52 protein-coding genes, 2 tRNA genes, 1 other RNA gene and 1 pseudogene are annotated in these 46,649 nt (G+C 53.5%); 7 read left to right on the forward strand and 49 right to left on the reverse strand.

All coding sequences use genetic code 11. The annotated features are described in order from the left end of the window. Window positions 1–100 precede the first annotated feature (100 nt). Both H7F08_RS07550 and H7F08_RS15890 read left to right on the forward strand, forming a co-directional pair. Window positions 101–379, forward strand: coding sequence for an Hsp20/alpha crystallin family protein (locus H7F08_RS07550; protein ID WP_319803967.1), 279 nt, complete (start codon window positions 101–103; stop codon window positions 377–379). Between the two features lie 268 nt (window positions 380–647). Further along, a complete protein-coding gene (locus H7F08_RS15890) occupies window positions 648–740 on the forward strand; it encodes a hypothetical protein (RefSeq protein WP_405055097.1) in 93 nt (30 codons plus the stop codon). Window positions 741–964: 224 nt separating this feature from the next. On the opposite strand, the gene cls is transcribed toward H7F08_RS15890, so the two are convergent. Then, complete coding sequence (gene cls / locus H7F08_RS07555) at window positions 965–2,395, reverse strand: cardiolipin synthase (RefSeq protein ID WP_142088503.1); 1,431 nt, start codon at window positions 2,393–2,395, stop codon at window positions 965–967. An 844-nt stretch (window positions 2,396–3,239) separates the two neighbouring features. Between cls and H7F08_RS07560 the strand changes: the two are divergent. After that, window positions 3,240–3,479 (forward strand): annotated as a pseudogene (locus tag H7F08_RS07560) (transposase); the annotation flags it as partial. Between the two features lie 382 nt (window positions 3,480–3,861). On the opposite strand, the gene H7F08_RS07565 reads toward H7F08_RS07560, so the two are convergent. The 35 genes from H7F08_RS07565 to rpoE form a co-directional block, all read right to left on the reverse strand. Beyond that, a tRNA-Ser gene (locus tag H7F08_RS07565) sits at window positions 3,862–3,952 on the reverse strand. A gap of 104 nt (window positions 3,953–4,056) precedes the next feature. Then, complete coding sequence (locus H7F08_RS07570) at window positions 4,057–4,419, reverse strand: PilZ domain-containing protein (protein WP_010640182.1); 363 nt, start codon at window positions 4,417–4,419, stop codon at window positions 4,057–4,059. Next, entirely contained in the window at window positions 4,403–5,404 is a 1,002-nt protein-coding gene (locus tag H7F08_RS07575; protein WP_142088501.1) for a DNA polymerase III subunit delta', read from the reverse strand. Before H7F08_RS07575 ends, H7F08_RS07570 begins: the two co-directional genes overlap by 17 nt. Next, complete coding sequence (gene tmk, locus H7F08_RS07580) at window positions 5,401–6,066, reverse strand: dTMP kinase (protein WP_210434796.1); 666 nt, start codon at window positions 6,064–6,066, stop codon at window positions 5,401–5,403. The genes H7F08_RS07575 and tmk overlap by 4 nt, the downstream gene beginning before the upstream one ends. Further along, entirely contained in the window at window positions 6,063–7,070 is a 1,008-nt protein-coding gene (mltG, locus tag H7F08_RS07585) for an endolytic transglycosylase MltG (protein WP_142088499.1), read from the reverse strand. Before mltG ends, tmk begins: the two co-directional genes overlap by 4 nt. Further along, entirely contained in the window at window positions 7,070–7,903 is an 834-nt protein-coding gene (gene pabC / locus H7F08_RS07590; RefSeq protein WP_226842661.1) for an aminodeoxychorismate lyase, read from the reverse strand. Before pabC ends, mltG begins: the two co-directional genes overlap by 1 nt. A 26-nt stretch (window positions 7,904–7,929) precedes the next feature. After that, entirely contained in the window at window positions 7,930–9,171 is a 1,242-nt protein-coding gene (gene fabF, locus H7F08_RS07595; RefSeq protein ID WP_142088497.1) for a beta-ketoacyl-ACP synthase II, read from the reverse strand. A gap of 38 nt (window positions 9,172–9,209) precedes the next feature. Beyond that, the gene (gene acpP / locus H7F08_RS07600; protein ID WP_010639790.1) at window positions 9,210–9,458 is read right to left on the reverse strand and encodes an acyl carrier protein; all 249 of its coding nucleotides are present in this window, start codon (window positions 9,456–9,458) and stop codon (window positions 9,210–9,212) included. Window positions 9,459–9,542: 84 nt separating this feature from the next. After that, window positions 9,543–10,292 carry a 3-oxoacyl-ACP reductase FabG gene (gene fabG / locus H7F08_RS07605; RefSeq protein WP_142088495.1) on the reverse strand — a complete coding sequence of 250 codons (750 nt, stop codon included), beginning with the start codon at window positions 10,290–10,292 and terminating at the stop codon, window positions 9,543–9,545. Then, window positions 10,292–11,227, reverse strand: coding sequence for an ACP S-malonyltransferase (gene fabD / locus H7F08_RS07610; RefSeq protein ID WP_142088493.1), 936 nt, complete (start codon window positions 11,225–11,227; stop codon window positions 10,292–10,294). Before fabD ends, fabG begins: the two co-directional genes overlap by 1 nt. Before the next feature lie 54 nt (window positions 11,228–11,281). Further along, on the reverse strand, window positions 11,282–12,226 hold the full coding sequence (locus H7F08_RS07615; protein ID WP_142088492.1) for a beta-ketoacyl-ACP synthase III: 945 nt from the start codon (window positions 12,224–12,226) through the stop codon (window positions 11,282–11,284). Continuing rightward, the gene (gene plsX / locus H7F08_RS07620) at window positions 12,223–13,248 is read right to left on the reverse strand and encodes a phosphate acyltransferase PlsX (RefSeq protein ID WP_010639782.1); all 1,026 of its coding nucleotides are present in this window, start codon (window positions 13,246–13,248) and stop codon (window positions 12,223–12,225) included. The genes H7F08_RS07615 and plsX overlap by 4 nt, the downstream gene beginning before the upstream one ends. 37 nt (window positions 13,249–13,285) lie before the next feature. Next, complete coding sequence (rpmF, locus tag H7F08_RS07625; RefSeq protein WP_010639780.1) at window positions 13,286–13,471, reverse strand: 50S ribosomal protein L32; 186 nt, start codon at window positions 13,469–13,471, stop codon at window positions 13,286–13,288. 14 nt (window positions 13,472–13,485) lie between these two features. Further along, window positions 13,486–13,947, reverse strand: a complete 462-nt coding sequence (locus H7F08_RS07630; protein WP_031572318.1) for a YceD family protein — start codon at window positions 13,945–13,947, stop codon at window positions 13,486–13,488. A gap of 84 nt (window positions 13,948–14,031) precedes the next feature. Then, window positions 14,032–14,268: a hypothetical protein gene (locus H7F08_RS15470; protein WP_202806226.1), complete on the reverse strand. Its 237-nt coding sequence runs from the start codon at window positions 14,266–14,268 to the stop codon at window positions 14,032–14,034. Between the two features lie 23 nt (window positions 14,269–14,291). Beyond that, on the reverse strand, window positions 14,292–14,591 hold the full coding sequence (locus tag H7F08_RS15475; protein WP_207650557.1) for a HipA N-terminal domain-containing protein: 300 nt from the start codon (window positions 14,589–14,591) through the stop codon (window positions 14,292–14,294). Then, window positions 14,581–14,841 carry a helix-turn-helix transcriptional regulator gene (locus H7F08_RS07640; protein WP_031572319.1) on the reverse strand — a complete coding sequence of 87 codons (261 nt, stop codon included), beginning with the start codon at window positions 14,839–14,841 and terminating at the stop codon, window positions 14,581–14,583. Before H7F08_RS07640 ends, H7F08_RS15475 begins: the two co-directional genes overlap by 11 nt. 88 nt (window positions 14,842–14,929) lie before the next feature. Beyond that, complete coding sequence (locus tag H7F08_RS07645) at window positions 14,930–15,292, reverse strand: hypothetical protein (protein ID WP_142088490.1); 363 nt, start codon at window positions 15,290–15,292, stop codon at window positions 14,930–14,932. A gap of 183 nt (window positions 15,293–15,475) precedes the next feature. Next, a complete protein-coding gene (locus H7F08_RS07650; RefSeq protein ID WP_031572321.1) occupies window positions 15,476–16,624 on the reverse strand; it encodes a Fic family protein in 1,149 nt (382 codons plus the stop codon). A gap of 148 nt (window positions 16,625–16,772) precedes the next feature. Then, window positions 16,773–17,136: a transfer-messenger RNA gene (ssrA, locus tag H7F08_RS07655) on the reverse strand. A gap of 128 nt (window positions 17,137–17,264) precedes the next feature. Continuing rightward, complete coding sequence (locus tag H7F08_RS07660) at window positions 17,265–18,107, reverse strand: Hsp33 family molecular chaperone HslO (protein WP_142088488.1); 843 nt, start codon at window positions 18,105–18,107, stop codon at window positions 17,265–17,267. Further along, a complete protein-coding gene (locus H7F08_RS07665) occupies window positions 18,100–18,885 on the reverse strand; it encodes a tRNA 2-thiocytidine(32) synthetase TtcA (RefSeq protein WP_010640242.1) in 786 nt (261 codons plus the stop codon). Before H7F08_RS07665 ends, H7F08_RS07660 begins: the two co-directional genes overlap by 8 nt. Then, complete coding sequence (rfaE1, locus tag H7F08_RS07670; protein ID WP_142088486.1) at window positions 18,882–19,823, reverse strand: D-glycero-beta-D-manno-heptose-7-phosphate kinase; 942 nt, start codon at window positions 19,821–19,823, stop codon at window positions 18,882–18,884. The genes H7F08_RS07665 and rfaE1 overlap by 4 nt, the downstream gene beginning before the upstream one ends. A gap of 1 nt (window position 19,824) precedes the next feature. Next, window positions 19,825–21,147 (reverse strand): UDP-glucose dehydrogenase family protein, encoded by a 1,323-nt coding sequence (locus H7F08_RS07675; protein WP_142088483.1) that lies wholly within the window; start codon window positions 21,145–21,147, stop codon window positions 19,825–19,827. 3 nt (window positions 21,148–21,150) lie between these two features. Next, a complete protein-coding gene (gene acpS / locus H7F08_RS07680; protein WP_142088480.1) occupies window positions 21,151–21,540 on the reverse strand; it encodes a holo-ACP synthase in 390 nt (129 codons plus the stop codon). After that, window positions 21,537–22,262: a pyridoxine 5'-phosphate synthase gene (pdxJ, locus tag H7F08_RS07685; protein ID WP_075322526.1), complete on the reverse strand. Its 726-nt coding sequence runs from the start codon at window positions 22,260–22,262 to the stop codon at window positions 21,537–21,539. The genes acpS and pdxJ overlap by 4 nt, the downstream gene beginning before the upstream one ends. Window positions 22,263–22,281: 19 nt before the next feature. Continuing rightward, entirely contained in the window at window positions 22,282–23,022 is a 741-nt protein-coding gene (gene recO / locus H7F08_RS07690) for a DNA repair protein RecO (RefSeq protein ID WP_010640233.1), read from the reverse strand. Next, entirely contained in the window at window positions 23,012–23,926 is a 915-nt protein-coding gene (gene era, locus H7F08_RS07695; RefSeq protein WP_024893895.1) for a GTPase Era, read from the reverse strand. Before era ends, recO begins: the two co-directional genes overlap by 11 nt. Beyond that, complete coding sequence (gene rnc / locus H7F08_RS07700) at window positions 23,919–24,599, reverse strand: ribonuclease III (protein WP_010640229.1); 681 nt, start codon at window positions 24,597–24,599, stop codon at window positions 23,919–23,921. The genes era and rnc overlap by 8 nt, the downstream gene beginning before the upstream one ends. Window positions 24,600–24,926: 327 nt before the next feature. Beyond that, complete coding sequence (locus H7F08_RS07705) at window positions 24,927–25,343, reverse strand: DUF4845 domain-containing protein (protein ID WP_031572325.1); 417 nt, start codon at window positions 25,341–25,343, stop codon at window positions 24,927–24,929. 85 nt (window positions 25,344–25,428) lie between these two features. Further along, entirely contained in the window at window positions 25,429–26,220 is a 792-nt protein-coding gene (gene lepB / locus H7F08_RS07710) for a signal peptidase I (RefSeq protein WP_024893897.1), read from the reverse strand. A gap of 19 nt (window positions 26,221–26,239) precedes the next feature. After that, the gene (gene lepA, locus H7F08_RS07715) at window positions 26,240–28,042 is read right to left on the reverse strand and encodes a translation elongation factor 4 (RefSeq protein WP_031572326.1); all 1,803 of its coding nucleotides are present in this window, start codon (window positions 28,040–28,042) and stop codon (window positions 26,240–26,242) included. A gap of 103 nt (window positions 28,043–28,145) precedes the next feature. Then, the gene (locus H7F08_RS07720) at window positions 28,146–29,600 is read right to left on the reverse strand and encodes a DegQ family serine endoprotease (protein ID WP_142089064.1); all 1,455 of its coding nucleotides are present in this window, start codon (window positions 29,598–29,600) and stop codon (window positions 28,146–28,148) included. Window positions 29,601–29,730: 130 nt separating this feature from the next. After that, window positions 29,731–30,393, reverse strand: a complete 663-nt coding sequence (locus H7F08_RS07725; protein ID WP_031572328.1) for a sigma-E factor negative regulatory protein — start codon at window positions 30,391–30,393, stop codon at window positions 29,731–29,733. Then, complete coding sequence (gene rpoE / locus H7F08_RS07730) at window positions 30,390–31,016, reverse strand: RNA polymerase sigma factor RpoE (RefSeq protein ID WP_010636733.1); 627 nt, start codon at window positions 31,014–31,016, stop codon at window positions 30,390–30,392. Before rpoE ends, H7F08_RS07725 begins: the two co-directional genes overlap by 4 nt. A 112-nt stretch (window positions 31,017–31,128) precedes the next feature. On the opposite strand from rpoE, the gene nadB reads away from it, so the two are divergent. Beyond that, complete coding sequence (gene nadB, locus H7F08_RS07735; protein WP_031572329.1) at window positions 31,129–32,754, forward strand: L-aspartate oxidase; 1,626 nt, start codon at window positions 31,129–31,131, stop codon at window positions 32,752–32,754. On the opposite strand, the gene H7F08_RS07740 is transcribed toward nadB, so the two are convergent. Further along, window positions 32,669–33,199: a hypothetical protein gene (locus H7F08_RS07740; RefSeq protein WP_153940475.1), complete on the reverse strand. Its 531-nt coding sequence runs from the start codon at window positions 33,197–33,199 to the stop codon at window positions 32,669–32,671. The genes nadB and H7F08_RS07740 overlap by 86 nt on opposite strands. On the opposite strand from H7F08_RS07740, the gene H7F08_RS07745 reads away from it, so the two are divergent. Continuing rightward, the gene (locus H7F08_RS07745) at window positions 33,183–34,151 is read left to right on the forward strand and encodes a YgfZ/GcvT domain-containing protein (protein ID WP_193640251.1); all 969 of its coding nucleotides are present in this window, start codon (window positions 33,183–33,185) and stop codon (window positions 34,149–34,151) included. The two genes, H7F08_RS07740 and H7F08_RS07745, sit on opposite strands and share 17 nt — an antisense overlap. 2 nt (window positions 34,152–34,153) lie before the next feature. Next, complete coding sequence (locus H7F08_RS07750; protein ID WP_010636741.1) at window positions 34,154–34,501, forward strand: hypothetical protein; 348 nt, start codon at window positions 34,154–34,156, stop codon at window positions 34,499–34,501. Between the two features lie 21 nt (window positions 34,502–34,522). Here H7F08_RS07750 and cydC read toward each other — a convergent pair whose 3' ends face one another. From cydC to H7F08_RS07805, 11 genes are all read right to left on the reverse strand, one after another. Further along, entirely contained in the window at window positions 34,523–36,274 is a 1,752-nt protein-coding gene (gene cydC, locus H7F08_RS07755) for a thiol reductant ABC exporter subunit CydC (protein ID WP_193640252.1), read from the reverse strand. Next, window positions 36,267–37,988 carry a thiol reductant ABC exporter subunit CydD gene (gene cydD, locus H7F08_RS07760; protein WP_227487835.1) on the reverse strand — a complete coding sequence of 574 codons (1,722 nt, stop codon included), beginning with the start codon at window positions 37,986–37,988 and terminating at the stop codon, window positions 36,267–36,269. Before cydD ends, cydC begins: the two co-directional genes overlap by 8 nt. A 109-nt stretch (window positions 37,989–38,097) precedes the next feature. Then, window positions 38,098–39,225, reverse strand: coding sequence for an FIST C-terminal domain-containing protein (locus H7F08_RS07765; protein WP_024893906.1), 1,128 nt, complete (start codon window positions 39,223–39,225; stop codon window positions 38,098–38,100). Between the two features lie 74 nt (window positions 39,226–39,299). After that, window positions 39,300–39,375 (reverse strand) — tRNA-Ala (locus tag H7F08_RS07770). Window positions 39,376–39,421: 46 nt separating this feature from the next. Beyond that, window positions 39,422–40,192: an MBL fold metallo-hydrolase gene (locus H7F08_RS07775; protein ID WP_024893907.1), complete on the reverse strand. Its 771-nt coding sequence runs from the start codon at window positions 40,190–40,192 to the stop codon at window positions 39,422–39,424. Next, window positions 40,189–40,962 carry a TatD family hydrolase gene (locus H7F08_RS07780; RefSeq protein ID WP_010640198.1) on the reverse strand — a complete coding sequence of 258 codons (774 nt, stop codon included), beginning with the start codon at window positions 40,960–40,962 and terminating at the stop codon, window positions 40,189–40,191. Before H7F08_RS07780 ends, H7F08_RS07775 begins: the two co-directional genes overlap by 4 nt. Window positions 40,963–41,102: 140 nt before the next feature. Beyond that, the gene (rlmB, locus tag H7F08_RS07785; RefSeq protein WP_193640253.1) at window positions 41,103–41,852 is read right to left on the reverse strand and encodes a 23S rRNA (guanosine(2251)-2'-O)-methyltransferase RlmB; all 750 of its coding nucleotides are present in this window, start codon (window positions 41,850–41,852) and stop codon (window positions 41,103–41,105) included. 3 nt (window positions 41,853–41,855) lie between these two features. Continuing rightward, entirely contained in the window at window positions 41,856–42,317 is a 462-nt protein-coding gene (locus H7F08_RS07790) for a hypothetical protein (protein ID WP_237747449.1), read from the reverse strand. 7 nt (window positions 42,318–42,324) lie between these two features. Next, entirely contained in the window at window positions 42,325–42,744 is a 420-nt protein-coding gene (locus tag H7F08_RS07795) for a hypothetical protein (RefSeq protein ID WP_031572335.1), read from the reverse strand. A gap of 92 nt (window positions 42,745–42,836) precedes the next feature. Then, the gene (locus H7F08_RS07800; RefSeq protein WP_010640204.1) at window positions 42,837–43,874 is read right to left on the reverse strand and encodes an AI-2E family transporter; all 1,038 of its coding nucleotides are present in this window, start codon (window positions 43,872–43,874) and stop codon (window positions 42,837–42,839) included. A 34-nt stretch (window positions 43,875–43,908) separates the two neighbouring features. Then, window positions 43,909–44,769, reverse strand: a complete 861-nt coding sequence (locus tag H7F08_RS07805) for a PHP domain-containing protein (protein ID WP_226842576.1) — start codon at window positions 44,767–44,769, stop codon at window positions 43,909–43,911. Between the two features lie 103 nt (window positions 44,770–44,872). On the opposite strand from H7F08_RS07805, the gene H7F08_RS07810 reads away from it, so the two are divergent. Beyond that, window positions 44,873–45,598, forward strand: a complete 726-nt coding sequence (locus H7F08_RS07810; protein ID WP_024893912.1) for a hypothetical protein — start codon at window positions 44,873–44,875, stop codon at window positions 45,596–45,598. A 262-nt stretch (window positions 45,599–45,860) separates the two neighbouring features. Here H7F08_RS07810 and H7F08_RS07815 read toward each other — a convergent pair whose 3' ends face one another. Continuing rightward, a complete protein-coding gene (locus H7F08_RS07815) occupies window positions 45,861–46,463 on the reverse strand; it encodes a peroxiredoxin (protein ID WP_010639765.1) in 603 nt (200 codons plus the stop codon). Window positions 46,464–46,649: the final 186 nt, after the last annotated feature.

Consider the following 46,649-nt stretch of genomic DNA (forward strand, 5'->3'; position numbering starts at 1 on the left):
GGTAAACAGCTTGTCTTCGTCCATCATTAACCTTCCCTAGATCAGCAATGCCCTAAGACTACCGTACCCTCGTATCCACTCCAAGTAGCGAGGAGCCTTTATTCTCAAAGCTGAAATACCCGGTGTTGAAAAGAACGATCTGGATATCCAGGTGCATGGTAACCAAGTTTATCTTGGTGGTGTGAAACAAGAGGAGAAAACGGAAAAAGACGCGAACTATGTATATCGTGAACGGCATTACGGCGAGTTTTCCCGGACGATTCAACTTCCGGTGGATATCAATAGTGATCAGGTAAAGGCGACCTTTAAAGATGGTGTACTTGAATTGGTACTGCCAAAAACGGAATCCGCCAAGCGGAAGAGGATCACCATTTCCTGAGCGATCTGGAATGGCTTCTGGTTTACCGGAAGCCATTCCGACTTGTTTGTCTGCTGAGAAAGGAGATTCACATGGCTATACCAATGAGAGTATTCAGTACCGGAATTGATTCTGATGACTGGATCCCTCGCCGGTTTACGCAACAGCAACCCCGCCTATTTTCTGGCAACACGCGCCAGAAGGAACCAAAAGTCTGATAGGGATCGGACCCATTCGCCGGGAACAGATGGTTACCACCTGGGCAGACCAGAAAGTAATCAGGGAGATCATGCTGTTCCTGCATACCCATGGTGTTGGGACCGCCCGCGCTGTGCGGATTTTTAAAACTTATGGCATTGCTGCTGTTCGGATAATGTCATAAGAACCCTAAAGGCTGGCTCGGGACATACACGAAAGAGGCTTCAAAACGGCCGATACCATCGCCATCAAACGGGTATCGCACAAAATGCACCCATACGGATATGGGCAGGTATTTCCTATGCACTGATGATAGAAGCCGGGGTTGCTACCTGATATTCGGCCTGTGATGCATGGCGATAAGCTTAATAGTGGAAGGAGATGTTCATCTCATTGTAATAAACTGCATCATAAAAATGGGGAAAATATGCGTGTGCAACCATCAAATAGCCGATGGTGAAATGGCCGTTTCAAGTATTCGGCATAAGTAAACTGTGTTGCGGAATTTTGATGCGTGCGGAATAACGTATTTATTTTATTGACGAGCAGCGCATTATAGCATTCAACATTGAATTCAAAATTAAGCCGAAGACTGCGTTCATCCCAGTTACCAGAACCCATTAATAACCATTGATCATCCACTATCATCAGCTTAGAATGGTTAAAAGGTGGAGGACATAACCATAGGCGTGCGCCATGCCCAAGGATCTCGTTGATGGTTCCCATAGTGGCTGCTAGTAATATTTTACTGTTGTTTCTGGGGATAAAAATGTCCACTTCAACCTGACGATTAATAGCATCACCAATCGCTGCAATCAACACCTCATCAGGGATGAAATACGGTGACATGATTTTGACCGATTTTTGTGCCACGTTCAGCGCGGTGAGATAGGAACCTCGCAAGCGTTCCTGCTGTTCATTCGGTCCAGCAGCAATGCCACGCGCCAGCACTCTACCTTCATGCGGGATTTCATCTTCCTCTAAAAACCATGGTTCGCCACGCAAAGTCTCCCCGGAGCTGTAAAGCCACTCATTCACAAACACCGTTGACAGTTGCGCCACTATTGGTCCAGTAACCCGAAAATGCGTGTCCTGGTGCACCGCTTCATCCGGGTTGGACGACCAATAATCGCGATGTATATTGAATCCTCCAGTAAATCCGATGCGACCATCTACAACACAGATCTTCCTGTGACTCCGTAAATTTAGGAAAATAAACTGGCGAGCCAACAATGGTGAGTTGAATAACGCAAAAGGAATGCCTGCATTACGGAGTGCATGAACTACAGATGGACGTGTAAGATGTGCCATCACTCCATCCAGTAGCACGCGAATTACAACGCCACGAGCGTGAGCTTGACGCAATTCAGAAATAAATTTCACTCCAATGCCATCAGCATGAAAAATATATGTCATTAGCACGATAGATTTTTTTGAATTAGCAATAGCTTCTAACATGGCATTATAGGCCGTATTACCAGTAAATAATGGCTCAATATCGTTTCCATCAATCAGGCTTTGTTCTGCAAGCCTATGAATGGATTTTGCTAGAGGAATGTAATACGAAGAGATTTCATGAACATCTAGTTTGCCTTCGGTTACAATGAACTTTTCCAAAGTAGGATGGTTGTACCGGTGCAATCCCTTCCGCATTCCAACCGCTTTGCGTTTGACGCGATTGATCCCTAACATAAAATAAAAGAAAACCCCTAAATAGGGAGCCAGCCATATAATGACCAACCATAATGCAGCGGCCAATGGGTTACGCTTGTTCAGAACAACTTTTATTGAAGTAATTATGGAAAGCACAACATAAGTTAGCCATAGAAATATAAGCATATAAATATTTTCCTAACCATGGTTTCATTGGAGAAAGCTCCACCAGCAGACAATACCAGAAATATGTTTCTATAAATTTAAAATATTTCTCCTTATGCTCATTTGTAAACATTGAACATATTTTATAGTGGTTTTAGGTGGCGGTTCATCAGAGCGCAGTTACTCTCGGAAGGACGGCGGAATTTCGCTCAGAAAAAGAATGAACTAATACAGGCAACAGATCAACCATTACCTACTTAAAGTTTCCATATCGGATCAGTTTGAGCGAAAGATGTCGGCCCCGTCAACCCAAATTGGGTGCCCACCTCCGCTGAACTGACATTATTCATTCGATAGAATTTGGTTTTCTTCGCTGATGGAGGTTTACTCTACGGTTGAAACACAAAAATACCAGTAATATTCCTCTCGGAGACGCTAAAGACCATGATCGACATAAATGAGCGACTACGCCACTGAATATCGATGCACGAAGATTAAGCGACGCGGCAGGTAATTGCGGCTCCGCCTAACCACAACCACTTTTCAGTTTTACATTAATCTAGAAAAAGCAGTTACGGCCCGCCAAGGGCTGGAAAGGCCCCCCGGTGGGGTCCATAGTTTTTGGGTAATTTGCGCGGTAATGTAGCTGACGAGAAGCGTCCAATGTGAGCGCCCAATGTACTGTTCCGCAGTCTGCCGAACCATCCGTAACCTTCTGCGAATATTCTCGATTCCGCGTTCTACCTTTTTGTGTGCGGCATGCATGGGCGTCAGGTAAATCTGAGTCTGACCTGCATGTTTCGTGCTCCGGTATATGGCGGACAACAGCAACGGGGGCTGGTGATGGCTTCTTTGCGGATACCCGGGAAGCCGTAACCATCCTCTCTCTGAATGCCAGCAGCGGCGAAACCACAACATCGCCAAAGTACGGGCGCGGGTAGAACACGTCTTTGCAGACATGGAGCAAATGGGTGGCAAGCGTATTCGGGCCATCGGCCAGGTACGTGCAAGCCTCGCCGCGATGGCCATGATGGTCGTGAACTACAACATCAAACACCTAGCCTTTCTCGAAAAGGGGCCAATCAGGGCAGCAGTATGCCTGTAATTCAGAAAATCATGGAAATATGGCCATGAAAAATACCGCTTACTACAAAATCCGTAGGAAAATGTCCTGAATCCTGATTCTTGAAGCTAATATCCGTCAGGAAAGCAAGTTTTTCGAACCTCCCAATGGAGTCAACGGCAATTCCCCTCAGGAATACCGGGATGAGTTGCCTATCGCTTCAACCGATGCTTCTGAGAGTCTGAGTTGCCATTGCGCCCGCTCAATGCCTGTATGGACCACACGCATGTCCGGCTGAAAGCTGAAGCTGAAAAGGTTAATAGGAATGTACAAAGAAGAATTTTCACCGAGTAAGATCAGAGGCAAGATCAACTAACTTTGAAAAAATTATTTTTGATATAAATCAGATTCTTATATTATTTTTTGGCGGAGAGGGTGGGATTCGAACCCACGGTACCCTTTTGGAGTACACAGCATTTCCAGTGCTGCACCTTCGGCCGCTCGGTCACCTCTCCTGAGGCTGCGAAGTGTAACCCAGACCTTGCTCAAAGAGCAATGACCGGAAATCTTGGTACCCGCAACTGCAAATCCTGACACTGAAAAGCTGAAGAAAACCCCGTCAAAAACTCAGCACCGCATCACCATGGGTGGGCAATCCAGACAGGGCATTCTGAATGCGCGTGAGCACCCCTGAGCGATCATTCTGAAACTGGACGCCAATAGCAGGTGGCCGACCATCGCGGTTTTCCACGGGGGTGACCCAGATAACCTTACCCATCACCGGGGCACGGGGTTGGCTGTCTGGCAGGGTAATCATCAGCAGGACTTCGGTCCCCATGGGGAGAAGATTAGGCGTTTCAACCAGTAATCCGCCACCCTTGATAGCAGACATAAAGCAACGCTGTACGGCCTGGGGATCACGCAACACTACGGACAACGCAGTAGCTGCACCTCCCGGTTTGGGCTCAGTTTTGAATTCCATGGGTTTTCCTCCTTGGCCACAATTTCAGCCAGTCCAAAAGCAACTTTTCCATGACCATCATCCCGTTACTGTTTTGGGACAGGGTCAATGGCAGTTGCAACCAGCCATCCAGGTTGGACTGCAGCGCTTCCGCCGAAATATCCGGAGCTTTCAGTCGCAACTCTTCTAAATAGTCCAGGTCAGCGATTCTGTCCAGCAGCCCCTGTCGCAAACGCATAAAATCGGCGAGGACATTCAGTACCATCTCCCGGATCAGAAATAGATCCGAACTTTTGCTCCATTGCTCCGCAAGTTTCAGGGTCGCCACAACCCCCTGCCCTGACAAATCCAGCAAACTGCGCATCCATTGCTGGCGCTGCTCCAGCCAACCGGCCTCCCAAAGCTCCAGGGCGCGCAAGGGCCGATTGCCTAATTGACGGAGCAAAGTGCCGCTATTTTCTGCATCCACTCCCTGCTGTTGCAGCCAGTGTATGGACTGCACCATCTGCATTTCCGGCAGGGGAATGCGCTGCAGGCGGGAGCGAATGGTAGGCAATAGACGGGAAGCCTGTTCACTATGCAAAACAACGTGCGCACGGGTGGGGGGTTCTTCCAGGGTCTTTAGAATGGCGTTGGCGGCTGCCACCGTCATGGCTTCGGCATTATCTATGCGCAACCAGCGCGAGTTGCTGACCTGCGGCGTGTACTGAATCCATTCCATGGCCTGACGCAAGGTATCAATGGCTATCTGCTTACCCGGCTCAGGGGCGGCTACCCATAAATCCGGATGGGAGCCTTCCGCCAGCAGTTTGCACGAACGGCATTGTTCACAGGCAAACCCTTCGTCAGTCGGCTTGAAACACAACGTGGCGGCCTGCAGCGCATCGAGATGCAGACGCAGCAGAGAACCGGATTCACCGACTGCCAGCATGGCCTGCGGTAATCCGGAGGCCAATAAGGCCTGGATGGGTTGCCAGGATTGGGGATCTGGCTGAAAAGTTTTCATGAAAAATGCTTACGCAAACGGGGAGCCAGGGCCTGCTCCAGCGCGGCATGCACCTGATCCATGGGGGCTGAGGCATCAATGCGGATGATCCGCTGGGGTTCGGCCGCCCGACGTTGGGCAAACACGGCCCGCGCTTTGGTAAAAAATGGGGTCTGTTCCTGTTCCAGACGATCTGGCCGCCGGGCACGAATACGGGCGGCGCCGAGTTCCGGGCTAACATCAAACCAGAAAGTCAAATCCGGTGCCCGGGTAATGCCAGCCCAGCGCGCCAGTTCGGCAATACGCTCTTGAGGAAATCCCCTGCCCCCACTTTGATAAGCATAGGTGGAATCTTCATAACGGTCGCAAAGGACGATCTTACCGTCCGTCAGCGCCGGCTGAATCCGGTTCAACCAATGGTCGCGTCGCCCTGCATAAAGCAGAAGTAACTCCGCTTCCACATCCAGGGCCAATTCCGGATTCAAAAATATGCTGCGCAAGGCTTCACCCAAATGACCACCACCCGGCTCGCGCGTACGCTCCACGCTCAATCCCTGAGCTTCACAAAAAGCCGCCAGTACTGGTATGGCAGAGCTTTTGCCAGCGCCCTCAATGCCTTCCAGAGTGATGAACATTCCCGGCGTGATCGTGGATTTCTGAATAGTGGATGCCTGAGCTGTCATGAAAGCGTCCTCGCAGTAGGTTGCAGATAGCGTTTTATCTGCTCGATATGTTGCTTGTAGCTGGTCGAATAATGGTAGGCATTCCCCTGAGCAATAAAATACAGGTCGTGGCTGTCACTCGGATGCAATACTGCCTGTAAACTACTTAAGCCGGGCATGGCTATAGGCGTTGGCGGGAGTCCTACATGCAGATAAGTATTATACGCACTGGGCACGTGCATTTCCTGCGGCGTCAAATGCCCCTGATAGTGCTTGCCCAGCGCATAAATCACCGTCGGATCTGACTGCAGTGGCATTCCCTGGCGTAATCGATTCAAAAACACGGCTGCTATATGCGCCTGTTGTGCGGGAGGCGCTCCTTCCTTTTGCACCACAGAGGCCAGAATGAGCGCCTGATAGGGGTTTTTTAAAGGTAATCCGGGGGCACGTTGTGACCATAAATGCTGTAAATTGTCATTCATTCGATGATAGGCGCGCTTCAGGATACTCAGCGCTGAAGTCCCGGGAACATAGCGATAACTGTCGGGGAAAAGCCAACCTTCGGCACTGTCCTGGGCGCCGATTCCTGCGGCAGCCAGTTGTTGCGCGGCCTGATCGCCCGTCGGAAGTCCATGCAGGTTCACATAGGGAGACTTTAAACGCAACTCCTGAAGAATCAGCGACAAATTCCAACCGGGGATAATGACCACATTGAGTGGCCGGGATTGCCCATGTATCAGACGTTGCAGAATATTCTCCTGCGAAACATGACCCTGAAAATCATATAGACCCGCCTGCAGCACTGGACGACCGGCCAATATCCAGGCCATACGAAACATCTGCGGATAAGGCAGAACACCCGCCTTGTGCAAAATCTGAATACTTTCCAATGTGCCACTACCGAGCCGGATAGGGACCTGCTTTCCCGGCTTGGGAAAAGATTGCGGCAAGTACATGGTCACACCGTAATAGCCCAGCGGAGCGAGAATAATAACCAGCAGCAAAGTCAGGATTATGCGCCGCATCAGGTTGGACCCAGCCCGAGTGTTGCCTGCCATTGCAGTATTTTGGCACTGATTTTACCCTGGCTACCCTCCAGGTTACGATCCTGAAAACGCCTGACCGGCCAGATACCAATCAGACTGTTACTGAAAAAAATTTCCTCGGCCTCGATCAGGCTTTCTGCCCGATAATCCCCGATTTGGCAGGGAATGCCCGATGTCTGCAGCCAATTCAAAATCGCCTGACGCTGGATTCCGGCAATACCACCCTCCTCCAGTGAGGGTGTATGGACCACGCCCGCAGCAACCCAGAATAAATTGGACATAATCCCTTCGCGCAAAAAGCCCTGCTGATCGAGGACAATGCCCTCGGCGTATTCATGCGGCAAGGCATTACGGGCCATGACCTGATTCAGACGATTCAGGGTTTTCGCTGTCAGATAAGGGGCTCCGGTCAGCAGGGGAACCGGGCAAATATCTGCGAGAATCCCCGGATGCCAACAGGCTGCGCTGCGCTCTGGCCAGTCCGAAGCAAACACATAACGGGCGACGGAGCCATTGCAGGGAATAGCATAACCCCCTCCCGGACCACGACTTAAAATCAATTTGAGAACGTAGCGATCGGGTAAAGAAACATGCTCTTGCAGTTGCTGAAAATCTTCAAGCCACGGCAATCGTCCGGGTAGATTCATCTGCAATAATTGCGCGCCCGCCTGAAGGCGCTGGAGATGCTCATCCCAGAACAGGGGTTTACCCTGAATGATGGCGACAGTCTCAAACAGACCATCACCATAATGAAAAGCGCGGTCAAGAGCAGCCGGACAGGCTCCCGATTGTTGCGGGACCCCATCCATCATCACGGCCTGCACGCGCACTGAACGGATTAGTCGCTATGGCGGCGAAATACGAGGGTGCTGTTGGTACCACCAAAACCGAAAGAATTGCTCAAAGCGACATCTACGCTTTGCTGGCGGGCTTGCAAGGGGACATAGTCCAGATCGCAGCCTTCATCCGCTGTATCCAGATTGATGGTCGGCGGCAATATGCCATGATGCAGGGCAAGCGTGGTAAATACGGCCTCCACCCCCCCCGCTGCACCCAGCAAATGGCCAGTCATGGATTTGGTGGAACTCATGGCTAAAGACCGCGCATGCTCTCCAAATACGGCATGCACAGCTTCCGTCTCGGCACGATCGCCCAAAGGGGTGGAAGTGCCGTGGGCATTGATATAACCCACCTGTTCCGGCTGGAAACCGGCATTATGCAGTGCGACACGCATACACCGGGCTGCCCCCTCCCCGCCAGCTGCGGGCTGGGTCATGTGATAGGCGTCGGAACTCATACCATAGCCAGCCAGCTCCCCATAAATACGGGCACCACGCCGCATGGCAAACTCATATTCTTCAAGGACCAAGATACCGGCACCTTCACCTAAGATAAAACCATCACGATCCTTATCCCAGGGCCGACTCGCCTTTTCGGGCTCATCATTGCGGGTCGAAAGAGCGCGAGATGCTGAAAAACCACCCAAGCCCAGTGGGCTGATGGCGGCTTCGGCACCGCCGGCGATCATGACGTCCGCGTCCCCATATTCGATGAGCCGAGCGGCATCACCGATGGAATGGGTACCCGTGGAGCAGGCCGTAGCCATGGCAATATTCGGGCCTTTGGCACCATACATAATGGAAATATGTCCCGCGACCATGTTCACAATACAACGCGGGATGAAAAACGGTGAAATACGTCTGGGGCCGCTATCCGTAACAATTTGGTGTTCGGACTCAATACCAGGCAAGCCACCAATGCCGCTGCCAATCGAAACACCTACCCGTTCAGCAATATCCGGACTGATTTTTAGGCCGGAATCTGCAATGGCTTCCATCGCTGCCACAATGCCATAATGAATGAACAAATCCATTTTTTTGGCATCTTTGCTGGGAATGTATTGGGTGACATCAAAACCGCGCACTTCTCCGGCGATTTGCGAACTATAAGGGGCAGGATCAAAACGTGTGACGCGACCAATACCACTACGTCCCCGCACAATGGCATCCCAAGCCGCAGATATACCTATCCCCACAGGGGAAACTATACCCAGCCCTGTAATGACAACGCGTCTTTTCAACGGTCGGTTCTCCTCATGTTCCTGAAATAGACTATGTCTCAGGCATCCTTGGCGGGCATGTGAGAGGATACATAATCAATAGCCTGCTGCACGGTAGCAATTTTTTCAGCTTCTTCATCAGGAATTTCACAGTCGAATTCTTCTTCGAGGGCCATGACCAGTTCCACGGTGTCCAAAGAATCGGCGCCCAGGTCATCCACAAAGGAAGCCTCATTGGTCACTTCATCTTCATTGACACCCAACTGCTCGACTACTACTTTCTTTACTCGTTCTGCCACATTTTCCATTTGGGAGAAACTCCTTTGCTGGTTAAAAATTATTGTCGGCGAGATTGGACCACAGGGGTGCAGTCCTGTAAAGCCAACGTTACCTTATCCCATCCACATGCCACCATTGACATGAAGAATTTGTCCGGTGATATAACCGGCTTGCGGGCTGGACAGATAAGCCACAGCCCCCGCCACATCGTCGACACTACCCAGGCGACCTGCTGGAATTTGCTGTAAAAGCGCTTCCTTATGGGCCTCACTTAAACCTTCGGTCATATCGGTACTGATAAAACCGGGAGCCACACAATTGACTGTCACCTGACGGCCAGCCACTTCTCTGGCCAGGGCGCGGGTAAAACCCGCTACACCCGCCTTGGCCGCCGCGTAATTACTTTGTCCGGCATTACCCATGCTGCCAACCACCGAAGTTATGTTGATTATACGGCCAAAACGCGCCTTTAGCATATCGCGCAAACAAATTTTGCTGAGGCGATAAACGGCGCGCAAATTGGTTGCCATCACCGCATCCCAGTCTTCATCTTTCATGCGCAACAGTAACTGGTCCCGAGTGATTCCTGCATTGTTAATCAGAATGCTGGGCGCGGCATGCTCACTTTGAATTTTTTTCAGGCAGGCATCCATCGCCACATCATCCGTGACATCCAGAACAACCCCGTGTCCTTGGATGCCGCTGGCCTGAAAATTTGCAGAAATGGCCTCAGCCCCCTTGCTGGTGGTTGCTGTAGCAATGACCAGGGCGCCTTCATTGCCGAGCACCCGGGCTACTTCCTGACCAATACCGCGACGGCCTCCGGTAACCAGCGCGACCTGATTTTCCAGTGTGCTTCCCATCAAACCAGCTCCAGAGCAGCCTTGAGGCTTTTACCATCTTCTACATGCAGCATGGTCAAAGAAGGTTCAATCCGCTTGCCAAGACCGGATAAAACCCGTCCTGGTCCCATTTCCACAAAGGTCAGGGCACCCTGGCGCGCCAGATAACGAATGGTCTCGGTCCAGCGTACCGGACTGTATAATTGCTTGGCCAGAACGGCACGAATACTATCGGGCGTGGTATGACTCAGCACGTCAGCATTGTGGATCAGCATGGCCTTCGGGGCGCGGAAAGTGACCGACTCCAGCACTGTGGCAAATTGTTGAGCCGCTTCAGTCATCAAACTGCAGTGACTGGGGACACTGACCGGCAACAGAACGACCCGTTTGGCACCGGCAGATCGGGCCGCTTCAACCAGTCTTTCCACTGCGGCGGTTTCGCCAGCCACCACGACCTGTCCGGGCGCGTTAAAGTTCGCGGCAGAGAGGACATTATCCTGAGATTCCTGGGCACAGAGCCGCTTGAGATCATCATCCGCCAGACCAATGACCGCAGCCATTGCACCGGCCCCCTCCGGTACCGCTTCCTGCATCAAACGACCACGTTCGGCCACCAGGCGAACCGCATCGGCATAATCCAGCGCGTCGGCGACTACCAGCGCCGTATATTCACCCAGGGAATGCCCGGCGACAAAATCAGGATAAGCACCGCCCTCTTCCTCCCACACCCGGTACACCGCATATCCGGCAGCCAGCATCAGGGGCTGCGTCCAGCGGGTCTGGTTGAGTTTTTCAACAGGACCATTCTGACTGAGAGCCCAGAGATCTTCTCCCAATACGGCAGAAGCTTCTGCAAAAACCTCCTGGACCAGAGGATGGGTAGAAGCCAGATCGGCAAGCATTTGAACAGACTGGGAACCCTGACCGGGAAACACAAAGGCGATAGAGCCGTGCAATCGAAACTCCTCCTAAAGCAAACTGTCAGTTGATGCCCGTGGGCAACATAAACTTCAAGCCCAACGCAACAACGCCGAACCCCAGGTAAAACCACCGCCGAAGGCTTCCAGCAGAAGATTTTGCCCGGCCTTGAAGCATCCCCGCCTGGCTGCATCATCCAGTGCCAAAGGCACCGATGCTGCAGAAGTATTACCATGATGTTCCACCGTCGTCACTACCCGATCCATGGGCATATTCAATTTATCGGCCGTAGCCTGGATGATGCGGATGTTGGCCTGATGGGGTACCAACCAGTCAATATCCTCTGCACCCATTTGGTTTTCTGCCAGAGTTTCCTGAACAATATCCCCCAGCGTGCGCACGGCCATACGGAAAACAGCATTACCCTGCATGGTCAATTGATCGCGGCCTTCCGGAACCTGCAGTAATTCGGCATAGGCTCCATCGGCATGAATATGCGTAGAAATGATACCGGGTGTCGAATCTGCACGTAAGACCACCGCGCCCGCTCCGTCTCCAAACAAAATGCAGGTCGAACGATCGGTCCAGTCGACAATGCGGGACATGCTTTCCACCCCGACTACCAGGGCCGTTCTTACCGTACCACTGCGAATAAACTGATCAGCCGTAGCCAGAGCATAAATGAAACCGGTACATACTGCCTGCACGTCAAAGGCCGGCGCGCCACGATTACCCAGTCGGGCTTGCAACAGACAGGCCGTACTGGGAAAAATCTGATCGGGCGTGGTAGTCGCGACCAGTATGAGATCCAGGTCTTCTGCCTGAATATCCGCATCCCGTAAGGCTTGCCGGGCGGCGTGCTCGGCCATGTCAACGGTTTTTTCGTTTTCTGCAGCGATATGCCGCGAACGAATACCGGTACGCTCAAAAATCCAGGCATCACTGGTGTCTACCATCTGTTCGAGATCGGCATTATGCATGACGCGCTCGGGCAGATATCCGCCAGTAGCGGCAATACGACTATAAATGGGATTCACGCGCTGTTTCGCACCACAGGGTTGAGGTTTTCCTGAATGACTTCAGCAATATGCAGGGTCAGCCGGTGCTTGGCCTCGGCAATGCCGACTTCCACCGCCCGCGCAAAGGCGTAGCGATCGGCATTACCATGACTTTTAATGACAATCCCATTCAGGCCCAGCAAGGTCGCCCCGTTATACTGCCGGGAATCCAGACGCTTTCTGAGTCGCTGCAAGATGGGCCGATTGACCAGATAAGCCAGTTTTCCATAAATCCCTTGCGTATAGCTGGCGCGCAACTCGTGACTGATCATGCTGGCCAGTCCTTCTGAAGTTTTCAGCGCGACATTCCCCACAAAACCATCACAAACGACCACATCTGCAACGCCGCGATAAATGTCCGAACCTTCGACATTACCAATGAAGTTGAGTCGTGCCGCACGCAGCAGCAAAGAAGCTTCCTTGACCTGCTCATTACCCTTGATTTCTTCGGACCCGATATTGAGCAGGCCGACACGTGGTTTGGCCACACCCATCACCCGTTCGGCGAGAATCGAGCCCATGACCGCGAACTGAAGCAGATGTTCAGGGTGACAATCCACATTGGCACCTAAATCCAGGGCCAAAAACCGTCCTGTGGTAGTAGGCAGGAAGGCGGCAATCGCCGGACGATCAATACCCGGAATAGTCCGCAAAAATACTTTACCCATAGCCATCAAGGCACCAGTGTTACCCGCACTGACCACTGCATCGGCATGTCCGTCGCGAACCAGGGCAATGGCTATGTGCATGGATGAATCGCGTTTACCCCGCAATGCCTGGGAAGGTGCCTCATCCATACCTATCACCTGACTGGCATGGTGGATTTTCACCTGCTCCGAATCCTGAAGGTGCATGCGTTGCAATTCACTTTTCAGGATATGACTGTCCCCGACCAGATGAAAAGTGACATCGGGATAATTTTGCAGCAGATCCTTGATGGCAGGGATTACCGTCGAGGGGCCACTGTCTCCGCTCATGGCGTCCACCGCTATATGCGGCATGAGAACAAGCTCACGTTGTGCCGGTTCAGCAAGTCACTCAGGCTTCCACAGACTTCTTGACCATTTCACGGCCCTTGTAGAATCCGCACTCGGGGCAAACGTGATGAGGTAATTTGGCAGCGCCACAATTCGCACAGACCGAGCGGTTGACGGTTACCAGAAAATCATGGGCACGACGCATATTACGACGTGAATGGGAAGTTTTACTTTGTGGTACGGCCATGTCTCAAATCTCCATTAATCAACAATAATAAATGCTTCCAGTCCGGATACCGGACAAGTGCCGGATTGCCACTCCGCACAACGCGGAATCATGGGCAAAGCCAGCAGAACCTCGTCTTCCAACCACACCTGCAGTGCCACAACCCCCCTATCGGCCAACACGATGTCCAGATCCGGATCCAACGTGCTGACCATCTCTTCGGTTTCAGCCAGACCGCTATGCACGGGCACCTTTAAAGATAAAGGCATGTTTCCCAGGCAACGCTCACAGCGAATTTGTCCAGAAACCTCTATAAATCCGTCTGCCAATACGACTGAACCATTTCGCTGCAAATCCAGATCTGCCTGCACCGATTTCACTTCTGCCATCGCCGCCGCCAGACGACTCCAAGCAGCAAGATCAACCGGACCTTCCAGGCGATCACCAGGGCCGGTCACTTTGGTAAGATGCAGACTGTTGGTTTTAGCGGAAAACATAAGCGCGGCATGTTAGCGATGACTGCGGATTAAGTAAAGTATTTCATGAGATGAAGGTCAACTACCCTGTCTTGAATCTGCGTATCATTCAACACGAATTGATGACGATTTCAGGATGTGGGAACTAGGCGTGCCATTGAGGGGCAGCCCGATGCACGCACCACCAAACACCACCGGAAGTTTGTCTTGAGCACCAGCCAAAGAAAGCCGCAAGCCATCTTTTCCTGCCAACATGGGGTGACGCGGTAATTCATCCAGGATGACCACGACTTCCGCGTCGCTCAGCCATTGAACGTCATCGCCGCCTGTCGAAACAGGCATAGTCTGCCCCGGCTCAAGGAAGGTCACAGCCCCGGCACATTCGCCACCGATGTGGTCCAGCAGCGCAAAGTCGTTCTGGTCAGACACCTGAACTGCTGCGCAATCAAGCGGCGCATTTGCCCTTCGGGTAGAAGACCCGCAAAAAAGGGGCGCGTTTTGCGGTCGTCTAACGGCTCCGTTTGCAGGGGCAGCGAGGCGGACAAGGCAATGGCGTCTTTGTGAGTCAGCCAACTGGGAGCGTAGCAAAAGCTTAGCCGCCCATCGACCAGCGCCAACGTGCCGACACGATCGGCGAAAAGCCAGACTTCCAGTTCATGCGCCATGGCCGTCATCCTCTCGTTGAGCGTCGGAAGCAGCGGATGGCAATCCACTCAACTGAAGCTCACCACCCAGAGCATCAATGACCCTCAGCACATTTTCCAGCCGCAAGGTGGGCTTGCCTGCTTCAAGGTCGACAATGAAGCGCACGCCCACCCCAGCTGCCAGCGCCAACTGGGGCTGGGTCAGCCCGAGTTGTTTGCGAGCTCCACGCAGTGCATCGCCGAGTTGTTGAGGTGATCGAATGAATGGCATGGCTGACTCAGTTTCCTGTTCGGGAAATTGTCAGTCAAAACCGGACTAAGTGCAAGCGATATTTCCCGATCGGGAATGTTTAGTGCGGTTAGGGCATGATTCGGTCTGCTATTTCCTGATCGGGAAATTTGGAAGGAGACCAAAATGGAAGTCGTTCACCGCAATCAGAAACAACTGGCCGCGCGTGAGTACGGTCAGGGATATTGATGGTTTTAGAGGCGCTGATGGTCACGTAGCGTGAGGGGCTGGGGGGGGGTAAACCCCATACCGGGAGCATCCAGGCTGGACCGCCCAATTGCACTACTACAACCTGCAGGCCGCCCTGCGGGGGCAGGTTGTGACGCTGCCGTCCTACCCGACAATCCGCCGCTATTTTCAGGGGCAGGGCCTGTTCCAGCCAATGTGGAAGTCCGCCCCAGCGAATTTGTAGAGTTAGTGAAGCTGCTGACACCGCTACGCGGTTAGTGGCAGTGGACTCCTCAAACGAGGGGTATATGGCTGAGCCTCATAAACGCAAGTGGCACCTGGAGTAGCCGCACACCCGTTAAAATTGACTTGGCTTGCAGTGGACAGCGCCAGCGTCAACCGAAAACCAAAGGTAGGACGCGGCCAGCTGCGGGCCTGCGGGTGTTTCTCACCGAGAGAGCAGTTCAACGTAGGCCTGGTAGCTGTAACTCCGGTTCTTTTTCTGCCCGGTCATCTCCGTCACGACGCCCAGATCTTCCAGAAGTTTTACGGCCGCCGTTGCTGTGGGAAAGCTGGTGTCCAGCTGCTTTCTGACGCGTTCAATGGTGAAGCGCGGCATCATCGGCAACATCTCGAACAGCCGGTAGCTGGCCGGGCCTGCCTTGGCGGATTGCAGCAAGCGCCTGCGATCTGTAGCCACCAGACTGGCGACCTCGATGATGTTTTTTTCCGCATCGCCAGCGGCTGTAGCGACACCTTCCAGAAAGAAGATCACCCAAGACTCCCAATCCCCATCTGTGCGGATAGCCGATAGGCGACGGTAATACTCCGTCTGGTGTTGCTTTAGGTAGCCGCTGAGGTACATCAAAGGCTCGGACAGCAACCCCCAGTGTTCAAACAGCGCCGCGATCAGGAGGCGGCCAATGCGCCCGTTGCCGTCAAGAAACGGATGGATGGTTTCAAACTGCGCGTGGATGAGCGCCACCTTGACCATCGGTGGCAGGTCCTTCGCTTCGTCATGGATGAAGCGCTCCATGTCGGCCAGCAGGGTTGATATGTGCTCCGGCGGCGGCGGTACGAAAACCGCATTGCCGGGCCGTGTTCCACCAATCCAGTTTTGCGACCGACGCAACTCCCCGGGTTGTTTACCTGCGCCGCGCGCTCCATCCAGCAGGCGTCGATGCACCTCGCACAACAGCCGTACACTGATGGGCAGCCCTTTCGGATCGCGCAGTTGCTCCTGTGTCCAGCGGAATGCACGCAGGTAGTTGGTCACTTCTTCCACGTCGTCGGTGTTGCTGACTTTGAAGCCTGCTTCTTCATCGAACAAGTCGGTCAGCGTGGCCTGCGTGCCCTCGATCTGTGACGTAAGCAGGGCTTCTTTGCGGATGGCGCTGTACAGCAACCAATCTGCCGACGGCACCAACCCTGACACACCCGCTAAACGCGCAAGCGCCAGTTCTGCCTGCCGATTGAGGTCAGTGAACACCTCGGGCGACAGGGCTGGCTCAGCTGGCGGCAAGGCGTGGGGCACGAAGGCGCGCACCGACTCGCCCAGTGTCGTGGAAATTGAGTAGGTCCCAGTGATGCGTGTCATTGAAAGCTGTCTTTAGTTGAATGCGATCAAATTAAAGCATACCTTAGTGTGAATGGCAACGATTAAAGACCGCTTTCATATTGTGAAAGAAATGCGGCCAAGATAAAAAAATAAAGCCCCATAATATCAGGGGCTTACTTAACTTCATTGGTGGAGGCGGCGGGAATTGAACCCGCGTCCGCAGTACCTAGACCACCGGATCTACATGCGTAGTTTGTCTATTGGCTTTAACCGCGCCACCCTCCGACAAACAGGATGATGCTACGGCGATTCTGCTTTAGTTTAGGATCGGTTCCACAGACTAGAACAAACCCGATTCCGTGTTTTATGACCCTCCGCGCGTCTTTCGACTCCGGATCCACGAACAAATCCGGGCAGAGGGCTCACTGCTTAAGCAGCGAGGGCGTAATTGCTGTCGTTGGCAATTATGAATCTGCGACCAGTTTTAAGAGCAAACCGCAGCTCTGCATGCACCGAAGGCTTCGCGACCTGCGTCGAAGCCGGTCGCCCCCTATACCCTCTATTAGACTGGAGATGACAGACAAAGTTTCTGTCAGTCAGTCGTCACTGAGGATTGGTAATCATAACGTAGAAGCAGCCAGAGCACCAATCAGGAAATTCTCCTCAGGGGACACAAAAATCAGTGCAGAGGGTGTTCCGGCGCAAACATCAAGGCCACTTCCTCTTCACCAAAGCGGTACACTTCCTGACAATATTCGCAGGTCACCACTATCTCTCCCTCACTTTGAAGAGTCTCTTCCGCTTCTGTTTGCCCCAACGAAATCAGCATGCGTTCCACTTTTTCGGGGGAACAGGAACAGGAGAAAAACAGGGCTTGTGGCGTATGCAGTCGTACCGCCGAATCGGGGAAGATTTCCGGCAGGAATTGTTCCGGTTTTGCCTGTAGCAGTGACTGATCTGAGCCAATGGCTATGAATTGGGTCGCCAGTTCCCAGTCTTCCGCAGCCAGCACGCCAGGCAGGCGTTGCAGAAAATAGCCGCCCGCCTGCTGCCGTTGGGGATCAGCGACCAGGCGAAAATACGCGGGGGACTGCACTGATTCAGCAAAATAGGCATTCAGGGAAAGGGTGAGACTTTCGCGCAGCTCAACCAGTCCCTGATAACGCTCCCGATCCATGCCCATATCCACGGTAATAGCCAGCAGGGCATCAGGCAAATGTGACAAGTCCACCGAGACGCCCTCCTCCCAATTACCATAGGCACGCATACCTCCGGCAGCCGTCATCTCCGCGACCAGAAGTTTGAGCGGACCTTTGCTTTGCGCCTGAATAATCAGACGTTCATAATTTTTCTGGGTGGTAGCCAATAAGGCCAGACCTACCAGCGCTTCGCCCAATAATTGGGCCATGTCGTCCTGTCCCTTGAAGCCCCGTAACACCCGGGCATAAATCTCGTCAAGGCGGCAGCGCGCGCCGCGTAATGGTAGGGTTTCCCAGTAAAAGACTTGTGAAAAATCAGTCATGCTCATCCTCAAAATGCAAATCTTCCAGACCCGTTCCCATCAGCGGCTGCAAGGCGCGCTGAAGCTGCTTGAACAAGCGCGGATCATGGGCTTCCTGTTGCGCCAGCAGTTCTTTCATGTGTTGGCGTTCTGTGGGTTTGCCAAAACAGGCCGGACAGTTCTCATAAATGACGGGTAATTTTTGTTCTTCAGCATGCTGGCGCATCTGTCGTTCGCGACAATACACCAGCGGACGAATGACCCGTAAATCCCCTTCCCTGACGCGATAATGGGCTTTCATGGTCCGCATTTCGCCATTATAAAACATGGACATGAAAAAGCTTTCGGCAAAATCATCGAGATGCTGCCCCAAAGCGAGAACATTGTAACCTTCGCGGCGGGCGCAGCGATAAAGGACTCCCCGGCGCATGCGCGCACAAAAGCTGCAGTAAGAGGGACGCAACAGATGCTTTTTGGCCCGCTCGTAAATATCCTGTCGCTCCAGAAAATAAGGAATACCCAAGGATTCAATGTAAGGCAGCAGCACTTGCGGATCATAGTCGGGGCTCATAGGGTCAACGGTCGCCACCCCCAGCTCAAAGGGTACCGAAAATTGCCGCTGCATGGCACGGAGCATATGCAGCAACGTGAGCGAATCCTTACCCCCAGAAAGCGCCAACAGTATGCGGTCACCGGGCTGGATCATGCGAAAATCAGCCACCGCACGGCCAATGCGCCGCTGCAGCAACTTGGGTACAGGCAGACGTGGCACGACAGAAGAATCGGGGTCTTGCTTCATTCGTCGCCCTGGGCAGCCAGTTCTTCGCAACTGACGACGGCCGCACCCAATTTGCCGACCACAATGCCTGCCGCCCGATTAGCCAGCTCTACCGACTGATCCATGGGCCATCCGGCGGCCAGGGCCGTCGCCAGGGTGGCAATGACCGTATCCCCGGCACCGGTCACATCAAATACTTCACGCGCCCGGGCGGGATGATGATGAATGGCATTTTCGGTGAACAGGGTCATCCCCTCCTCGCCGCGTGTGACCAGGAGCGCTTCCAGCTGCAATTTCTGGCGCCATTCCCGGCCAAGCGCCAGAAATTGTTCTTCACTGGTCCAGGTCCCTGCCACCGCCTGAAATTCATTCAGGTTGGGCGTAATAATGGTTGCTCCGGCATAGGGACGATAATCCCGTCCTTTGGGATCAATCAGCACCGGCAGGCCTGCCGCCCGCCCGGACGCAATCAGGGATTCGACCGCCTGCAAGGCTCCTTTTCCATAATCGGAAAGCAGCAAGGCACCCGCACCCGTCAATATTTCATGGGCCGTGGCGCGGATATTTTCCCCATGCTCGGGGCTGGGTTGTGATTCAAAATCCATGCGCAGCAACTGCTGTTGATGGCCAATAACCCGTAATTTCACCGTGGTCGGGTAACTGGCATCAGCGATGAGCCGGGTTTTGACACCAGCCTGCTCAAGAAGGCGGGTCAGCTGAGCCCCCGCAGCATCCTGGCCGACTGGCGCCAGCAAATGCGCCTCGGCCCCCAGGGAAAGCACGTTCAGCGCCACGTTGGCGGCACCTCCCGGTCGCTCTTCTTCACGACGAACCTGTACTACGGGCACCGGCGCTTCCGGCGAAATACGATCGACCTTGCCAAACCAGTAACGATCCAGCATCACGTCGCCAATGATGGCGACCCGGGCCTGAGCGAGATTATCCAGTGCATTCAACATATCAAGGCCGTCCAATGGCAGAATAGACAAAGCCCTCTGCCCGCAGCACCGTCGGTTCATAAATATTGCGGCCGTCGACAATGACCGCCTGACGGAGAAGCCGACGCATTTCAGCAAAATCCGGACTGCGAAACTCCTGCCATTCCGTACAGATAACCAGGGCATCCGCGCACTCGCAGGCCGCATAAGGATCGACGCAAAGGGTCAGCGCTGACTCCCCGGCGTATACCCGCCGAACCTCATCCATTGCTACAGGATCATAGGCCTGCACCGTGCCGCCTCTTTTCAGGATACCCGCAATTAGTGCCCGGCTGGGGGCCTCGCGCAAATCATCCGTATTGGGTTTGAAGGCCAGGCCCCATATGGCAATTTTTTTTCCTTTCAGGTCTTCGCCGAGGACGGCTACCAGTTTTTTTTCCAGAATCTGTTTCTGGCGATTATTGACGGCTTCTACTGCCGTAAGCAGCGGGGCGTCAAAATCATGTTGCCTGGCGCTGTACTCCAGGGCGCGTACATCCTTGGGAAAACAGGACCCCCCATAACCACAGCCTGGATAAATAAACGAATAACCAATGCGGGGGTCCGCACCAATGCCCCGACGTACCTGCTCAATATCCGCACCTACACATTCGGCCAGTCCTGCCAGTTCGTTCATCAACGAAATTTTGGTGGCCAACATGACATTGGCAGCATATTTGGTCAGTTCGGCGGAAGGTGGGTCCATGATAATGAGACGGTCATGATTACGATTAAAGGGTGCATAAAGAGCGCGCATTTTTTCGGCAGCAACGGGGTCATCGGTACCCACCACAATCCGGTCTGGTTTCATGAAATCCCCTACCGCCGCACCTTCTTTCAAAAACTCTGGGTTGGAGACCACCACGAAGGGGATATCCACCCCGCGCTTTGTCAGGGCGGCCGCAATATGATCCTGTACTTTGCGCGCTGTTCCCACCGGGACCGTGGATTTGTTGATGACAATCACCGGATTCTGAAGATGCTGACCAATTTCACCCGCGACAGCCAGAACATGACGCAGGTCCGCAGAGCCGTCTTCTTCGGGTGGAGTGCCTACCGCAATGAATACAAAATCGCCATGCGCAACACCTGCAGCAATATCCGTTGTGAACTGCAGTCTTCCACTTTTGACCCCATCCTGCACAATGCCCGGCAAGTCGGGTTCGTATATGGGGACTTCAGCCTGACGCAAACGCGCTACCTTATCCGCATCAATATCCACGCAAAGTACCTGATTACCGACCTGGGCAAGGCAGGCTCCAGTTACCAGACCCACATATCCGGTTCCAACAACCGTTACTTTCATGCGTTAAGCTCCTAATTCCAGAATGACCACCGCAGTGGCATAACGCCGTTCATCACTGATGGAAAGCCAGGTACGCACCTCCCTTCCCCATTGCGCCAGCAATTCTCCGGATTTCCCCTGCATCAGCAATTGCGGGCGGCCGGCAGCGTCGTGGGTGACCTGGACGTCCGACCAGCGCATACCTTCACCCAGACCGCTTCCCAGCGCCTTATAGGCCGCTTCCTTCGCGGCAAAACGACGTGCCAGAAAAGCCGCCGCAGCGGCCGCTTCACAAGGCAGATCAGTACGCTCCAGAGGGCCCAGAATGCGTTCATTCAGACGCAGACCATAGCGGGCGTGCAGACGGGCCATACGCTCCACAGCCACAATATCGGTGCCCATTCCGACAATCATCCACGGGCCTCAAGCATCAATCGCTTCATTTCCGTAACAGCAGCCCCAAGACCGCTAAATACTGCATGGGAAACAATGGCATGACCAATATTCAACTCACGAATACCCGGAATGGCAGCAATCGCCTGGACATTATGGTAATCCAGCCCATGCCCGGCATTCACCTGCAGCCCCAGGCTTTCTGCAAAATTGACCGCACTGCCAATCAAACCCAGTTCTTCAAGACGTTTTGCCGTATCGGTCGCATTGGCATAGCGACCAGTGTGCAATTCCACCACCGGGGCACCCGTTTCCGCCGCTGCTTCCAGCTGGAAAGGGTCCGGATCAACAAACAAAGACACTCTCACCCCGGCCTGGGCCAGACGCTGGCAGGCTTCCTTGATGCGTGGCATTTGTCCGGCAACATCCAGTCCGCCTTCGGTCGTCAGTTCGGCGCGCCGTTCCGGCACCAGACAGCAATCACTGGGAGACAGTCGCTCGGCAATGCGCAGTACCCCTTCTTCCACGGCCATTTCCAGATTGAGGCGGGTCTGCAGGATCTGGCTGAGAATCTCGATGTCCCGATCCTGAATATGGCGACGATCTTCGCGTAGGTGCGCAGTAATGGCATCGGCTCCGGCGCGTTCAGCGACAAAAGCCGCTTCGATTGGGTCGGGATATCGGGTACCCCGCGCCTGGCGCAGGGTGGCCACATGATCAATATTAACACCCAAGGCAATCATGGATGATGCTCCTCATGGTTCAGGTTGATGCGCTACGCTTATGGCGTTGCAAGTATGCCGCAAGGAGGCGTCGACTCTCCAGTGCCTTGCTGCCGAGATGGACCTGCAGTTCACGTTCCAGGTAATTTCTCAAGTGCGCATTATAGCCTGAAGCCGGCGCGCTGTTCATCGGGCCAGCAAGCCATTGCAAGGCTTCTGCAGGAATGGTTACAGACCCTTGTTCTGGTACATGGCGAGGACAGAATACCCCTGCTTGAGTCAGGTAAGACCATTTGCTGTCGGGTGTCAGGGTGATACCACATTGTCCACAATGGTTCAGATCTGCCGCCCAGCCCAAGGCTTCGAGCAGATGCCGTTCGTAGCGTCGCAGATTCCAGGCGATTGCTGCGACATCTTTCAAGCCCTTGATAGTGGTTTCGTACTGGTCAAAAAACTCGGGAAATGGATCAGCACGCTGGGTGAGGCGCAACAGTAACTCGTTCATATAAAACAAGCTCAGGTTTTGCAAAGTATTCAGGGGATGTACGGCAGCCAGTTCTTCGGCCTGGATCAATAAGGGGAGATCCCCTTTCCCTTGCCAGCGTATCCACAGCGGTCGCCCCGCTTCAATTCTGGCAAGTGGCGAGCGGGGACGTCGTGCGCCCTTGGCCAGCAGCCCCAGACGTCCTTGTTTTCGGCTGAAAAACTCTACCACCAGGCTCGAGTCCCCATAAGCATAGCGGTGCAATACCCAGGCCCGATCACCGGACTCAGTCGTCATACCCCAGCTCACGCAAAATATGGGGATCGTCCGTCCATTGCTCTTTTTGTTTGACCCAAAGGCCCAGCCAGACACGTTCTTCGGTCAACTGCTGCAATGCTTCCCGGGCACGACTACCAATAACCCGCAAGCGACTGCCACCCTCACCAAGAATGATGGCTTTTTGACCTGAGCGCCGACAGTAAATGGTCGCCTCAATACGCTGTTGTCCGTTTTCAACCTGATAACTATCAATGGCAACAGCCGTGTCGTAAGGTAATTCTGCGCCTAACTGCCGGAAAATCTGTTCACGAATAATTTCCGCTGCCATGAAACGCATATTCCGATCCGTGACCTGATCTTCAGGAAACACCGCTTCCGAAAGGGGTAATAACGGAATCAGTACATCAGCCAATCGTTCCACATCCCCGGTTTTACGCGCTGACAGAGGAATGACTGCGGCGAAATCAGCGCGTTCGGACAAACTCTGCAAGTAAGGAAACAGACGCTCTTTGGTCTTGATTTTGTCTATTTTATTGACCACAGCCAGTATCGGAATGCCACTACGCTGCAACCAGCGCAGGGCTTCTCCATCATCAGCTGTCCAGGCTAGGGCCTCCACCACCAATACACCCAGATCTGCCGACTCCAGGGCGCCTCGCGTTGCTCTGAGCAGGTGCCTGTTCAGGCTACGGTAACCACTATGAACACCCGGGGTATCCAAAAACAGGGCCTGACCATCAGATCGGGTTAAAATGCCCAGAATCTGATCACGGGTAGTTTGTGGACGGGGGGCCGTAATACTGATTTTTTGCCCCACCAGATGATTGAGCAGGGTAGATTTCCCCACATTGGGGCGGCCCAGCAGGGCTACATAACCACTCCGGTAGGTTTCGACGCGGTCCTGATCAGTATTTTCAGCCACGCGGCGTGTTCTGCAGTTGCGTAAGCATCAATGTAGCCGCCTGCTGCTCGGCTTTGCGCCGACTGCCATCTTCTGCTTCCGTCGGCTCAATCCCGGGAACGCTACAGCGCGCCACAAACCGCCTTTCGTGGGCCTGCCCTTTTTCTTCAATGAGCGTATAAATCGGCAGGGGTCGCCCTCGACCCTGCAAAAACTCCTGCAAACGGGTTTTGGGGTCGCGTAATTCAGCATCACCCAACTGATCGGTAATACGCGGTTCCAACAACTTGAGGACAATGCCTTCAGCAGCACTGAAGCCTCCATCCAGAAAGGCCGCACCGATGACGGCCTCCAGGGCGTCGGCGCGAATGGAATCGCGCCGCGCGCCACCACTGCGCACTTCGCCCGGACCCAAAATCAGATAATCCGCCAGGGCAATTTCACCGGCAATTTCCGCCAGAGTTTCTTCGCGCACCAGCCGTGCGCGCATACGGGACAAATCCCCTTCGCTCACCTTGGGGAAACGACCAAACAATCGGGCCGCCACCACAAAATTAAGGGCAGCATCACCCAGAAATTCCAGTCGTTCATTATGTGCAGATCCAGCACTACGATGCGTCAATGCCTGGGTGAGCAAACCCATTTCGGCAAAGCGGTATCCCAGCCTTTTTTGCAGTATATCCAGCGAACCCATAACCCCATTCTCAGTTATTTTGAAACAAAAAAAGCGCTATCATACACGGAAAGAACAGGTCGCGAATACTCCAAAAGAAACTACAGAGGCTGGTGATGCGCTGAGCTGATCTTGAATATTCCTGAAAGCGGTCTTGGTCCTGGAGGCTTTGCAGCGACTTTTGTTCTGAGCCGTTGTTGTTCTTGGCGAAATCCAGCGCCCGTCAGGAGAGCTGTTTGAGCCCGTAGGGCGAGTTCTCTCCTGACAGCAGGATGAGCCTTAGAACAACAGGCAAGGAACAATGGAGCAAAAAGCTTCCCGGACCACGACTGCTTTCAGACAAAGGCTTCAGTGACCGCCCTTTGCCTGGAAATGCAGAAGCAGGCTCATATTTCCTGCCAAAGGCACTATTTTGTCATAGGTAACAGTAATCAAAACCGGTCCAGAGCCCGCTTTTTCAATAACAATGTCTTTTTGTGGAATATGGATCATGGCGACACCCAGTCTTCCGTTCAGATTGTAGAGTATTTGTCCGGCGGATTCTTCGGGTCCGGCCTCTTGCGCCTGTTGCTTGACGATGTTTTGTAAGGACCAGTAATCATAGTAGCTGGGCATCACTTTCACGACAAAAGCAATGGCCAGTACCAGCATCAAAATCCAGAAAATCACCCCGATAAGACCGATGCCAGCCTCCGGTGATAGTCGCTCAGCAGTGTTTTGGGGCAGACTGCCGAACTTGCGGACGAATGGATTATAAACTTGCATTGAAGGAATCTCCCGAAATTCTGGATGGACTTATGCCCGCTAGTTAGACGCCAACGATGCTTTATGCAAGTGTATTCAACAAGAATTAATGCTGTCCATCCAGCGAACGGCCAATTTGCTTCCAACGAATAGACCAGTCTTCTGCATCCCAGGAAAACCAGACGAACATGGCTTTACCGACAATATTGCGCTCTGGCACTACACCCCAGAAACGACTGTCATTACTGTTGTCACGGTCATCTCCCATCATGAAATAGGAATGGGGGGGGACTTTATAGGGTCCAAAATCCATCTGGGCTTCCGGCGTATCAAACTCGATAATGTGAAAATGGTGGCCACCCAATTCCTGGGCATATTCCTTGGTGGGAATGACCATGCCCTCGGCACCCTGTCCTTCTGGACGGTAATTAAAATTCCCGATAAATTTTTGCGGAACCAGTTTGCCGTTGATGTAGAGGTCATTACCCTTCACTTCGATTGTATCGCCAGGAAGACCAATCACCCGTTTGATATAATCAATACGGGGATTTTTGGGATAACGAAACACCATGATATCTCCGGCTTCTACCGGGCTGCCCCGGGTTAAGGGGGTATGAATCAGGGGTAGTCGCAAACCCCACTGAAATTTGTTGACCAGAACAAAGTCACCGACCCGAAGGGTTGGAATCATCGAGCCCGATGGGATCTGGAACGGTTCAAACAGAAAGGAACGAATTAAAAAGACAACGAGAAGCACCGGAAAAAAACTGCGCGCATATTCTACAATGAGAGACTCACGGGTTTCCTTGTCGCGCCTGCGCCGCAGAAAAACAATATCTACCAGCCAGATCAGACCAGATAACAGCACCGCCAGAAACAAACCCAAAGTAAAATCCATTGACGTTTTTCCTTCCTTTTTAGCGTTTATCGCTCTTGAGTACCGCCAGAAAAGCTTCTTGCGGAATTTCCACGTGTCCAACCTGTTTCATACGCTTTTTGCCCTCTTTCTGCTTCTCCAGCAATTTTCGTTTACGGGAAATATCTCCACCATAGCATTTGGCAAGGACGTTTTTACGCATTGCCTTGACGGATTCACGGGCAATAATTCGGGCACCGATCGCCGCTTGTATGGCCACTTCGAACATTTGTCGGGGAATAAGTTCACGTAAACGGGTAACCAGCTCACGCCCGCGACGCTCGGAAACATCGCGATGGACAATCCAGGACAGGGCGTCCAGCTTTTCGCCATTAATCAAAATATCCATTTTAACCAGTGGGCCGCTTTCAAAACGGGCAAACTCGTAATCCATGGAGGCGTAACCGCGACTAACCGATTTCAAACGATCAAAAAAGTCCAGGACCACCTCATTATGGGGCAAGTCATAGCGCAACATCACCTGCCCACCGGTAAATTGCATGTTTTTCTGCTGGCCACGCCGTTCTTCGCACAAGGCAATCACCGGCCCCAGATAGGTTTCCGGTACCAGAATATTGGCGCTGATTACCGGCTCCTGAAAATCGGCGATTTTCTGAACAGGGGGTAATTCTGCGGGATTGGAGATTTTCAGAGTCTGCCCATCGGTGGTAATCACCTGATAAACCACGGTGGGTGCGGTGCTGATGAGTTCGAGCTGATATTCCCGTTCCAGGCGTTCCTGAACAATTTCCATATGGAGTAAGCCGAGAAACCCACAACGGAAGCCAAAGCCCAAAGCCTGCGAAGTTTCGGGTTCAAATTGCAGGGCCGCATCATTCAGACGCAATTTCTGCAAAGCTTCACGAAAATCCTCATAATCGGATGAATCAACTGGATACAAGCCGGTAAACACTTGCGGTTGCACCTCGCGAAATCCCGGCAAGGCCTGAGACGCTGGCCGATCCTGTTCAGTCAGGGTATCGCCTACCCGCGCGCCTTCAATACTTTTGACGCCGGCGATAACAAACCCCACGGCCCCTGTTTCCAGTGCCGGCACGATGAGCGACTTTGGAGTAAAAACCCCTACCTTTTCAACCACATAATTTTTCTGGCCAACCATGGTCACAATCCGCTGACCGGGCCGGATGGATCCGTTCATGACCCGCACCAGCACCACGGTACCCAGATAATTGTCAAACCAGGAGTCGATGATGAGCGCCTGCAAAGGGGCGTTGGCATCGCCTTGAGGAGCCGGAATCCGTTCAACCACTTTTTCGAGGATCTCGCGAATACCGATGCCTTCCTTGGCGCTGGCCTCAATGGCGTCATCAGCGGGGAGTCCGACAATTTCCTCAATTTCCGTACGCACCCGGGCCGGATCTGCCGCTGGAAGATCAATTTTATTGAGCACCGGAACAATTTCGAGATCATGCTCCAAAGCCGTGTAGCAATTAGCCACACTTTGGGCTTCCACCCCCTGGGAGGCATCTACCACCAACAAAGCCCCTTCACAGGCTGCCAGGGAACGGCTCACTTCATAGGAAAAATCCACATGACCTGGCGTATCAATCAAATTGAACTGATATTCCTGTCCATCTTTGGCCTTGAATTGCAGACGCACACTTTGCGCCTTGATAGTAATGCCCCGTTCTTTTTCAATATCCATGGTATCCAGTACCTGACTGGACATTTCCCGCTCGGTCAGGGCACCGCACAAGCGGATAAACTGATCAGCAAGCGTGGATTTACCGTGGTCCACATGGGCAATGATGGAAAAGTTACGAATATGTTGCTGCTCAGTCATATACCCTTAAATCCCTGACAACCTGACAGGTCTCACTGTCTTGATCGACACCATAACAAAAAGGGCTGGTACATACACCAGCCCCGGACGATTTCTCTATGCTTCAGTGCGGAAGTGAAAGCACTATATAGAAGCTACCGTCACCACGACGCACCAGTACGGGAACTGGCTGCCCGGCAGGCAGAGAAGCTACCAGCTTTTGCAATGTACTGACGTTATTGACGGGCTGTTGCGCCACCTGAAGAATGACGTCTCCCGGGCGAATGCCTGCTTCCGCCGCAACCCCCGGTGCGACGCCCAAAACCAGCACGCCAGTATTGACGTTCAGTTGCTTGCGGGCTTCTGCCGTCAACGGGCCCACTTCAATATGCAGCCGCTTGATTTCACCTTTCTGGGTTTGGGCATCAGGAGCAGCTGTCTTGTCCGCCGCTTTGTCCATATCCCCGGGCAAACTTTCAACGACAATATTCAGGGTCATGGGCTTACCATCCCGAATAATTCCCAGTTTTGCCTTGAACCCGGCAGGCAGCGCTCCAACCATGGGCGGCAACTGGCCCGAGTTGTAGATGGCATGCCCGTCAAAGGAAACAATCACGTCCCCGGGACGCAAACCCGCCTTGGCGGCCGGGCCATCGGGCACCACCTGGGATACCAGGGCCCCTATCGGTTCTTTCATGTGAAAGGATTTGGCGAGATCCATGCTGACATCCTGAATCATTACGCCCAGCCAGCCGAAATGTACCTTCTGATGCAGCTTGAGTTGTTTGACCGCATCCATGGCTACATTGATGGGGATCGAAAAAGATAAACCCATGTAACCGCCACTGTTGGTATAAATCTGGTCATTAATCCCAATGACCTGACCGCGCATGTTAAACAACGGACCACCGGAATTACCCGGATTGATGGGTACATCGGTCTGGATGAAGGGAATATAGGGGTCATCCGGCAATGGCCGGGCAGTAGCACTGACGACTCCCTGAGTCACGCTGTTCTCAAAACCAAAAGGAGAACCTACTGCCAGTACCCACTGCCCTACTTCGAGCTTGCCGGAATCACCAATCTGAACCGTCGGCAGATTATTGGCATCAATTTTAAGCAGCGCCACATCCATACGGGTAGACAAGCCCACCAGATGCGCCTTGTACTGGTGATGATTGGTGAGGCTGACGATGATTTTCTGGGCACCCTTGACCACGTGCGCAGCAGTGACAATGTAACCGTCCGGGCTGACAATAAAGCCGGAACCCAGCGATTGGACCTGATACTTATGACCGGGAGCCGCACCTTCTCCCTGATCACTACCCGGTTGTCCCGGCGCACCGAAAAAAGGGGCAAAAAACTGGTTGAGCGGTGAATTGGGCGGAAATGGCGAACCAGCACTGCGGGCCACCTTGGTTTCCGTGGTACTGATGTTCACAACCGCAGGACCATATTGCTTCACAATAGGCGTAAAGTCAGGAAGCGCAACCATTGACGCCTGCGTTGGGGCCGCAACAGCCGCAACCGGAAGCATTCCACCCACACCCAAAGCCAATCCCACACATAGCGCCACCATTGGGCGCTGTCTAAGCAGCACACGATTATTCAAAGTACACTCCCTCCCAACCACGATTTATCACTTATTCGGATACCCTGCTTATCATCTCGGTATCCGGGCATGTTGGCAACAATTTGACGTCGATATTTTAGGGATAGCCGCCAGCAGGATTATAATTGGAAAAATTGCTGATGCCCGTTGCCGGGCTATACACCGTATTTTGCAGCCCTGCAGCGTTTGGATAATAAACTGATTCTGAAGCCGGCAGATAGTTACTGTGTCCTGGAATCCAGAGCCGCTTGATATCGCGTTGAATCACCAGATCCGGACCCGACGCCTGAACATTGAAATCGGCAACGGGGCGGAGATGAAACACCTCAGGACTACTCTGTGTGCCGCTTAACAATGCCGTTCGCTGATAATGCGCGAGATTTGCATGATCACCTTGACCTTCAGTCAACGTATTGCGTGGTAACAAGCCCACCAAGGTAACCGACACTACCAGCACGGCTGCTACTGAACCGGCTTTCATCCAGAAAGGACTGATGGGACTCCGTGACACTGTGGCACGAGGAGCCAGGATACTGGGCTCCTCGGCTATTTGTGCGGCCACGCGGTCGGCAAATCCGGCAGAAGCCCATTGCGTCCCGGCGCGATCATTTTGCAGCAAAAAAGAAACCCGGTACTGGTTTTCCCAGGCATCACGAAGGCCCTGCTCACCTTGCAATCGGGCAGCCATACGATTCGCCTGCAAGGGACCCATTTCGCCTTCCATGAAGGCCATCAGCTCTTTTTTTGTTTGTTCGTTCATGACTGTTCCTGATCTAACAAAGGTGCCAAAACTTTGGCAATGGCCTCACGAGCCCTGAAAATACGGGACCTCACAGTACCCACCGGACACTCCATAACCTGCGCAATTTCGTCATAACTGAGCCCTTCAAATTCCCTCAGGGTGACTGCTGTTCGCAAATCCTCCGGTAATTCCGACAAAGCACCATCAATATGTTCAGCTAATTCCTTACTGAGCAAAACACCTTCAGGTGTATCGTACTCTCTTAGTCCATCGGCACCGGCAAATTGTTCCGCATCTTCAGTTTCGGCATCCACAATAGCTACCTGCCGACCCTGGGCGACCAGGTGATTTTTCGCAGTATTGACGGCAATACGATATAACCAGGTATAAAATGCGCTATCCCCGCGAAAATTCTTCAGTGCCCGATAGGCTTTGACGAAGGCTTCCTGGGCCACATCTTCCGCTTCTTCCGGAGTGCGCACAAAACGACCCACCAGGGCGACCACCTTGTGCTGATATTTGCGAACCAGAAGATCAAATGCCCCTTTCTCGCCTTTTTGCACCCGCTGAACGAGGAGCAGGTCACTGGACGCACCACTTTCCAGCGCACCACTTGTGCCGCGTCCACTTGTTTTACTCATTCGGCCTTCCTTTATGGTTCCTGTGCCGTTCTTCACCTTGTTAGCGCGTCATCGTATCATGAGCAGCGCGTTTTCTTGCAACGACTTCATACTATTTCCTACAGGACGATGAATGCCCGCTTTCGATTTTTTAATTATAGGCTCCGGCGCCGCTGGCTTGAGCACAGCATTGGGGCTTGCCCGCCTGGGTAGCGTAGGTATTCTCAGCAAGGATCTGGCGGCAATTTCGGCCAGCGACTGGGCCCAGGGGGGGATGGCTGCCGTCATGGACTTCAACCAGGACAGCATCACCATGCATGTTGAAGACACCTTGGGTGCCGGTGCGGGTCTCTGTCACCCGGCGGCGGTGTCACGGATTATTCGTGCCGGACCAGCGGCGGCACAACAGCTCATCAACTGGGGTGTGCCATTTGATCAGCAGGCGCATGGTGAATGGCATTTGACTCGCGAAGGGGGGCATCGGGTGCGCCGGGTTCTGCACCGGGCGGATACCACCGGCCATGCCATTGAAAGCACCCTTTTGGCGCAGCTGCGTCAGCATCCTGAAATCAGCCTGATGGAAAATCACTTTGTTACTGATTTATGGCTACAGGACGGATCCTGTCAGGGAGCCTGGGTCCTTGGAAACGGGTCCAGCTTGCCGGAATTATGGACTGCCCGCGCTGTCATACTGACCAGCGGTGGAGCGGGTCAACTTTACCTGCATACCAGTAACCCACTGGTAGCTACAGGGGACGGATTGGCCCTGGCTTACCGGGCCGGGGCTGAAATCGCCAACCTTGAATTTATCCAGTTTCATCCAACCACCCTTTATGATCCGGATAATACGCCCTTTTTACTTTCGGAAGCCTTACGTGGTGAAGGTGCCCTGCTCCGTCTTCCCGATGGCCGGACTTTTTTGGAGCAGTACGACCCTCGTGCCGAACTGGCTCCCAGAGATATTGTGGCCCGCGCCATTGATGCCGAAATGAAAAAAAATCAACTTGCCTATGTCACTCTGGACATCAGTGCGCAGCCCAGTGAAAGGATACGTCAACATTTTCCGGCGATATACGCCCATTGTCTTGAACACGGCCACGATTTGACGCATGAACCCATTCCGGTAGTGCCCGCCGCTCACTACACCTGTGGTGGGATTGTTGTAGATCAGTCAGGACGCAGCACGGTGCCCGGGTTATATGCTGCCGGTGAAGTCAGTTCCACGGGCCTGCACGGTGCCAACCGCCTGGCCAGCAATTCCCTGCTGGAATGTGTGGTCGGCGCGGCAAGTATTGTCGAAGCTCTGGAAGGTTTGGCGCAACTTCCAGATAAGCCGGATGGCAACCTGCATGCCTGCCCACTTTCAACGACTCATGACCGCACTATTTACAAGGACCATATCCAGATCCTGCGCCACGACATTCAGAAACTGATGTGGCAAAGCGGCGGCATCATTCGCAACGATCGGGATATTCAACAGGCCATTGAGCGACTGGAAAGCATGCGAACCCGGATTGGCGACGTTGCGGGCATATCCAGGGCGTATCAGGAGTTGCGCAATATGCGCCAAAACGCGGAAATTCTGCTGCGTTCTGCGTTGTTTCGGCGTGAATCCCGGGGCTGTCACTATAATAGCGATCATCCCGACACCCACAACAATCCCCAGGATATGCTCAGCCAGCGCGACCATGAACAGCCTTACGCTCGGCCCATACCTGCCGCAGATGCAGACGCCACAAGCGCCAGACCGCATCCCTGACCGGGAAAACACCAATCAGCGTGTATTTTTGCTTGTGGATGCCGCGCAGCGTCAGCACGCCCAGCCGGAGATGCAGAAAGGGCCATGCCCGCAGCTGCACCTGTACCTGTTCACCATTGCCCAACTGCAGCAGATACTGATTCTCGGGTCCCGACATCAAGACGATCGGTAGCGCCATCCGCCTTTGTATTGACCAGGGGCAAAACCACAATGTCCAGATAATAACCAGCAATAACAGAGCCATCCCAAAACGGAAATTATCCAGCATGCTCAAAAATGCACAGAGTCCCGCCAAGCAGCAGGACAGACTGTGTAGCAGTGCCTGCTGCTGAACGCTCCCACAGGAAAGGGGAGGAAGTACTTTGTCCCCGGCAGCCATCGCGCTATCATCGGGGCCTGCTTGTAATAGCCATCGGGAGTTTTTATTCATGTCATCAGCCGCCATCCAATTTTCCCTCCTGAGTAGCGAACTGGGGCTTATTCATGCCTATGGCGCGGAGGCCGAAAAATTTCTGCAGGGCCAATTCTCCAATGATCTGCACAGCCTGACCAGTGCCGGCCAGGGACAGTGGAGCAGTTACAGTACGGCCAAAGGGCGGATGATTGCCAATTTTTACGTGCAACGCGCCGGGGACCATATTTGGTTAAGCCTCTCCAGCAGCCTGGTAGATGTGGTTGCAGAACGCCTGCGCAAATTTCGGATGATGGCCAAGCTGGACATTGAAAATGCCGAACCCGATTACGCAATAATGGCTATTTATGGGGCCGGCACTGGAGACCTTCTGACCAAGGCTTTGGGATGTGCAACGCCTGAACTTGAAAATGAGGGTGCCGCCCGGGATGATTGGCTCCTGACCCGCCTGCCCTGGGCAAATCTGGAAATATTTCAGCTGATCGCCCCACGCGAAAAACTGGCTGATCTGACGCATCTCCTGACCCAATCGGGTGGACTGGAAGCGCCTGTTGCTCAATGGCGTTTAGCCGCCATCCAGGCGGGAGTGGCTTACATCAGCCTGGACACCACCGAAAAAGTAATCCCTCAAGAACTGAATCTGGAGGTGCTGGGCGGCATCAATTTCAAGAAGGGTTGCTATCCGGGTCAGGAAATTGTTGCGCGTTCTCATTATCTGGGCAAACTTAAAAACCAGATGTATGGAGTCAGTGCCCATCAGCCCTTGCAGGCGGGTGACGAAATATTTGCGGAAAGTATGGGTGAACAAAGCATCGGGCTGGTCATCAATGCCGCAGAATCCGGTTCCGGTCAGTACGCAGCACTGGCGGTCCTGCGTGCCGCCAACGCAGGAGAAATTCTCAGAGTCGGAGCCTTGGACGGCGCAGAAGTACATGTGCAGAAACTACCCTATACCCTTCCTCTGGATATGCCCAAAGAGGCCTGAATATGTGGGGGATTGTCGCGGGACTGGTCAGTTATCCGGTATTTTCCTGGTACAGTAAACGCTTTCTGGATGATCAGGGACTGGAATCGGGATTTACGCGTTTGCTGCTGGTATTTCTGGTCGCTACCATTTTGTCATCGGCATTGGGCTATGGGGTATCCTGGCTGACCACGCCTGCTCATACCCGAAGTACCCAGGCCGTTCTGGAAAAAAAGAGTACGGCCATTCTTGGCAAGGAAATCAGTTGCCTGCAGAACCCCAGCAGCTCGGCTTGCCAGTCCGCTGCCCAGCAAGGAAAGGCTCTGGAAAACAAACTACTGGGCAGTCTGAGCGGCGGCAGTCAGCACTAGCGAACCCGGCGGTATATCGCTTTACGCCGACGCTCCTTGCCGAAAAGTGGCGAAATGACTGAGCTGTCCGCCTTGGTTCAGCAACTCGGCATATGTCCCCGACTCCACTACCCGCCCTTCGTCCATGATAAATACCCGATCCATCTGCTCCAGACCAAGCAATCGGTGGGTAATATAAAGAACTGTGCGGCCTTGCATCAGGGGCTGCAAATCGCGCAGAAATTCCATTTCAGTCAGCGGATCGAGGCCCTCAGTGGGTTCATCCAATACCAGCCAGGGAGCATTTTTGAGGATGGCACGGGCAATTGCCACCCGCCGCCCCTGCCCACCAGATAATTTCACACCACCTTCACCGACAATGGTATCCAGTCCATCCGGCTGACTCCGCACAAAATCATCCAGTTGTGCAGCCGCCAGCGCCGCCCAAAGTTCGTCTTCTTCAGCGTCGCCCTTGGCCACCAGCAAATTATCGCGAATGGTGGTGTGAAACAAATAGGAGCGCTGCGAGACCACCGCAAAATATTCGCGCAGGTCATCGGCAGGGAAGTTTTTAAGTTCATGGCCGCCGAATTGGGCCGAACCACTTTGATAATCATAAAAACGCAGCAACATATTGGCGATACTGCTTTTTCCGGCACCCGTAGCCCCCAATATCGCCACCTTGCTGCCAGAAACAATATGGAGATCCAACCCTGCCAGGGCATCCTTTTGCCCGCCGGGATAGCGCAGATGCACATCCTTTAGCAGCAAATCAGGCTGTTGCACCTTGGGCGCCGGGCCACTGGCATCGGGAAAGGGCAAGGCGCTGTCTGCCACCGAGAAAATCCGTCGGGCTGCCTGCCGGGTCTGGCCCAGAAACTGAAAAGCCAGAGGCAAGGCGACAATGGCTTCAAAGGAACCCATTACCCCCAAGGCAAACATGGGTAAATCGGAAGGCCCGAGATGGCCGCCGTGGATCAGGGGGATGGCGAGAATCAAAATCACCCAGATCGCCAGATTGCCCATAAAACTCATGCCCGCAGTGCCCAGCCCGCTGATTTGCGCCATTTTCGCCTGTCTCTGCAAAATGGCATCATTGAGGGAATGACTGCGACGCAGAATTTCGGGACCGGCCCCGTAAGTGAGCAACTCGCCCATACCTTGCATGCCGTCTACAATCTGGACCCGATAATCAGATTGCAAATCCGTCATTTCCGCCCCACTGCGGGCACCCAGGCGCTCAGCTACAAACGGCAGGACCAGGCCGGAAACAGCCAGGAACAAAAACAGGGCAATCGCCAGGCGCCAGGAGAAAAAAGCAAAAAAACCGGACATCAGCACAGTAGCCATTCCGGCTACCAGAAATGGCGTAAATACCCGCAAATAAAAGTTGTTCAGGGTGTCTATGTCGGCGACCAGACGGGAGAGGATGTCTCCTGAGCGATAGCCCTGTAATCCGGCCGGGGCCAGAGGCTCCAGACGGCTGTAAAACCAGCTGCGCAGTTGGGCCAGCAGCCGGAAGGTGGCCTCGTGGGTAATCACCCGCTCCAGCCAGCGGGAAATCACCCGGGTCGTGGCAAAAGCCCGAACTCCGGCAGCGGGAAGGAAAAAATTATATAAATTGAGCGTGGCATAACCACCCAAGCCCGCCAGTGCCGCACTGGCCAGAAACCAACCTGAAAGCGCCAGCAACCCAAAATTGGACAATATGGTGAGCAGCGCCAGAAAAGCACCACCCAACATCCAGAACTTATAGGGGAAAAACAGTTTTAAAAGACGAATGTAATCAGACATGGGTTTCCCCCCGGTAGGCAGCAACCATACGGGCATACACCCCGCCCGCTGCAAGCAGCTCCTGGTGGCTTCCACTTTCGGCCACCCGGCCTGCATCCATGACAATAATATGATCAGCCCGTTCTGCCGTGGCCAGACGATGGGCGATGACTATCGCTGTGCGCCCTGTAATTAACTTTTGCATGGCATCCAGCACCAGTGATTCATTTTCCATATCGAGATTGGCAGTGGCTTCATCCAGTATGAAAAGTGGCGGGTTTTTAAGAAAAGCCCGCGCCAGAGCTATTCGCTGAATTTGCCCACCAGAAAGCCCCTGGCCTAAATCACCAATCATCGTCTCAAAACCATCAGGCAAGTTTTCAATAAATTCGAGTGCATGGGCATTTTGCGCAGCTTCCCGAAGTGCAGCCAGATCAGCATCCGGGCGGCCGATCCGGATATTATCCCCGAGACTGCCATGAAAAAGACGAGGATTTTGCGGCACCCAAGCGAGCTGTTTCCACCAGAGTTCCGGCTCTATGGCATTCAGTGGCATCTGCCCATTGACGAGAATTTCGCCCTCACTCGCTTGTACAAAACCCAGCAACGCACTGGCCAGGGTGCTTTTTCCGGCACCGCTGGCACCCACCAAAGCGGTGACTTTACCCGCCGGAAACTCGGCATTCACGCCCTCCAGTGCGTTGCGCCCCGCCTCATAGGAAAAGTGCAGATTGCGCACCGACAAACTGATTTGACCGGAAGGTACATAATCTGCACCCTGCCGGGATTTTTCCGGCAATGGCATGTCCAGTATTTCGAAAATTCTTTTGGCAGCCGCAATGGCGCTCATGCGGGCATGATAATGGGTCGATAAACCCCGCAGCGGATTAAAATACTCCGGTGCCAGGAGCAGAACAAAAAAGGCGGTAAAAAAGGTGACCGAGGCATGGACCTGCAGCAGTCGGGCGCCCAGCGAGACCGCCACCAGGGCGATGGAAAGGCTGGCAAAAAACTCCAGCACGGCAGAGGTCAGAAAGGCAACGCGCAGACCCGCCATGGTGCTGCGTCGGTAGTCGTCAGAAATTCTGGCCACGATTTCGATTTCATCTTTGGCGCGACCAAAAATCTTGAGTGTGGTCAGACCTTGCACCACATCCAGGAAATGCGCGCTCATCAACAGCATTTTCCGCCACTGACGCTGGTTAACCGCTTCGGCCGCATAGCCTACCAACACCATGAAAAAAGGAACCAAAGGACCGGTTATCAGCAATATCAAACCGCTGATCCAGTCTTCGGGAAATACCACAATCAAAATCGCCAGAGGTATCAGGCTCACTAGAGCCATTTGCGGTAAATAACGGGAAAAGTAAGGCTCCAAAGCCTCCACACCTTCGATCATGGTGCTGGCGATATCGGCGCTGCGTTCGCCGGCAATGGCCACCGGCCCCAGTTGCAAAAGGTGCTTCAGCAACTGTTCGCGCAAATAGGTTTTGATGCGGGCACTGGCCCGAAAAGCCACCAGCTCCCCCGCCCAGGATAAAGCGGCACGCAGGACAAAAAGCCCCAGCAAAGCCCAAAGTAGTGGCATTACGGCTGCGAGACTAAGTCCCTGAAACGATACCCCGTTGATGATATGGGCGAGAATAAAAGCCTGGAGGATAATCAGCAGACCAGCCGCCAGCCCCAAGCCTATGCCAAAATACAGGGCGCCTCGAGTCCGACGCCCTTCCTGCATTAATCTCTGATCAATTCGTTCCGCTTTCGCCATCATCAACCTCTAATATTCTGGATGCACTTTAGCACAGCGTCGTACTTTCCTCACCCTGCAGACCGGTATGCAGCCCTCAGTCACCCAGAAAAAGCGTCAGCACTCCGGTATAACCGTATATTTTATCATGAGAAATTTCGCCATTCGCAAAAAAACCAACCAGCGGAAAATGGCCTAGTTGCTCCTCAATCAGACGTAACTCCGCTGAATCGGGGCCAAACAGTCCTTCGCCTCTGCCCAGACAGGAAAAATATAAGCCGCCACGAATGTTTCGACCAGCCACCAGTTTCTTCAGGTCTGTCAGCATCCGCAACAAATCTTCCCGGGCCGTAGTACCATCGCGCTTGCAAAACATCAGCGATTGACCGGATTCCACATATTCACCAATCGCCATCAATTTACGATCCGTGTCCACACCAATCAGATTGCGGACGGTGTAATCGCCGCGATCATCATTGGCTACGGGCAAGGCGACAAAAATAAAACCGGCCGCCTTCTGTAAATCCCGGGCGAGAATCTCCCCAATTTCTTCGTATAACACATCGAGGGCAGGCCGCTTGTCGAGGGTGCCAATAATGTTGCTTTTAGCGTCACCGATTTCATGAAGGGGACCAATGGGGCTGCAACCCTGGGAAAGACGGGTGGCAATGGCCACTTTTTCGCTGAACAGCACACCACTTAAACCACCATGAACCGCTTTGTCGGCCAATTGCCCGCCCTTGCCGCGTGTACTGCTGAGTCCGCCAGTGATAAACCCGCTCCGGGTTTTACCGGCCAGATCCCGCACCAGATCGGGCAAGTCAGGCGTGGCGGTGTCACCATGCACAACGGCAAAATAAGGGGCTGCACCATTCACCTGGAGAGGCTGGTCACTCAGGTAGGGGGTCATTCCTGAAAAAATGGACAATTCCAACTCGGGAATATCCGTGACCATCAATGCCAGGGCGGGTGTATCCAAATATTCCTGACCTGTGGCACAAATTCCAATGCCTACACAACCCGTCCAATGTTTAACATCCAGCTGCTGATTCAGTTGCGCCAGTAACTCAGGCAGCTCTGCTTCGAACAGGTCGGATACATACAAAAAACCCAGGGTTCCGCTTTGGGCCTGGCTGCCCGCCATATCCAATGCAGCCGCCAAAGCCACCCGCCAATCAGGATCAGCAGCATGTCCATAGGCAAAAAGCGATTCCGGATGATGCATAAAATCCTCCCCGAGCGAGTAAAAATTTCCAATAAAAAAAGAGCCAGAGTAAAACTCTGACTCTTATTCGTATCTGGTGGAGCCAAGCGGGATCGAACCGCTGACCTCTTGAATGCCATTCAAGCGCTCTCCCAGCTGAGCTATGGCCCCGATGTCGCGTAATATATGGATTTGCCCCGGCACTGTCAAACACTATTTATGGCGCAGTTGATTGCTCAATCACCATACCGTCAAAAGCCGGTACGATATCTGCCGGGAGCTCCGCAGCGAACTGTGCATAATCAATATCATGGGTCATATGGGTGAAAATGGTTTGCTCAGCAGCAATGCGACGGGTCCAATACAAAGCTTCCTCGACATTGAGGTGCGTCGGATGAGCTTCGTAGCGCAGACAATCCAGAATCAGCAGTTTCAAATTCTTGAGCAGAGCCAGGCTTTCATCAGGAATCGATTTAAGATCGGTCAGATAGGCTACATCTCCGAAACGGAAGCCCAGGATGCACAATTTACCGTGCATGATAGGAATGGGCATCACCTTGAGATTGCCGAAAGTCTTTTCAGTATGGAAACGTTCCATGGATAAAGACGGTTTTGCCCAGGCCGCGTCGGGTGGCAAAAAACAGTAGCGAAAACGACTTTCCAGCTCGCTGGCCGTACGTTCGTCCGCATAACAGGGGATGACGATTTTCTGGGCAAAATTAAAGGCGCGCAGGTCGTCAATGCCGTTAATGTGATCTGCATGAAAATGGGTATAGAGCACGGCAGTCAGGCGTTGGACATGGGCATCCAGCATTTGCTGGCGCAGATCCGGCCCCGTATCCACCAACAACACCGTATCCTCATGTTCTACCAGAATACTGGCACGACGACGACGGTTGTGGGGGTCCGTACTTCGACATACCGGACAGTCGCAAGCAATCACCGGGGTGCCCGCACTGGACCCTGTTCCCAGAAAAGTGATTTTCATGCGGCCACCGTCCGGGTAAAAAGATGATGAAAGTTATCAGTTGTCTGTTGTGCCAGATCTGCAAACGACTCCGCCCTCAACTCAGCCAAAAATTGGGCGACATGACGAACATAAGCCGGTTCATTGCGTTTACCGCGCAGAGGCGTTGGTGCCAGGTAAGGCGAATCTGTCTCTACCAGCAGACGATCTGCTGGCAATTTCCGGGCAACAGCCTGTAAGTCCAGCGACTTTTTGAAGGTCACTATACCGGAAAGGGAAATATAAAATCCCATATCCAGAACAGCACGGGCAAATTCCCAGTTTTCCGTAAAACAGTGGATGACCCCCCCGGAAGCGCGGGCATCTTCGCTCCGCAGTAAACCCAGAGTATCTGCTGCGGCTTCACGGGTATGGACAATAACAGGCTTACCCGTCGCCTTGGAGGCGGCAATGTGCCGGGCAAAGCGCTCCTGCTGCCAGCGCAAATCTCCCTCACTGCGAAAATAGTCCAACCCGGTCTCACCCACAGCCACAACTTTTTCCGCAGATAAAGCGGCAAGCAGGTTATCCATACTCGGCGTTTCGGCTTCCGGCTCATTGGGGTGCACCCCGGCAGCGGCCCATATACCCGTATTTTCAGCCGCCAGAGCCTGTACGCGCGGCCAATGTTTTTGCACAACGGCGGCGATCAGGATTTCCTGCACCCCGGCAGCCTGGGCACGTTCGAGAATGGCTGAGCGATCTTCTGCAAAATCTTCAAAATCGAGATGGCAATGGGAGTCTATCAGCATTATTGCACCTATTTAAGAGGGTTCTCAGTGTTTTCTGACCGGGTCAGTCTAACAAAGTCGAGTCTGCATTTCCCGTTATAGTAGCAACGGCAGAGAGCCTGAAGGCTTTGCCGCGACTTTGTCCCGCGCCGTTGTTGGGCTTAAACAGTAGCCGCCGTTTTCAGACACTGACGCTGACGGCTGGCTTCAAAAAGACAAATGCCCGTAGCAACGGACACATTGAGACTTTCAATGGCTCCGGCCATGGGGATATGCGCCAGATAATCACAGTGTTCACGCGTCAGGCGGCGCAAGCCCTTTTGTTCTCCACCCATGACCATTACCAGCGGCATGTTCAAATCCAGCTCATAAATATTTTGCGGCGCGTCTCCGGACATACCGACCAGCCAGAAACCCGCTTCCTGCAGGGAAGCCAGAGTCCGGGACAAATTGGTTACCGTGCAGACCGGCAGTCGTGAAGCCGAGCCAGCCGCAGCCTTGCGGACGGTAGCATTTACCGGGCAGGCATTGTCCTTGGGGAGAATGACCGCACTGACTCCAGCAGCCTCAGCGCTGCGCAGGCAGGCACCGAGATTGTGGGGATCCAGCACACCATCCAGCACCAGCAGAAAACCCTGACCATTCAGATCAGCGAGAATATCTGTAAAATCCGGCTCCGGATGCTGTAAAAGCACACCGGCAATACCCTGATGCTTATCCGTATTGAATTTGCGGGCCAGAGCAGCATGGCGCAACTCATGAATGGATAAATTCAGAGCCCGGGCCTTTTCCAGAAGAGGTACGATTCTCTCATCTGTGTGCCGCTCCGTAGCTACCCAGATTTCCTCTAACTCACCGGCATCCAGAGCAGCATGCACCGCATGAATCCCATAAAGTTGTTCCTTAGGCAAAAGTCACTCCGTCTTTATTCCCGACAAAATATCCGGCCGACGTTCAGAGGGAGGAATAGTTGCGAGCCCGATACGCGCAAAAGCCGCCGACTCGGTTTCTGCCGGCAACACATCCCAACCCGGTAAATCCCGACAACAAGTTACCCAGTCGGCGGGACCGGAATGGGCAATTTGCGCAAAACCCCAGGCGGTTTTTTCGACCTGATAAAACTTGACTGGAATGCCTTCGCTACTGATGGCCTCCCGACGTCCGGGTTCATAAGAGACGAAAAGCGCACACGAACCCAGAAGCAGATCCCAGCTTTCGGGCAGCAAAACGCCCTCCCTGAGAAACTCCAACCTGGGTACGGGCCAGACGTTGCGGCGCAGAGGACCCGTTCGCTCCAGACGCCAGCCTGAAGCCTTGGCCCAGCTGAGCACCTCGGCTTCAAATGCCAACCAGTCGTCACGTCCGCAAACTGGCACGCGCTACTCAGAAACTGTCGAAAATGTCATCGACAATATTGTCTGCCACCGCGAATCCGGCACCCAGCCCCAATCCGGTCATGACATTTCCCAAAAAGCCGCTACCCATGCCCGGCTGTCCCTGCACGGGCGCATTCCATGGTCGTTGCTGCATATTGGGGTTCATACCCTGCTGGTTCATGCCCTGCATTTGCATTTCCATCTGCTGAATACGCTGAGCCATCTGCTGCATCATCATGCCGACATTCTGCTGTTGTTGCTGAAGACTCATGGCCAGGCTCCGCAGTTCCATGTTGATTTCCCGGGCGGTGATGTTATCCGGAGCCAGGCTGTTCACCCGCCCGGCAACCTGCTGCAGAGCCTGCAGATTATTCTGGGTTTGTTGCTGCAATTGGTTGTACTGTTGATCCAGCATTGTGTAGTCCATGATACGCTCCTGCTTCACGAGAAAACCTGATCATTAGATGGTCAAAATGAGTATATGTTCCTGCCGCATGTATTGCCGACACAAGCGAAAATTCATTCCTGGAGTCTTATGCGGCGCTCCCAGGCTCGCCACACACCGCGCGCCAGCAGCACCAGAATAGGGCCGATAATCAACCCGATCAAGCCAAAGGCTTCGGCTCCACCGAGGATACTGAAAAATACCAGAAAAAAAGGCGCCTGCGTCTGAGACCCGGTCAGTAACGGTCGAACAACCAGATCAGCCACCGTGATCACGAAAAACCCCCAACCCAGCACGGCCAGTCCGGCTATCCAATGGCCGGTAAAAGCCAGCCAGATGGTGGCAGCACCCACTACGGCAGTGGCCCCAAACGGTAAAGGTGAAATGAGCGCAGTAGCCACCAGCCACAGGGGCCAAAGTGCCAAACCCGCCAGAGCATAGGCAATACCGATAAACATGCCTTCAATGACTCCAACCCCAATCAGGCCAATCAATACGGAACGTGCCGCATCCCGGCAGGCCGCCAAAAAACGGTCACCCCGATCCCGTCCCCAAAGCTGGGTGGTTCCCAGTCGCAGGGCTTCGGTAATCCGCTCACCATGCAAGGCCAGCGCGAATACCGTCAGGGCTGCGAAAAAGGTGTGCAGGGTAAATATCCAGAGTTGACTGAGAGAATCCGTAATAATGCTGGCATGAGCACTGATAAATGAAGACAAATAGGCTCCATTCAGAGTACTCAGATGATAGCGCAGCCAATGCCCGATATAGGGAATCTGCATCACTTCAGGGGGAACCATCACCAGTGAATCCCCGGACTGCCAGCGGGCAATCAGCAAGGCCACCTTGGGCAAAATGGTATCCACAATAATGACCGAAGGAATAATAATGATGGCCACCCAGGCGATGGCATGCAGCAATGATCCCAACCAGCGCGGCAAATGGAAAGCCCGCTCCAGACGCAGTTGCCAGGGCCAACCCACCGTGGTCAATACCGCCCCCATCAACAAAGGTCCGGCAAATGGACTCAGGGTATAGGCAGCTCCGGCATAAATCAGCAGCAGCAAGCCCAGGCCCCAAAGCGCGTAGCGAGAATTTTCCTGTTCTTTAGGCACCGGCTTCCTCGGGGCAGCTACTGCGAATAGTCGATCAGTGGAAGTGAATACCCGCTCTGGCCCAGACCGGCTCTACCCCGTCAGGCAGCGGGAGCAATTGCCCAATAGCCGCATGACCGACATCCGGTCCATGAAAATCAGACCCCAGGGAACCCAGCATGTTAAGCTCCTTGGCAAGACGTCCCAAATGCTCGCGATCACCGGCAGCCTGACTGCCGGAACACACTTCGAGACCTGCACCACCGGCCTCACGGAATGCCGTCAGCAAATGGCGCAAGCGGGTAGCACTGAGCTTGTAACGACCGGGATGAGCAACAATGGCAGAACCGCCCGCACTGTTGATCCACTGCACGGCTTCAGTCATGGGAATCCAGTCGCTCGGGACATAGGCCTTGCATCCACGTCCCAGATATTTGCCAAAAGCTTCGCTGGCATCCGCACAATGTCCCTGTCGAACCAGCCAGCGACAAAAATGACTCCGACCTACCATGCGACTACCCGCCATGGCCCGAGCACCCTCTTCCGCGCCGGGAATTCCGACTTGTTCCAGCAAGCGACTGATTTCAGCCGCGCGCCAATCACGAAAGGCCATGATCCGGTCCAGCCCTTCCTGCAAAACCGTATTTTCGGGATCCACAAAAAGGCCCACGATATGAATTCCCTGGGTTTCCCACTTACTGGAAACCTCCACCCCGGGAATCAGTTGAATGCCCAGTTCGGCCGCCTTGAGGCCGGCTTCCATCAATCCGGCGGTGTTGTCATGATCCGTCAAAGCCATAACCTGAACGCCGGAATCATGAACCCGCTGAACCAGATCATGGGGTGTCATGGTGCCATCCGATGCCAGCGAATGCATGTGCAAATCAATGGGTGAAAACATTTTGCTCTGTTGCATAAAAACCATTCCCGAAGTTGGCGGACACCTTCTGCTGCAGCATCCAGACTAATCCATGCTAGCATAACACGCAGAACTTCTTTGGGCATATCAGGAGGAAACCTTGGCTCTTATTCTCGACATCTCCGCAGCGCAAAAACGCTTTGAGCAATACACCCAACCGGTTCTGGCAGCCTTTGCCAGCAGCGGAATAGCCACAGGAGAACAAATCACCCCCCCCATGATTGTCGATGCCCTGAAACAACTATTCACGGTGTTAAGTAATGACGTATCGGGATGGGACCCCAGCCTGCCCGAGGACGAACCGGAGCGCATTGCCGACCTGAGTATCGGGCTGCTCATGGATCTGTCCACCTGGGCGGACCGACTGGGTGAAAAGCAAGCCAAAATTGCTCTGGAAATGATTACGGTCAGTATTGCCGCCTGGATTTGTGCGCAACATGGAGCCATTCACACCCTGGAGCCGGTCGTCAATGGCCTGGCGGTGCTGGCTAACAGCCACAATGAAACAGAAGAGCTCAAAACTTTGGCCCAGCTCATGGGAGAAGTGGTAACCGCCGCATCGGCCGATTATGCCGCAGACCTGGATAGCGCCGACCCGCAACGGCCCTGGCGTATTTTACTGCTGAACTGGGGTATTACCGCGACTCGCGCCCAGGATACGGCAGAAATGCGCAAGGCTTTCGCAGCGCTCATCCATCACTTACCTGCCGATGCGAACACTTTTTTTCAGGAAGGCCTGCAACAGGTCACTCGGGGAGACTATCCCGAAGCCGTGAAAACCGTCATGGCCGAAGCTGCGCAAAATGCTGGACACAGCTTGCATTGATCATAAAAAAGCCCGGAGCAATCGTGCAGCCGGGTTTTTAAGAAATCCTGAAAACGGCGGGTGGTAGCCGGGAGGCTTTGCCGCGACTTTGGCCCGCGCCGTCGTTGTTCTTGGCGAAAGCCTGCGCCCGTCAGGAGAGCTGTTTGAGCCCAAAGGGCGAGTTCTCTCCTGACAGCAGGATGAGCCTTAGAACAACAGACAAGGGACGTTGGAGCAAAAAGCCTCCCGGCTACTACCCGCCGTTTTCAAATCAGATACAGTTTTAGAGATCCTTACCGTGCTTGGCCAGGAAATCTGCCACGCCTTCACCGGTGGGAGTCATGCCCGCCTTGCCTTTTTCCCACTGGGCCGGACACACTTCGCCGTGCTCTTCGGAGAACTGCAGGGCATCCACCATACGAATCATTTCATCAATATTACGTCCCAGTGGCAAATCATTGACCACTTCATGACGCACAACACCCTGACGGTCAATCAGGAACGAGCCGCGCAGTGCCACTTCATCATTGAGCAGCACGTCATAATTGCGGGCAATGCTCTTGGATAAATCGGCTACCATGGGCAACTGAATCTGACCGATACCACCCTTTTCTTCGGGCGTATTCTTCCAGGCCAGATGGGTAAAATGAGAGTCCACACTACAGGCAATCACTTCGGTGTTACGGCTTTTGAATTCATGCAGACGATGATTGAAAGCGAGAATTTCCGAAGGGCAGACAAAGGTAAAGTCCAGGGGGTAAAAGAAGAGAACCGCATACTTACCTTTGATGTGCTGAGAAAACTGGAATTTCTCATTGATGCTGTTGTCGGGCATGACTGCTGGGGCCACAAAGTCGGGGGCGTTTTTACCTACCAATACTGCCATGGGATTCTCCTCTTTGATCGATGATGGGATAAAGTCCAGATTTGAACTATAGCGAATTACGGTCAGGCTTGCCATCCGGGGCATCAAAACGCCCCTATATAGACAGTGGGCAGGCGCGCAGCCTTGGGCTAGAATAGGCCCCGGATGGCAAGCCTGACCGTAATTCGCTATAGTTCAAATCTGGAC

It is taken from the genome of Acidithiobacillus sp. HP-11 (assembly GCF_015100075.1).
Lineage (GTDB): Bacteria > Pseudomonadota > Gammaproteobacteria > Acidithiobacillales > Acidithiobacillaceae > Acidithiobacillus > Acidithiobacillus thiooxidans.

Excerpts from the sequence above, each read along its gene's own strand:
- lepA (WP_031572326.1), bottom strand. The coding sequence starts at position 28,042 with ATGACTGAGCAGCAACATATTCGTAACTTTTCCATCATTGCCCATGTG.
- H7F08_RS07675 (WP_142088483.1), bottom strand. The coding sequence starts at position 21,147 with ATGAAAGTAACGGTTGTTGGAACCGGATATGTGGGTCTGGTAACTGGA.
- H7F08_RS07705 (WP_031572325.1), bottom strand. The coding sequence starts at position 25,343 with ATGCAAGTTTATAATCCATTCGTCCGCAAGTTCGGCAGTCTGCCCCAA.
- H7F08_RS07805 (WP_226842576.1), bottom strand. The coding sequence starts at position 44,769 with ATGCAACAGAGCAAAATGTTTTCACCCATTGATTTGCACATGCATTCG.
- H7F08_RS07570 (WP_010640182.1), bottom strand. The coding sequence starts at position 4,419 with ATGGAATTCAAAACTGAGCCCAAACCGGGAGGTGCAGCTACTGCGTTG.
- H7F08_RS07740 (WP_153940475.1), bottom strand. The coding sequence starts at position 33,199 with ATGGCGGCTGATGACATGAATAAAAACTCCCGATGGCTATTACAAGCA.
- rfaE1 (WP_142088486.1), bottom strand. The coding sequence starts at position 19,823 with ATGTTGAATGCACTGGATAATCTCGCTCAGGCCCGGGTCGCCATCATT.
- lepB (WP_024893897.1), bottom strand. The coding sequence starts at position 26,220 with ATGGATTTTACTTTGGGTTTGTTTCTGGCGGTGCTGTTATCTGGTCTG.
- H7F08_RS07720 (WP_142089064.1), bottom strand. The coding sequence starts at position 29,600 with ATGGTGGCGCTATGTGTGGGATTGGCTTTGGGTGTGGGTGGAATGCTT.
- fabG (WP_142088495.1), bottom strand. The coding sequence starts at position 10,292 with ATGGGAAGCACACTGGAAAATCAGGTCGCGCTGGTTACCGGAGGCCGT.
- H7F08_RS07575 (WP_142088501.1), bottom strand. The coding sequence starts at position 5,404 with ATGAAAACTTTTCAGCCAGATCCCCAATCCTGGCAACCCATCCAGGCC.
- H7F08_RS07665 (WP_010640242.1), bottom strand. The coding sequence starts at position 18,885 with ATGAAGCAAGACCCCGATTCTTCTGTCGTGCCACGTCTGCCTGTACCC.
- recO (WP_010640233.1), bottom strand. The coding sequence starts at position 23,022 with ATGACGACTGAGTCCGGTGATCGGGCCTGGGTATTGCACCGCTATGCT.
- rnc (WP_010640229.1), bottom strand. The coding sequence starts at position 24,599 with ATGGGTTCGCTGGATATACTGCAAAAAAGGCTGGGATACCGCTTTGCC.
- H7F08_RS07765 (WP_024893906.1), bottom strand. The coding sequence starts at position 39,225 with ATGCATCATCCGGAATCGCTTTTTGCCTATGGACATGCTGCTGATCCT.
- H7F08_RS15475 (WP_207650557.1), bottom strand. The coding sequence starts at position 14,591 with ATGGCGCATGAACTGGAAGTCTGGCTTTTCGCCGATCGTGTCGGCACG.
- H7F08_RS07745 (WP_193640251.1), top strand. The coding sequence starts at position 33,183 with ATGTCATCAGCCGCCATCCAATTTTCCCTCCTGAGTAGCGAACTGGGG.
- H7F08_RS07780 (WP_010640198.1), bottom strand. The coding sequence starts at position 40,962 with ATGCTGATAGACTCCCATTGCCATCTCGATTTTGAAGATTTTGCAGAA.
- H7F08_RS07815 (WP_010639765.1), bottom strand. The coding sequence starts at position 46,463 with ATGGCAGTATTGGTAGGTAAAAACGCCCCCGACTTTGTGGCCCCAGCA.
- acpP (WP_010639790.1), bottom strand. The coding sequence starts at position 9,458 with ATGGAAAATGTGGCAGAACGAGTAAAGAAAGTAGTAGTCGAGCAGTTG.
- H7F08_RS07750 (WP_010636741.1), top strand. The coding sequence starts at position 34,154 with ATGTGGGGGATTGTCGCGGGACTGGTCAGTTATCCGGTATTTTCCTGG.
- H7F08_RS07640 (WP_031572319.1), bottom strand. The coding sequence starts at position 14,841 with ATGCCATTCATTCGATCACCTCAACAACTCGGCGATGCACTGCGTGGA.
- H7F08_RS07725 (WP_031572328.1), bottom strand. The coding sequence starts at position 30,393 with ATGAACGAACAAACAAAAAAAGAGCTGATGGCCTTCATGGAAGGCGAA.
- cydD (WP_227487835.1), bottom strand. The coding sequence starts at position 37,988 with ATGCAGGAAGGGCGTCGGACTCGAGGCGCCCTGTATTTTGGCATAGGC.
- cydC (WP_193640252.1), bottom strand. The coding sequence starts at position 36,274 with ATGTCTGATTACATTCGTCTTTTAAAACTGTTTTTCCCCTATAAGTTC.
- H7F08_RS15470 (WP_202806226.1), bottom strand. The coding sequence starts at position 14,268 with ATGCCTGTTTCGACAGGCGGCGATGACGTTCAATGGCTGAGCGACGCG.
- tmk (WP_210434796.1), bottom strand. The coding sequence starts at position 6,066 with ATGACAGCTCAGGCATCCACTATTCAGAAATCCACGATCACGCCGGGA.
- rpoE (WP_010636733.1), bottom strand. The coding sequence starts at position 31,016 with ATGAGTAAAACAAGTGGACGCGGCACAAGTGGTGCGCTGGAAAGTGGT.
- H7F08_RS07795 (WP_031572335.1), bottom strand. The coding sequence starts at position 42,744 with ATGGACTACACAATGCTGGATCAACAGTACAACCAATTGCAGCAACAA.
- cls (WP_142088503.1), bottom strand. The coding sequence starts at position 2,395 with ATGCTTATATTTCTATGGCTAACTTATGTTGTGCTTTCCATAATTACT.
- acpS (WP_142088480.1), bottom strand. The coding sequence starts at position 21,540 with ATGATTGTCGGAATGGGCACCGATATTGTGGCTGTGGAGCGTATGGCC.
- H7F08_RS07650 (WP_031572321.1), bottom strand. The coding sequence starts at position 16,624 with ATGACACGCATCACTGGGACCTACTCAATTTCCACGACACTGGGCGAG.
- plsX (WP_010639782.1), bottom strand. The coding sequence starts at position 13,248 with ATGCCGCATATAGCGGTGGACGCCATGAGCGGAGACAGTGGCCCCTCG.
- mltG (WP_142088499.1), bottom strand. The coding sequence starts at position 7,070 with ATGCGGCGCATAATCCTGACTTTGCTGCTGGTTATTATTCTCGCTCCG.
- H7F08_RS07630 (WP_031572318.1), bottom strand. The coding sequence starts at position 13,947 with ATGTTTTCCGCTAAAACCAACAGTCTGCATCTTACCAAAGTGACCGGC.
- pabC (WP_226842661.1), bottom strand. The coding sequence starts at position 7,903 with ATGATGGATGGGGTCCCGCAACAATCGGGAGCCTGTCCGGCTGCTCTT.
- nadB (WP_031572329.1), top strand. The coding sequence starts at position 31,129 with ATGCCCGCTTTCGATTTTTTAATTATAGGCTCCGGCGCCGCTGGCTTG.
- pdxJ (WP_075322526.1), bottom strand. The coding sequence starts at position 22,262 with ATGATTGCCTTGGGTGTTAATATTGATCATGTGGCCACCCTGCGCCAG.
- H7F08_RS15890 (WP_405055097.1), top strand. The coding sequence starts at position 648 with ATGCTGTTCCTGCATACCCATGGTGTTGGGACCGCCCGCGCTGTGCGG.
- H7F08_RS07660 (WP_142088488.1), bottom strand. The coding sequence starts at position 18,107 with ATGACTGATTTTTCACAAGTCTTTTACTGGGAAACCCTACCATTACGC.
- H7F08_RS07775 (WP_024893907.1), bottom strand. The coding sequence starts at position 40,192 with ATGAAAATCACTTTTCTGGGAACAGGGTCCAGTGCGGGCACCCCGGTG.
- rpmF (WP_010639780.1), bottom strand. The coding sequence starts at position 13,471 with ATGGCCGTACCACAAAGTAAAACTTCCCATTCACGTCGTAATATGCGT.